Genomic DNA, 56,662 nt, shown 5'->3' with positions numbered 1-56,662 from the left:
GATAGCGATGTTTTTCATCGCTATCTCTCTGTTTTCGCGTGCCACGCGCTGGTTTCACCCCTCATAAGGATGATTTTCATCCTTATGGTCGGGTTGCTCGGCCGCGGGCGCGAGATAGCGATATTTTTCATCGCTATGACTCTGCCTTCGCGCGTCTCGCACGGGTTTGAACCCTCATAAGGATGATTTTCATCCTTATGGCGGGATTGCTCGGCCGCGGGCGCGAGATAGCGATGTTTTTCATCGCTATGACTCACTGTTCCGCGCTCCCCCCGCAATCGCGCAGAACTCGCTCACTCCAGCGCATCTGCGCTGGCTCCCCCACCCGATTTCACAGCCGGATACCGGCGCTGAAATGGTCGTAGTCGTCAGCGGACGGGTCAAAAGCCGCCTCGTCCTCGCTCGGCACCGCATCGGTCACGGCCGATGCGTTCACCTCGGCGTAGCTCTCGGACCAATCCTCATTCACGGTGTGGGCCGGAATGCGGATGGAACCCTCCAGATCGTAGGCCATAGCGTATACCGCTGACTCTGACTCTGCCTGGGGGCGCTCCACTAAGCGTCCGCCGTGTGACTGCGCAATTTCTAGCGCAGATGTTATTTCCTGTTCATCAAGATGGATGTGCACCGTAGACTTCTCTCCGCCCAGTAATTCCGGCTTGTAGCCAAGCTCGTCCAGCGTATCAAGCGCAAGGAGCGCATCCCGCTCCTTTTCAAATTCAAAAAATATAGGAACAAAGCTCTTCATCGCACAGCATCCTTTCTTCCTCAACATGCAAAGTATGCCATTATCATCTGCATATTGCTCCCACATTATTCTACTCTGACAGCTTCCTGCACGAATGCCAGCAGCTCCGCATGATACTCCGGCACAGCAGCCACCAAGTAAACGGCCTGTCCCATCTCTATCCCCACTTCGAAGCTTACACTTTTACCCGCATTTTCACCTGCACTTGTACTTGCATCTATGCCTGCACTTGTCACTACACTTGCACCTGAACTTATCCCCGTACTCGCACTTGCACCTGAACTTACCCCAGCACTTGCACTTACCCCCACATCCCCAAGCATAGCAACCGGATTACCAGCGAAATCCGTCACCTTCACGCCTGCCTCCTGAGCGAGCAGCAAGCCCGCGTACAAATCCTCACCTTCGGAGTTGTACAGCACGACACCGTGCAGGTCGCCTCTGGCGAGCATCGCCCAGGTCAAGGATGGTGCCCACATGCGCAGCACTCTTTTAACCGAATGCTCTAGATGATGCCTTATTCCCAACGCTTTATGATCGTGCTTGCCAACCCCATGGCCTTGAATCCATGAAATTGTGGACTTGACCAACGGGCCTTTCGGCTTCGCCTCAAGCTTTACATCCTCCTGCCAAGCACCTTCGTCCTTAACAGCAACATAATTTAACCCCAAAGCCGAGTCACGGATTACTCCTAGGACAATTTGCCCTTGATAGCTCAAAGAGATGCAAACGCCATAAAGCGGCATGCCCAAGGCGAAATTATTTGTTCCATCCAACGGATCGACATGCCACACCCAATCGCTGACTGCCCCTCCTTCACCTGCTTCTTCACTATAAATACGATGACTCGGAAACACCGCCAGGATGTCTTCCACAATCAAACGATCCGTCTGAACATCCACTTCGGTGACCAGATCTCCACGATCATCCTTATGCTGAATAGTCAACTTACCTCCAAAACGCTCTCTTGCCAGCTCTCCTGCTTTCGTTGCCGCATTAACAGCAACCTCTCTTGCTAATGACCACTCGTTACGATTCATTCATGTAGTCCCCTTCATGTAATCTAGCATTCCTCCTATTTTACCATATCTTCCCTGCGAAAGTTGTCTTAAAAGCAGACTGCTGCATTGACAAACCGCTTCAACATAAGTGATAATATAGCAAAATCAGAAGCGATCTAGGATGTCGAAAGGGGCAATACGAGTATGGTTAAGCATCATCAACACAAGATTTTGGATTGTACGATTCGGGACGGCGGTTTGGTGAACGATTGGGATTTTAGCGTGGAATTTGTCCAAGACATGTATCGCGGTTTAAGTGCAGCCGGTGTAGAATATATGGAAGTTGGTTATAAAAACTCCGAAAAGCTGCTTAAAGGCGGAGCGTCCGGTCCTTGGAGATTCTTGAATGAATCTTTCCTTCGTGAAGTTATTACCAAAAAGACGGAAACGAAACTATCTGCTCTCGTAGATATCGGCCGTGTCGATGAGAACGACATTTTGCCTCGTGAGGACAGCTTACTTGACCTGATCCGCGTTGCTTGTTACATCAAAGATGTTGATAAAGGACTTGAGCTTGTTCAAAAATTCAATAACATGGGCTACGAAACGTCACTTAACATTATGGCTCTTTCCCATGTAATGGAAAATGAACTAATTGAAGCTTTCGAAGAAATTAACAAAAGCCCTGTTGACGTTGTCTATATCGTAGACTCCTATGGCAGCATGGACCATAATGACATTGACTACCTCGTAACGAAGTTCCAACGTCTGCTTCCTGAGAAAGAACTAGGTTTGCATATGCACAACAACCTGCAGCTTGCTTTCGCAAACACAATTGTTGGTGCTTCCAAAGGCGTGACTTTCCTTGATTCCTCCGTTTATGGAATGGGACGCGCAGCAGGGAACTGTACGACGGAACTTCTTCTTAGCTATTTAAAAGGAGCACGCTACGACATTCGTCCCGTGCTTGAAATTATCGAGAAACACATGATTACTATGCGTCAAAAATGGGATTGGGGCTATCTCATTCCTTACATGATCGTAGGAGCGCTTGATGAGCATCCACGTACTGCTATGGCTCAGCTTAGCTCAGATGAAAGAAATAATTTTGTAGATTTCTATGATCGATTGACTTCCGTAGAGACCACTCCAATTATTCATAAAAACTAATTATTTAAATTGAAAAAGACCCCTTATCGACTGTTCTCAGAGGCTTTGGCCTTCAGATCTATCGATAAGGGGTTTTTCCTATGCCCTCACCTTATCATCATTTGACGATTTTGGCGGATACGACGTAGTCTTCTGCATACGCACGGTCAATGAGGAAGATGAAATCCTCTTCTTCTCGGCGATACGGATTTTTTTTACGGAACACTTCAATATACTCACTCTCGATTAACTCTGTACAACCCTCGTCTGCGTAGATCAATCCATCTTCTAAACGTTTTAGCGCCTCAACCATAACCTCCCGCGAATTGAGCTCCCCTTGAATCTCCACAAAGACTCTTGTGGTAGCATCGTGGTCTTGCAATAAAATCGCTACTTTCTGGTTGGATTTGATGCGCACCTTCTTTTTCGGAGATATACTCATCTGTCCTACTCCTTCGTCAGTCTTCTATGGTTATTTTATGTCACAAAGGATGAACGCGGACTAGGCTAATGAACGCTAAAGAGACATTCCCCAAAGACTGCGCTTTTCACCTATGTATGTAAATGTACCGAATAGAGAAAATAAAGAACGAATCGACACCGCTGACCATCAGTGAGCCGTTAGGAGTGAAATCTATCCGCCATGAGCCGCATATTGCTAATTGAGGACGAAGAACGCATCGCCAGGGTGCTCCAGCTGGAGCTAGAGCATGAAGGCTACGAGGTACATACAAGAGCAGATGGGCGCTCTGGACTGAATGCAGCCTTAAATGAGTCAGAATGGGAGCTGATCCTGCTTGACGTCATGCTGCCGGAGCTCAGCGGTCTAGAGGTGCTGCGCCGCATACGTCAGTCAAATGCTACCGTTCCCATTATCCTGCTGACGGCACGCGATGCCGTCCCGGACCGAGTCAGTGGACTTGACCAAGGCGCTAACGATTATGTGACGAAGCCTTTTGCCACGATCGAGCTGCTCGCCCGCATTCGCAGTCTCCTTCGCCAAAGAAGCCTGCAGGACCAGTCAGCTGAGCAGCCACATTTGCTTAAAGTAGATGATCTAACCATGGATTTAAAGAGTAGAGCCGTTACCCGAGAAGGCACACCGATCGAATTAACGCCTACGGAGTTTGATTTACTGCGCTTCCTGATTCAGCACCAGGACGAAGTGATGTCGCGGGAGCAGATCATTTCAGAGGTTTGGGGATATGATTTCGTTGGAGATACGAACGTGGTCGACGTGTATATCCGATATTTGCGGCAAAAGGTGGATAAGCCCTTCTCTTCTAAGCTCATTCAGACGATACGCGGTATTGGCTACTTGCTGAAGGTTGAAACCTCCTCAAGCAAAGAAGCGAACGATTCAGCCGGTGAATCTAACCCCAAAGACGGGCAGACACCCTCATGAGCCTTAAGCTTAAAATCACATTATGGGTTTCTGCAGGATTAATGTTGATTCTTTTTTTCAGCTTCACTTTTGTCTACTATATGTTCATTCGGGTCACGACCAAGGGCGAGTTGGAGCTGCTGAAGGATAAAGCCCGTACCTTGATTCTGAAGGATTTACCTAGTCATCCTGAGTATTGGTTGAATAACTCGCAGATGGAAGAGCTCCTCATTCCGCAAGAAATGGTGCGGTATATTGCTCCAGATTCAAAGGTTGTTCACCAAATTTATTCCGACCCTAATCTGCTCCAATTTTCTCCAAGTTATGTAGACAAAGAAACGGTCATCATAAAAACAGCGCCCGACGGAATTTTTATATTCGTGAAAATGCCTGTGTTCAAAGAAGGGCATCAGGTTGCCATTTTAGAAATTGGTCGCAGCATGAGAAGGTTGGGCGAGTACTCCCGTATGCTCATCTCTATTCTTTTATTAACTTCCATTGGTGCGCTGATCCTATCTCTCCTTGGGGGTTATTTTTACACGAATGTGCTCTTTCGTCCGCTTCAACAATTAGTTACCACGATGCAAAATATTGAAAAAAGCGGTTCATTTAGACACATCCCCTTGCCCGACAAGCTCACGAATGATGAATTAACCATGCTTAGTGCAACTTTTAATAGAATGATTGATAGGCTGCAAGAAATGTTTCAAAAGCAGGAGCAATTCCTTGCGGATGCCTCACACGAGCTGCGCACGCCGCTCACGATCATTGAGAGCTACGCTAGCTTACTGCGAAGATGGGCTTTCCGTGACGATAAGCTGCGTGAAGAAGCGCTCGAAGCCATCATCTCTGAATCTACCCAGCTGAAGATTCTCACGCAAAACCTGCTTTCCCTTACAGATAAGGAGAAAGAAGACTGTGAACAGAAGATCACCTTCGACCTCCTTCCGATCGCCCAGCAAACCGCAGCTTCACTTAGAGTTATGTCTAGCAGAGAGATCGAGGTGCAGATTGACCAAGACCTCAAAGAGCTTCATATGAACGGAGACCCTTCTAAGATCAGGCAGCTTCTCATTATTTTGTTAGATAACGCACTGAAATACAGCCAGCTGCTGGTCGTGTTAAAAATCGGCGTCACTGAGAACACCTGGGTCACCATCGAAGTCATTGATCAAGGCATTGGCATTGCGGAAAGCGACTTACCGCATCTTTTTGACCGCTTCTATCGGACGGATAAAGCAAGGAATCGCAAGCAAGGCGGTGTGGGTCTGGGACTAGCTATTGCGGAGCATATCGTTCAGAAGCATGGGGGGACCATTCAGCTCAAAAGCTGCTTAGGTCAAGGAACTTCCGCATTGATTACACTGCCAAAAACGTGTGAATAAAAACATTATAATCCATCGATGCATCAATCACTGCAACTTCTCGTGCTCGCCGCGTTCTATAGTCAAAATTAGGATAACCCTCAGCCATATGGCTTGAGGGTTTTTGTTTTTCACCTAGGAGTATGCTGACCCGTTTTTCAGCACTACTGACTCGCTAGTAACGGATGTACGCCTCAACATAGTCCTCCTTCAAGCCTCGCTTGCGCACCTTGATCTGCAGAATACGCTGTTTGTAGCTCACTCTAGCCGTCCTTGGCTGAACAAGAGTCGGAAGCTTAATAATTCGGTTCTTGCCACTGAGAAAACCGGTCAGCTTAATCTGATTGGATTTCACAAACACCTGCATCGCTTTTGGATCTTCATCTTTGGCAATCTCCACTTTAATAATGACATGTTCATGCGTCTCAAAGATTTCAGAGCCCGCATAACTTTGGGAAGAAATACTGGCATCCAGATCTGGCATTGCTTTTTTCAGCATGTCCTGTACATATCCCTCAGCCCACGTCATATTATCTAGAAAGGTCTGCCCTTTTTCAGCGAAAGGCAGCTTTTGCCCAAGGAACTTCTCAACTTGCTCCCACTTTAGCCAAGGATGGCGATTAAACCCGCTCAAGCTCATCACCTCATTTTCACTACAGTATATGTGTCTACTCCCTGATGTGACACCCGAAGTAAAAACAAGGGCACCTCTAGGCGAATACCCTCATATACTATAGTTGTGATAAGCGCAAGGGGGTCGACTATGCCATCTATCGTAGGGAATGTCAAAATCATCAGCGTAGGGCCGAGCTCCGTCGTCCACTTCGGCGATTCCTTTATCATCGCACCTACTAGCTCCTCCAAAACTTTTGCCGGAGCAGGCTCATTTAATACCGGGGATTTCCCTCGCATCTATAATGCCTACAGCACGACCGTAACCAACGATTCTGACCTCATCGAAAATAATGCCAGCGGAATCATCATTTAAAATAAATTCATTTATAACCTGAGCGAGGTGTTCATCCAAAATGAACTGGACCATCCATCAGACCATTATGATTCAGCATTTGAGAGTGGATTCCGTGGCTAACTCCTCTGTTCTGCAAATTGGCACTGCCGGATCAGTCCGATCATTGTCCAATCTGTACAATACAGGCGGCTTTGTTGAATCCGCTCCAGCGCTTGGAGCAAGCCCAACGAACCCAATCTCTCTGGTTCCTTTACCAGCGCCAACTTGATATATACCCCAACTCGGGCGTTACAAACTGATTGAAACAGGAAGGAGGTGCCTATCCTAGATGAATAACTGTATAACTTGGCAGCAATGGGCCCAGCAGGTCTCCGCCTATATTGAAAGGCAGAAACAGCGAATCGATACGCTTGAACAAACCGTAACCAAACTGCAAACGGACCTTAACGCCTTGAAAAATCAGAAGGGCATCCATATCGATAGAATTGAATATAAATTCGATCAACTCAAAGTCGAAAAGCTAGACGGGACCTTAACAATCGGTATCAGCCCCAGCTTACTTGACAATATCGATGACCTCACAGTGAATGGTGCCTCTGTGGGCAAAAATGCTGGAACAGATACGAGTTCTTTTTTTCAGGGGCAAGGACAGGGGCAAGGACAAAGCCAAGGTCAAGGAGGGATAAGTACATTTGAAGGAATTGGTGTAAGAGCACAAGAGCAAGATCAGGGGAAAGGGAGTGCCTCTGGTTTTGGCATTCAGCAGGAAGTTTCCACTGGGATAGCACAATACTTGCAATATGGTATTCATGCTGATATGAACCATCTCGAAAACAAATATCAATTCCCATTGGACGAGGATTACAAAGCCCTCATTATCGATGATATCCGCAAACAGCTAGACACCCGCATTCAGCTATATGTCAATCAGTACCGCGGCGTTGGCTTCAAAGAACCGATAGAGGCCGTGACAACAAGCATCATCGAGAAAACAAAACAAGACATACTCCGTGCAATTGAGAGTTACATATCCAGTTTACCAAGGAAGGAAAGCTAAACTATGTTGAACTTACATGTGGAAAACAAGCAGCTTTTCGTAGGTGATGTGCGAATCATCGGGGTTGCCAGTTCATCTATCTTTCTCATTGGCGATACAGAAGTTGTTTCATTGTCCTCCATGTTCGACACGCCACCTGAATCGGTCATCATTTCTCCTTTCGTACCTCTTCCATCGGAGGGATGACCTATGGTTCGCTTATCCATCGTCGGCAATGTTTTTATTGATGACATTAGCTCGGGCAGTATCATGCATACTGGCGATAACATCAACACAGCGCTAGAAACAACCGTCTTCGCTGTCCAACGCGAAGTTCCCTTCTATTATGGAAATGAGGGGAGCTTCAAAGCTTATCCCTTTTATCGAAGACCCTTTCCCATCCCCCAGCCCCCGGAACCCTTCACAATGTGTGTGGATAACTTAGGTTCATTTATTCGTGTACAGAGCATACGAATTCTTGGCGTTTCCTCTTCCTCTATCTTGCAGATCGGCAGTAATCGGATCACCAGTACCGAAGCCCGTGTCAAAAATATCCGCCAATTCGTCACAGATAAACCCGGCCCCAAAGAACAGACAACCTTTGTCAAACTTGGCAAGGATGAAGGGATTGGTTTCTTCGAAGCACCCTCTAAGAAATAAGAGAACGTTGATGAATGAAGGATTGAATGATTGAATGAATGATTGAAGGGCTATCGTGATTACCAATGTTGTATTTTTTACAACAATTCACACGCCAAAAGACTACTTTGCAACTTGAAGTTGCATTTCGTACAACATTTTGAGCTCATTTGATGCGAAATGGTCTATATTGGGCTAAATTGTTGCACATTATGCAACAATTTAGGGAGAGAGGCGAAATTCAGGCATAAATTGTTGCACTTTCTACAACATCATTCAACAGCTAATATGAATTCAATCATCTAGCAACCTAAACTCTGCATATATGACGATTGATCCCGGTTTAAGACAAATCTATGTGGAGTAAGATGTGTCGAATGAATCGACGGTCTCCGAACTGCAACTTCAAGCTGCAAAATAGCCGGTAGGCGTGATAATTGTTGCAGAAATTACAACATTGGTAACCACACTAGCCCATAATCAAAGCTGCTGAACGTCACTACATCAAATTATCATCTAGCCCAATGCAGGTTAGTACGGCGGCTGCCGGGTATTAGCGACGAAGCAAGGCAGTAGCCTAAGCGCTAGCAGCTGCGGCTAAGCATAACAAAGAACCGCACCCCACTCGGCAAGCCTGAGTAGGGTGCGGTTCTCTGCTAGAGCCGGCTCACTTCGTGAGCAGCGGCTGGGCGCGGCTGAGCAGCGCCGCCATCTCCCCGCGCGTCAGCGACGCGCTTGGATGGAACGTGCCGTCCGCGTAGCCGTTGACAAGGCCATTGCTGCTCATAGCAGCGATGGCCTCCGCCGACCAGTTTCCTGCCGGCACGTCGGTGAAGGACTTCGCAGCAGCTCCGCCGCTGGCCTGCGAAGTCAACTTCAAAGCGCGGGACAGCAGCACACTCATCTGCTCCCGCGTCATGATCTGATCCGGCGCGAAGCGATCGCTGCTGATCCCTTGGATCAGCCCGCTCATCTTCGCGGTCTGGATATCCTGCCACGCCCAGTGGGTGGCAGGAACATCACTGAACGAGGCGCCCATCGCTCCCGCCTCGGCTTTCAAGCCCAGCACGCGCACGATAATCGTCGCGGCTTCGGCTCGCGTGAGCGCCGCGTCCGGCGCGAACCGGTCAGCGGCTATGCCGAGCATCCAGCCTTGGTTCGCAGCGGCCAGCACGTCAGCTTGCGCCCAATGCTTCTGCATGTCGGCGAAGTAAAACCCATCCGACCACAGACTGTAATAGTCCCATGTATCAGACGATTCCTGATTCAGGCTCCAGCTTCCAGTCCCCTTCAAGTTGTACTTGTCTACCAGTTTCAGCTTTTCTTTGAGCGACTGTTCGTTCTCAAACCACACGGTGTAGTCGCCGGGGCCGAGCTTATTCCCATACACACTAGACGCAGCATCAGTGGGGCTTATCGTAAAAGTTGCTACTGGTGATTGGCTAACAGCATCATAACGCACTGTTCCTTTATACATGTCAATCAGGTTCATTAGTGTCTGATCGGATACACCTGAGCCGTTTGCGGCAGCATCTTGATTCCAGTACCGCCCGTAGAACGGAACACCAAGAACTATTTTATCAGCTGGTGCCTGCGTTACTGCGTATTGAATCGATTTCTCGACAAAAGGCAGGCTTGCCACAGGTCCCGGAGTTGGATCTCCAGGATAGCTTTCATCATAAGCCATGACCATTAAGTAATCACTTACCGCGGCTAATGCCTTGTAATCATACAAAGCAATCCAGCTCTTCGTTGTCCCTGTAGGGTTCGCTGCAACAGCCACGGATACTTCCATCCGGCTCGGGAGTTTATCGCGCAGCATTTTGACCATATCCGTATATTTATCCCGGTAGGCTGCATCTACATTCTCAATATCCAAATTGATACCGTCCAACTTATTATCCTCGATAGCCTTTACAATTTGATTCACAAGCGCTTCTCGATTATCAATCGCTTTCTCACCTAGCGTCCTATCGAAATCGTTACTAAGAAAAGGGACAACCCTCTTCCCTCTCGCATGCATGTCGGTTATGAAGGAAGGTTGAAGAGAATCGGATAGCTGCAAACTACCATCTGCCTGGATATTAAAATAACTAGGCGAGACAACATCGAGGGCCTGACCGCTTTTATCCACTTGCGAGGTATAGGAATTTGGACTCCCAAAGAAGAGATAGGACATCGTGAATTTCCCTTGAGACGAGCTAGCTTCAGCTTTAACACTAGGTTCTGAGCTTGTTGCCATTGTCAAAAGCCCCGCGGCGGCTAGTATAATCAAGCATTTGCTCCATCGATTTTTGGCTTTATTCATCGGCCACCTCCCATTTCTAGTATCTAGCTGCTTCTCTCTATTTTGCAAGAAACAATAGGAATGTGCTAGGAGTAAATATTGGGGATAACGAAAAAAACGTTACTTGAGAGCATTCTGCTCCGAGTAACGTTTTCTAATAAAACTGGTAATGATTACGGCCTTTGCCCTTCACTTTGTATAGTGCAATATCTACTTCCTTCATCATGCTAGTCGCATCGGTCTCATTCGAGCGGTACATCGTAATCCCCATACTTACTGTTGCACGAAACTGTTGACCCTGTATTTCCCATGGCTGTTCAAAACAATGAACGATACGCTTGGCCACGCTTTCCACGTGTTCCTTGCAATCCACCGCGGGCAATAAAATGGTGAACTCGTCGCCTCCCATGCGGGCGAACATATCAACCTCACGGAGACATCCTTTGATGCGGTGAGTGAAATCCTGCAAGAATGCATCTCCTACATCATGGCCCATCGTATCATTAATCACTTTGAAATCATCTATATCTAAGTACAAAAGTCCAAACGGTCTCTTCGTCCGATTCGCTTTCAAAAGCATTTGCTGCAGATGCTCCTTAAACATTCGCCGGTTTGGCAAACCTGTCAGAGGATCATGAAAAGCCATGGCTACAAGACGACTCTCTTGATTTTTGCGCAGCGTGATATCCGTTAGAACAAAAGAAATCTCGGCTAGATCACCCTCATCATTACGAATTGGAATCGCGGTACACTCGAACCAGATGATATTCTTAGCAGCATTTCTCGCTCGAAATTCTAGCTTACTGCTGCTGCAAGTTTGCAAGGTTTTGATAAACATTTTATGTACATCCATTCCATATTCGGAATCGATAAAGTCCACCACTTGCTGAAAGTCACTAGGTATAAATCCTATCACCTCACTAAAACTCTTAGAGGCATAGGTCAAATTTCCATAAACATCAAATATGCTAAACAGATCCCAAGCCTGCTCGATGAATTGGCGTACGAATGTATCTTTTAGTAACGATGAATGCTTGCCAATATCCGGATCAGCCTTTTGACTCATTACTTTCGCAGCCCCTCTCGTTCTTTCTACATAGAGACTTAGGTAGCTTAGCATGGGAACATAAAGATTCAATTAAATTCAGCCAAAATTTTCGTCAATCGAAGTCGAATTATGACTCTTTTTTTACTCTTGTCACATTTACTAGAATCTACAGGCAGATCAAAGTACCTACTTTGGAGTAAGAACCGCATCAAATCTCTTTATCTGGCAATAAAAGGATAGAAATGTCTAAGAGAATCGTTCTATAATGAAAGTAAACATGTGAGAGCGGGAACACCGTTCTCCCTACCAAGCTGTTCCGTTGCTGAGGAGGATTTCTAGTATGGCAGGAGAAACTATTTTAGTCGTCGATGACGAGCAAGAAATTGTCCAATTGATTCAACTTTACCTAGCGCGGGAAGGCTATAAAGTCATCAGCGCCAATAATGGACAAGATGTATTTGAGATCGTTAAGGAACATAAGCCTGATCTTATTATTCTGGACATTCTGTTGCCAGGACTTGATGGTATAGAAGTTTGCCGACAGCTCCGCAAAACGAGTAATACGCCGATCCTGTTCATCTCCTGTAAGAGCGAGGATATTGATATTATTCTCGGATTAAGCATGGGTGGCGATGATTATATGACGAAGCCTTTCAGCCCTAGTCAGCTCGTTGCTAGAGTCAAAGCTCATTTGCGTCGAAATTCCATTCGAGAGCAGCATCAGGATGATCCTCAGTTGGTGAAATTCCCTGGCCTCGAAATCGATCTGGTCAGCCACATCGTTCGCGTGAATGGACAGACCATATCGTTATCGGCCAAAGAATTCGATTTGCTTTCCTTAATGGCTAAGACCCCTAATCGGGTATACAAAATCGAGCACCTGTTTGAACTTATATGGAGCCTGGATAGCATGGGCGATCCACGCACACTCATTGTACATATTAGCAATCTGCGCAAGAAAATTGAATCCAACCCAGCGGAGCCTCGCTACATTATTACGGTTCGTGGTGTCGGATACAAATTTAACGGTTCGGCAGTTTAGAACAGTCGGTTAAACCATACAGAGATATAATGTTGCAAAGGAACTGCTGCTGCCGCTATGACAAGTGCCGGAAGCATGTTGGCTACATTCATTTTTTTAATCTGGAGAATGTTGAGGCCTACGCCTATAACCAGAACGCCGCCCACGGCTGTAATTTGGACGATCATAGCATCTAAGGACGCTTGGCTAAATGCCATAGCAATAAACGTCGCTGCCAGAGCGATGACCCCTTGCATCACGAACACGGACACAGCCGAGAAGATCACACCTATACCAAGGGTAGATGCGAAGATAATGGATAAGAATCCGTCCAACAATGATTTGGTATATAAAATATCATGATTATGCCTCAGGCCGCCATCCAGCGGACCCAGAATAGCCATAGCTCCAATGCAATAAACCAATGTGCATGTGACGAAACCTTCCGAGATACTGCTTGTAGGATGTGCAGTAGACTCTTTCCGCAGTACAGCTTGCAGCCAGTCACCAAGCTGTCCAAGCCTGTATTCAATGCGCAGAAGCTCTCCAATGATGCCTCCGACGACTACACTGACAATAACGAGCACGATTTGATTCGACTTTAATGCCATAGTAATGCCGAGCACAGTAATGGCGAGCCCAAGGCCCTGCATCACTGTGCTTTTTATGCCTTCCGAGATGCGGGGCAGCATCATTCCTAATAATCCCCCAATGATAATGGCGATTGCATTCACAATCGTCCCCCATAAAGCCATGCTGGTTCATTCCCTTTCTGCCTTCTAGTCTGTGACAACCTTCTCATTCTACATGATTCTGCTCATAATTTCCTCCATCGTTGGAAATGGTATGAATAAGCAACAGGAAAGGAGGAATACAGCATGTCGAATGACAAATCAATGGATCCCATGACTGGCGACATTGTTGAGACGGATGGTATTTATGCCAATGAAGCAGGACGAGAGGTTACGCTCAAGCGCGGCGACGAGTTTCCCGCTGATCTTATCTTAGGACGAACGACTTGGGAATTGCGAGGCTTCGCCGATGAAGCCGTGATTGATCATGACCAGTCTGAGCTTAACCCTATGCGCAAGCGTGTGGACGCGAGAACCTAATCATAGAACCGGGCTGTGAGGTATGCAGCTCGGTTTTTGCCTGCGTATGATATACTATGGGGATGATATATCACGCGTTGGGGGAAGAAGCATGAACGGAAAACGAATTATCATTGTAACTGGAGGGACACTCGGGGATTGGGCCCTTGGCGACATTCATGAGGATGACGTGCTTGTTGGATCTGACCGTGGTGCCCTTTATCTGATTCAACATGGCTATACGCCGCATATTTCACTTGGTGATTTCGATTCTGTCACTGCCGAAGAGTTGAGCCTTATTCGCTCTTCCAGCCTCACTTTCATCGATTGCGATCCGGTTTTCAAGGATTTAACCGATACCGAAATGGCCTTTAACTGGGCATTGGCTCAGCAGCCAGATCATATCGTCCTGCTCGGCGCGCTCGGCACCCGCTTTGATCATTCGCTAGCCAATGTACATCTGCTTCGCAAAGGCACAGAGCAAGACGTCTCCTGTTCCATTGTCGATGCCAACAATCAAATCATTGTCATTAACCAATCCACTCGCATATTACGGGGGAGTTATACACATATATCCTTACTGCCGCTTAGCTTGGAAGTAACCGGTATTACGCTGCATGGTTTCCAGTATCCGCTTCACCAAGCAACTCTTCAGATTGGACAGTCCCTCGGAATTAGTAATGTACTTATGGAATCCGAAGGGCTCATCGAACTCCAAACTGGCTTATTACTTGTGATTCAAAGTAAAGATTAAGCAAAAAATTTTAAAATTAGACAATCTCCTATGAATTCTATGGGGATTAACTCTGCTACAATGAATTGTACGCCATAAATTAATTAAGATATTGAGGTCGTTCAACCATGCAGCATGTACAAGCAATTCCGGTAAAGAACCTTCATCATAAGAGTGTGCAATCCGTCATAACCCAATTTGCGGCCATACATTTACTTACGAACCGAGAAGCCGAAATTATAGGTCTCATCGCGCTCCATGGCTACAGTAACAAAGAAATAGCCGATCACTGCAACATTAGTGAAAAAACAGTTAAAGTCCATATTGATAAAATTATGGATAAAGTCGGGACTCGATCGATGCGCAAGCTTCTAGCTGCCATCATCAGCAATGCGGTTTAACGCACCGCACGCGCCAAATACTGCTATTCGAACTGTAGACAGTTTGGATAGCAGTTTTTTATATGCGAGAATCTCTCTCTAGATGGCTAAACTAGGTATATTTCTCCCAACCTTTGCTTACAAATAGAGTAATAGATTATTCCTCTAGAAATGGTTGGTGTGCCTATGAACTACCCAAGAAAGAGAATCCTTTTTTATTCGGTGCTAGCCGGACTATTTACTATACTCCTACTCGTATTCATCGGCCTAGACTCCTCGGGATACCAACTACGTGGATCCTCACCAACTCCGGCATTGATCCTTCATCAGGCCGATGCTCCAATCGTTGAATCTCCATCCCAAGCTCCGATCGAGGTCTCTAGTTTTGCCCTGGACAAGCCCGCTCCAAGCTTAGAAATAACACCAGCTCCTCCGCTCCTAGAGGAACCCAAATTGCCTGCGGCCTCCACCGTTACATTGGATACTTACGTTCCGGCTCCCGTTCTCGCTGCCATTCCATCGGCTGCTTCCGAAGTAAAGGGTGCCGTCCAATCTCCAACAAGACCAACACCTCTGCCGCCCAAAATCAGCATCCCTGTCCTCAACTACCACAGTGTCACGATTGATCCAGGGAATGTAGTTGTTATTTCCCCAGCCAAGCTGGAAGAGCAGCTGACGTATCTTCACGACCACGGCTACACCCCAGTCACGCTCTCTACATTTATCCGCCTTATCGAAGGAAAAAGTGTCGAGGCGGCTCCAGAGAAACCCGTGCTGCTAACTTTTGACGACGGATACATCGATAATTATGAGCAAGCGATGCCTCTTCTCGCCAAATATGCCTTCCCAGCTACCCTCTTTATTTCGCCAGGTACGAGCGATCAGGAAGGTTACCTGAACTGGGAACAGATCAAAAAGCTGCAAGAAGCCGGCTGGGACATTCAACCTCATGGGATGACACACCCTCATCTCCCCCAGCTTTCCGCGGATCTACAAGCCTACGAAATCTTGGAAGCCAGAAAGCAAATCGAGGAAAAGCTCGGAACCAAAGCTGATGTATATTGCTACCCTTATGGAGAATATAACAAAACAACGCTGAAGCTTCTAAAGGATCATGGATTTCGTTATGCCTTTACGATTGAACAAGGCTTTGCAACAAACCAGCAGTCCCCTTATCTGCTCAAAAGGCTTTTTATTAACGGAGAAGAAGGCCTGAAATCGTTCATTCGCAAGCTTTCCACACATGATTAGGCAGCATTATTTTCGAATCCCTTATATGAAAAAGTAGTTCAAATTAATCATCTATATAGTATAATAGACCTATCAATCACGAGGGGCAGTAGTATGTCACAAGCAAATAAGCGCTCCAGCTTCCGACTCCATCTTCAAATTCCGTTATCCGCCCTGTTCAAAATCATTGGTATCAAAAACAAGGCAGCTGACACCAAACATTCTAAGATTATGATCCGAGATATTAGCGCAGGCGGAATACGTATTCACACCCCGTTGAATCTTCCTATCGATATGAATTTGCTGCTGGAATTCACTTTTCAACTGTTTCATCAAGAGATCAAAGTATTGGGTGTCCTCACGCGAAAAACGATGCTGAAGCCATCCCTCTATGAATACGGGATTGAATTCAGCATCGCAGATCCAATCATGGAGCAGCAGTTTACCAGTCATCTGATCTTATTAGGCGCTCGTTTAAAACATGCCAACATGCAGGCAAGCTGCAGCTTCTGTTCCGATGAGGACATGGCGGATATTTTCTCTACCACCTACGAAATTACATAGCAGCTGCAAGCTTCTGCACAAATTGTTCCAAGTACTGCTGATCGATGTCATCGAAACGGCTCTTGAGAGGACTATCAATATCCAGCACCCCGACGAGCTCATTTCCTACAAGGATCGGTACCACGATCTCGGATTGGGATGCCGCATCGCAGGCAATGTGACCTGGGAATGCATGCACATCTGGAACAAGCACCGTTTCCCGGCGTTCTGCTGATGTACCGCAAACTCCTTTGCCTAGTGGAATCCGTACACAAGCCGGAAGTCCTTGGAACGGCCCCAGCACGAGCTCCTTCTTGTCACTAGTCTCATCTAATAAATAAAAACCAACCCAATTCACATCACTCAAAAACTGTCCAAGCAGCGCAGCGGCGTTAGCCAAATTCGCAATGCGATTAGGTTCGTCATGTATCAAAGCTTCAACTTGCTGAATCAGCAACGCATATTTATCTTCTCTTGTTCCCTCATAACTCGACTTCGTAAACATCTCTCGTCATCCCTCTTCCCCAAATCATTCCTACCTGTCTATCATACCAAAAGATAACCTTCCTACCCAAATGTAAAAAAGGGCGAGTCGGATTTCACTGCTTAGGCTCGATTTCAGAGCCTATCTCACTCAACCGCCGGAATTAAGCTCGGTTTCCGCGCCTTCAAAACAAAAAAAGGACAGTCAGCATCGTGCGCCAACTGCCCTTTGTTTATCCTTGCTCCGCATCAATGGAGCCGTTCATCCCTATTGCCCGTAATAAGCGCCCGCTCCGTGCTTTCTCAGAAAGTGCCGATCCAGCAGCGTTTGGTCCATTAGCTCTACCGCGGGGTTCAAGTTGTAGGTGCGGTAGGCAATCTTCGCGACCTCTTCCAGTACAACTGCGTTATGAACCGCATTGTGCGGATCCTTGCCCCAGCTGAATGGAGCATGGCAATTCACCAACACGCTGGGGACCATCGCTGGATTCAGTTTCAATTCATTGAACGTCTCGACAATGACATTTCCCGTTTCCCGCTCGTAAGCTCCATTAATCTCATTCTCTGTCATTAGACGCGTACAAGGTACACCCCCGTAAAAATAATCCGCATGTGTTGTACCAAGTGGCGGGATGCCTCTTCCTGCCTGTGCCCAGCTTGTCGCCCAAGCTGAATGTGTGTGTACGATACCGCCAATTGTAGGGAAAGCACGGTATAGAGCAAGATGTGTTGGTGTATCCGAAGAGGGCTTCAGCTTGCCTTCCACGATATTCCCTTCCAGATCAACGACAACGAGGTCTTCCGTTCTTAGTTCCTCATAAGGTACTCCGCTAGGTTTAATCACAACAAGCCCTTGCTTCCGATCAATCCCGCTAACATTGCCCCACGTAAATGTGACAAGCCGATATTTCGGCAAATCCAAATTGGCTTCCAGCACAGCATTCTTCAAGTTATCTAGCACCTGATATCAACACCTTCCGATAAAATGTACATATGATTTCATATTATACACTTGTACGTACATGTTATCTAGATATCAGCGATATAAAGTTTTCTCAATCAACTTGTATGTACAGCTTGTACACACATTATATGTATTGAGACCGTTGATTCATTCACCCATCTGCTTTATTTGCAGGTGTCTTAAATCGGGATCAATCGTCAACTATATTCTAGGAATGAATAATGGAAAAAATGATCGTTTTCCCATCCGCTTCTAACCGTGTTTCAACAGAATAGCTGCCGATTTGTTTCGTTGTGGTTTCGAGAACACCTTTAGCCGCTGCGCGTTCACAAGCATCAGTAAACTGGCGATAGAAGATGTCTGCGTCATAGCCAAAAAGGAAATCCGTAAACTTCCGGATACTCTCCGTATTACGGGCTAGTGCCCCGTTTTCTAGGTGCACCGTCACACCATAGGTCATAAACTGCGGATCTAACCATAAGGACACTTCATTGCTGTTGCGCACCTCGGCGGTCGCACCGCTCATCGCGAGCCCTTTGGCCTCTGCATCTCGGAATAAGCGCAGCGTTGTTTCTTCAAGGTCATAATTCGAGCCTCGCAGCTTGCCCGCTTCCTCCATCACATCATAGGCTTGCAGCATTCGCTGATCGGGGAATACCAGCTTCTTGTAGCTGCCATCCTTCGTAGGCACGACTTTGATGAACGCTTCACTTCCGCTTTTCACACTGATGCGCTTAGACTTCGTCTGCAAGCGAGTAATGATTTGCAGCGCTTCTGCTCGGGTAACCGTTCGTCCAACGCCGAAGTAACCGTTCGGGTAGCCTTCCATGATTCCCTTCGTCATGGCCTCACCGATAAACTTCTGCTGTCTAGCCGTCGCACTTTGAAAATCACCGAATTGTGAAGCTGCTTTGAGACTGTACACTTCATCTTCCAAATACTCGGTTTCCTTGAGTAAATAGTAGAGAATTTCGGCCACATCTTCGCGTTTTAGCATCGCCTTATAATCAGTGAATTGACCTTTGCTTATAAAATGAAGATCACTGGCCAAATCCAAATAAGGCTTTGCCCAATATCCGACTGTGTTCGGTTTGAACGTGAAATCCCGATAATCCTGCTGTAAAATACTTTGGTTGCTCGCGCTAAGCGTTTGCAAAAAGCTCGATTTCCATTTGCGTTCGCCATTCGGATATTTATCTGTAAAAGCGAGCAATACGATTTTCACAAATTGATCCGCAGTCACAGAATCATCTGGTCGAAAAGTCCCATCAGGAAAGCCATCCAGTAAGCCCTGCTGCACCATTTGATTAATCGTCTGCTCCGCCCAATGGCCTCGAATGTCCGTCATACCGGCCGCTTCACTCTTCCCTTGTACGACACCTATTGTCATTACGCAACAAATTGTTGCAATTGTAAGCCATTTATTCAGCTGTAACATCTTATTACTCTCCGCTTCTCCATAAGTTTTTGGCATCGTTTATACCAGTCTTTAGGATAAGCCTTCTACAATGCTTTGAGAACAGGCTTAAAGCCTAGTGATCCAAAGGGCCAAGAACTATCCACCATGGGACTATAGCCATAGGGATAGGTATGCAAAAAGACCATGCTTTCTACACATGTAGAAAACACAGTCCTTACTTTCCAACAAATAACGGCTCATTTAGCCGATCTTTTTCCCAGCACCCACGGTAATAACTGAATTATAATAGCGCAGCCAATCTGTTATGTACAACATTTTGGTCAGGAAATCTGGCGCATTACCCTGCAGACTCGCATACTTTTCCTGCTGCAGCAGTTTATGCATCTCCCAGCTTTTCTGAAATATAGCTTTAATGAAAGCTTCCTCTGTTTGCGGCTTATGCAGATCCGTTCCGCGCGAGAATTCGATTTCCTCGATAATAACGCCTCGATAATAAGGATGTACATTCACGATTTGCCCCGTATCAATGTAAGCGAGGCCTGTAAATTCGAAAGGCAGCCAAAATAAATTCGTCTTCCTGTCTTCCAGTTTAACTGTATAAACTAAGCCCAAGTTCAGAGCAATCGGCTGCGGATAGTTATTAATTTGGCCAGACCGCAAATGATCCACTATATGCTCAACGAAATTCATGGTGTTCTTCCTCTCCGAAGGACCTGATCTTTCATCCAGTGTCCTTACTTCATATTGCGCGTTAAGGCCTTCTATTGTCAAGACACCACATGAACGATACTACTTTATAAGCTTCTAATCATGTGTTGCTCCATGTGCTGCTCCTACACTTTAAACCGTCCAACAACGCTTTGTAAGGCTTCAGCCGTTTCGCTAAGACTAATGACCGATTTATCAATGGCTTCCATCGCGTACAATTGCTCCTTCGTATGTGACACAATGGTTTGAGATTGCTGCGACGATTGTTTAGCTAGATGAACCATCTCTGCAATGGAAGCAGACACTTCCTGGGACCCAGCGGACATTTCTTCCGTGGCTGAGGAAAGATCCTGCACCTGCTCCGTGATGTTGGCGATGGATTGAAGAATCCCTCCAAACATGTCACCAGACTGAGTAATCAACTGAACACCGTGCTTCACCTCATCCTTCACCTCCTGCATAGAAGTCACAGAAGCCAAGGCGTCTTCTTGTATCCCTTGAATAATATCATTGATTTGCGAAGTAGACTGGATCGCTTGCTCAGCCAATTTCCTTACCTCCGTAGCCACGACAGCAAAGCCTCTGCCATGCTCCCCTGCTCTTGCGGCTTCAATCGATGCATTAAGCGCTAGTAGATTTGTTTGTGAAGCAATGCCTGTAATGACATCTACAATATGATGGATTTCCTGCGATCTTTCTCCTACACGATCAATAATTTGCGTAGATGTTTCCACGGATTGCTCAATCCGATTCATTTGCTGGATGGAATCTGCAATGGTCGCATGACCTCGTTTCGCATCTTCCCTAGCGTCTAAGGAGGCTGCCGCTACTGCAGCCGAGGATTCTGCCATGCGTTGAATCCCTACTGCCATCTCTTCCATGGCTCTTGCGCTTTCGGTTGCACCTTGATCCTGTGCCGCATTACCCGCAGCTACTACATCAATCGCATCAGCGATTTCACTCGTTGCTTGAATGGTAAGCCGCGCGTGGCTCCCCAGCTGACCCCCCGATTGTTGAACCACATCCGCATTCACTGCGGCTTCATGCAGAAGGGAGCGAAGCTGGCCCACCATATTATTGCAAGCATCGATTAATTGCCCCGTTTCGTCCTTACTCATCTTCCCATCCAGGCGCGTGGTAAGGTCGCCATTTGCTACGCGACGCAAGAAACCTACTGCTCTCGTAATAGGCCTCGTGATCATCCGTTCTAATGTAAAAGCTAGAAATAATCCAATCGCTACAACAGCTACGCTAGAAATAATCAAAGTCTTCACCAATTGCGACATATGATTATCTAAATTGTTTTGTGCTACTGCGTACTTCTTGTCATATGCAAGCACAAGCTTATCTGTTAACTCATAAATTTGATTTTTGGCTTCATCGGTTGCATCGTCTACTTTCTTATATTCCGCTTTCAGCTGTTGATCTGTGTATTTATTTTGATTGTTATAGACCGCAACCACCTTATCGAACATCGCAATATACAGTTGGCTTTGCTTAACAATATTCCCGGCCCACTGGAGCTCTTCATCCGTTCTGGCCGATGCGCTTACACTTTCTACCATTTCGAGAAACGTCTTCGTGTTCTCTTGGTATTCCTGAATAATGTCTTTATTGTTATTTATGATCAAATCCGCTTGGTTGCTATATAGAATGCCTACCATACTTTTTAAAGATAAGGCAATCTTTTCGTTGGTCATACTAGCCGTTTGTTCATTTACACCGAGCTTAGTGGATTGAACCATTTGATAGGATAGTCCAGCTGAAATCATAAACAGCACGATCAGAGCGACAAAACTTATCAGAAACTTAAAGCGTATTGAATGTATAAAAGAAACCACGAGCCCACCGCCTTAAGAGTTTTATTGTTGATTCGATTCTCCCCCTTGGAGCAAAACTCCTCTAGATTTCGAGCTATAGCTATTTTAAAAATTACATGTAGAAGTTAGACTCATCTGCCAGTTCACTTTCGAATCCTATAAAGCATGAATTTTTTTATAAAAATGTGAACTTTTTTGTACTTGTAACGTCTAATTCAGAGAGGTGAGAGAATGGAGACGACCGGTGTCCATGTATTTGATTACTTAAAGTATGTATCTGAAACAACGGATCAGAAAGTGATTCTTCGCAATATAATGGAAACTTACGGAAACGATGTATGGAATTATGCGTTCAGCATTTGCCGCAACTCAGATTTAGCAGATGACATTACGCAGGATGCTTTCTTAAAAGTATATCGCAATCTTACTACATTCCGCGGGGAAACTTCGGTCAAAACCTGGCTGCTTACCATTACACGTAATACCGCATATGACTACTTACGCAAAGCATTCTGGCGCAAAGTTACACTTGTTGGCTTCATTCAATCTGCAGGCACATCACAATCAGCAGAAACAGAAGCGATGGAAAAATTATATGCTAGTGATATATGGAAAAAAGTGATCTCTCTGTCCCCCAAATATAGAGAAATTTTAATTTTGCATGCCCATTATCAGCTATCAACGAAAGAAATGGCTGCCATCCTTAACATCTCGGAGGGAACCGTTAAATCCCGACTTCACCACGCCAGACTCAAGGTGATCAGTTTGAAGGAGCGTGAAGCGCTTGAAAACTCCTGATCCGGATGATTTACATAAGCAATTGGAATCAGGACCGCTTAAGCAATCTGGCTTTACTTCCAAGCTTCAGGGCGACATCGAGGAAGCCATTAAACGAAAGGAACGAGCGAAGCCGAAGGTTAAGCCTCTACTCTGTTTCGCCGGACTCGGTGCGATAGCTGCTGCGATACTGCTCTTTCCATGGAGTACAATCCATACTCAAAGTGATGCAGCTCCTGCAATGGATGCCTCTGTTACGACTGCGTCAGCGTCCACTAGTTCGTCCCCTGCCCCAATAAGCACCGCGCTGCTTATTGGGCTAAGAACCGAGCGTGAGTCTAACAATACGGAGGCGCAGCATGCTTTAGGGCCTATTCGATATAGTACCTACCGAACAATGCTTATAGCGCCGGTTCGCGGTCAACTGCAGAAGACATCCGAGGGCACGGGAATTCTCATGCCTTACAAGCAAAATTTTTGGAAAATCGATTCCTTGGTTCATAAAACGAAAACAGACGAGGTCCACTATTTATCCGCGCATTTAGCTGATCAGCCCGTGAAACCAGAAGTGTTCCCCGATCAAGCTGACGAACAGTTAAATCGCGTGGAGACTCTGGTATTTGCTGGGAATCAATATGTTTCCATTGCTGAATCGGAGGAGGCTTGGCGAGGTAATGCCCCTTATCAAGCCGAACGCATCTGGGTTCGTACCCTCCCACAATTGAAAGAAGGGCATACCGTGCAGTTCTATAACAAACCGGTGGACAAGAACCATGTATCGCTCACCGATCTATATAGCAGCAGCATCAGCAGCCTCCTTCCAAATGTACCGAGCAGCTCACCCAAATTGCTTGGTGAGCTTACAGGCCAAAGCTGGACCGTCCAGCGTGAGCCAGGCCGCTGGGTCGGCAAGATTGCTGAGACATCGAGAAATAGCCCAGCGACGCCTGATAGCTACGTTCTACACGACTTCCCGCGCGAGCTGCCTGATAAAGTCATCAATCACGATGATCTTTGCTGCTCGTGGAGCACCATTCAATCCTCGTGGCCACTTGCGACTGATGCGTTGACATCGCCGATGAATGATATGATCGTCATCTTCGAGAACGGCAAGCTCAAGTTCTACCCTTACGGGCAAGCGCCGGGGAACGCTCCACAGCTTAGCATAGACCTCCAGCCTGGTGAGAAGCTCGTCATGGCGCAGTGGGCAACCGATCACTACGTGCAAGAGTGGATCGATAAGGTTGGCCGCTATTTAAATAATGATCAGGTTCTATTGAGCTCCAGTGATGAATTGGATAACGGTAAAGTTGTAAAAACCCGCTAAGTCCTATGACTTAACGGGTTTTCGTTGTTTACCAGCCTCTGCGAGCTCGCAAGCTCGTAATGTGGGCAATATGATGATTTCCATGCCATGCATAATTGCCAACGTTCCAATCCAATCGAATCGTCTTCCCTGACTCTGGATGTACGAATGCACGTGCAAACTGCTCATGCTCCATATCCTGCAGAACAATCATCCAGCGGCTGTGCAATGCATCAAGCAAGGTAAGAGATAACTCCACCGGAGCTGACTTGCCATCGCTAAGCTCAGCCCAACGCTCCTCATAGTAAGGTCTGATCGTCGGCTCTTCTTCCGTCAGCGCCAGCTTAAACCTTGTGTAGCTGTTCATATGGCTGTCTGCAACGTGATGCACGACTTGTCGCAGCGTCCACCCTCCTGGGCGATAAGGCGTATCCAGCTGCTCGTCAGACAGCCCGGCAACCGCCTCACGCAGCCTGCTTGGCGTCGACTCGATGTCAGCCATCCACTCTTGCAACTGCTCCCGTGAAATTTCACCTTCGTGTGCAAACAAACCAATAGGGTAGCGCAATTCATCCATGTGACCAAACCTCCAGCATCTTTTTTCTCTATTATAGCGGAGTTTTGCTAGACTGCCCACGATGATGAAGTAAAGCGCTACATAGCGCCGGTTGCCCTCTCTCCACTACCCATCTGCTACTTTAACACTACAAAACATCGCTAACTCAACAGCTAGCTAGTCAACGCTCACTTTAGCGATGTAAAACATCGTTAAAGTCGCCAAACTCCCCTTCTCTCCCACTCGCCAGCTACTTTAGCTCAACTTCCTCACCACAACCCAACAAAAAAATCCTCAGCCGGGAAGCTGAGGATTTGCTCATTTACATGGCATTCATGTTATTCCGATTCCTTATTCAAAATAAGTTCATTATCCTTACCTAGAAATGCTCGCGCAAGATCTGTCACGCTTTTGCCTGTTAGCGTCTGTGTAATTTCCGGCACTTGCGCGATCATTTTGGCAATATCGCCTGTAATCCGATTCACGCCTGATGTTGTTCCATCTTGTGAAATTACCGTAATTTTATCTACATTACTCAGCGGAGCCGCAATTTTCTCAGCTAATTCCGGCAGTATCCGAAGAATCTCCACCGTAACCGCCGCCTGTGTATACTGCTTGTAAGCCTCCGCTTTCTTCTCCAGCGCTTCAGCTTCCGCAAGCCCCGCCAAGCGGACGACTTCCGCATTCGCTTTCCCTTTGGCGAGCTCCGCTTCGGCCGTCGCTTCGCCGCGTTTTCTCGTCGACTCGGCATCCGCCTCAGCCTCGAGAATTTGCCTCTGCTTATTGACTTCGGCACGCATAATAGCCGCTAGCTTCTCCGCTTCAGCCGGTTTAATGACCGATGCTTCAAGCTCCTTCTCCTTCAGCTCGACTTCGATCTGGCGAACTGTCTTGTTCGCCTCCGCTTCCATCTGCCGGATTTTCACCTGTTCCGTTACGAGCGACTGTTGAATCTGCTTCTGCTTCAATTCATAAGCCAAATCCGCTTCCGCCTGACGGCTCGTCGTTTCCTGCTTGAACTCCGCTTCCTTCATGCTGAGCTCTTTGCGGTACTGCGCTTCCTTCGCTGATGCGGCGCTCTCCGCCTCAATCTTTAACTGATGAGCTTCCGCTCGACGAATCGCGGATTCCTTCTCCGTATCTGCCTGGCGAATTTGGATATCCCGCTCCACTTCAGCTCTGGCAATACTGGCACTTTTGCGGATACGCTCCACTTCCGGTACGCCCAGGTTCTCAATGTATCCTTGATCATCAGCCACGCGTTTGAGCACGAAGGAGATGAGGCTCAGACCCATTTTATCCAAATCCTCTGAGCACGTTTCCCTCATCTTGCTGTTTAGTTCATCCGGATTCTTGAGAATAGATTCAACCGGCAGCTGCCCAACCAATCCACGAAGATGTCCTTCTACCGAATGTAAAATCATCATTTCCCGCTCCAACAGCGTGTGGTCAAGAAACTGCTCCGAGGCTGTACCAATCGCGACTGGATCACTTTGAATCTTAATTTGAGCCACTGCCTCAATCTTGAGCCGAATGCCCTGCTGAGAAAACATAGGTTGATCCGGTTTCACATCGAAGCTCATGAGCATCATGGAGATCGTTTTAAAGCTTTGAAAACCAGGGATGACGAACGTCCCTCCGCCTTGTACGACCCTTTTGCCACCTAAACCATACACAATCATCGCTTCATTCGGCGGCACTTTCTTGTACGCTCTCACAATGGAAGCCAGTAAGATAAAAACGACAACAACAATGGCAACAACCGTATACAAAATTCCTAACATAAACGCATAACCTCCCAGTAGTTAATTGCAGCTGCTATTATTGGTTAAACCTTGTTACCGTCGCAATCCCTTTATGCATGTGCAAAACGACGACCTTTGTCCCTTTCGGCATGGATTCCCCATTCTCAGAACGAACACTGATGGAACGCATAGTGCCATGCATCACAAACATCATTTCGCCCGTACCCTTCCCATTAATCGGCACCGACAGCTTCCCTAACTGACCACTAAGATCAAAATCGCTCTCTTTCATGCTATTGTCATGCTTATAAATAACTTTGGCGTAGAGAAGGAAGAAGAGCCATCCTACGAAGAGACCGGCACCGATTGCGATAAGCAGAATAAGCAAACTACTTGTCATCCCAACTTGATTCAGCATATATCCCATGCCGCCAAACACCGTCAAACTAGCTAAGATGGAAGACAGGTTAAAAAAAGACGGTCCGCCATGGCCATGAGCAGCCCCGTGATCCGCATGAAACTCAAAGAAATCGCCGCCAAAAAACGTAACAAGTACCGTAAGTACAAGGCCTACAAAGAAACATATGGCAAACAACGTCATCATAGACAATTACCTCCTAAGAGCTTTGCTTTAGCAAGTTTACCTTGTACGCAGTACGACTCATAAATATAGACGAATTTGGTAATAAAAGGTTTCGTTCGAAAAAAATTTACTCTTAACAGCGAATCCTTAGGTTTTTTCTCGCGTATAATTATGGGACGTCTTTTACTATTTCTATTAAACCTAAGGAGTAGATTATCACATGTACAAAAAGAAATTGACTTGGTGGATCTCCGCCGCACTGGTTCTAATGATGTTTACTTTATCAGGCTGCCAGGCTGTGCAAGGGTTGGACCTTGCTGGTGCCATTAAGAATGACTGGTCAGTGAAGTCCTCAGAATCCAAAGGCACCCTGCAGCTAGAGTTTGTGCCCGGCGACACTTCTAAGCTATCCGCTGAGGAGCAGAAAGCACTAACGGCTCTGCAAAACGTGAAAATCGATCTCACCAATGTGAAAACACAAGATGCTCAGCACCTTTCGGCAGATGGTACGATTACATACAGTAAGGGCACAATTCCTTTCAAACTTGCAACCGAGGGCACCAAGTTCATTTTGAGTGTCGAGGGCGCGAAGAAACCGATTGTTTTCGATGTTTTAGGAGGTTCAAATTTATCGTTTACGAAGCTGTTGCCAACAGCTGTGCAAGAACAGTTCGGCAACAAAATTGCGGAGATTAAATCTGCGATTATTGGACTTATTTTAGCTAATACGCCTAATCCATCGAACATATCCATCACACCGGTCACGGACAAAGTCAATGGCGAGTCTCTCTCTCTGCAAAAAGCGCATATCGAGCTCAGCGGCACGGAACTTGCTTCCATTCTTAAGAAGCTGCTGAGTAATGTTCTCGTTGATGAAGCTGGATTGAAAGATCTGATCAGCCAATTGTACGATGCCCTCTCACCTATTATTGAGGAGCAAATTAAGGCAGGTTCTACTGATTTTTCATTAAGAATTTTAAGTAATAAACAATTAGCTGTTGGACTTGTCTATCCACCTGTTCAGGATTTCCTGAAGAAAGCAGCTGCATCCTTGGATAAAATGATTGCGGGAGATGCTTCGGGCGAGCAGGGCATTCTGCCGATTCAGGATTTATTTAGCAGCAAATCAGCCCTTCAAGCGGATATTTATACAGATGCTGATAAGCAAGTTCGCAAGCAAACCCTGGCGCTCAATGTTCCTCTTACGAATACGAGCTCTGGCATCGCAGCTCTCAAACTGTCTTATGCAAGTGAGACGTGGAATATTAATAAGCCGGTCACGGCGAATACCATCAACATTTCTGGCGGTGCGCTAAATGTAGGCATGGAAGCTTCATCTATCTACAGCTTATTGAATAATCTAGATAAGCAGTCTCTCTTTTACAAGCTGCTCAAGGAAGATTTGAAAGTGACGAAGAAAGAAGTCAATCTGAAGCTGAACGAAGGTGCTTCCGGGGCCGAATCTGATACCCCACAGCCTTTTATTAATTCAGATAACAAAACGATGGTGCCTGTGAGATTCATTTCTGAAAAGCTTGGCGCTGAGGTTGGCTGGAACGGAGATCTTCAGCAAGTAACGATCAAGGATTTGTTAACAGGTGCGACGCTTATCCTGAAGCTAGACAGTAAGATAGCAACTGTGAATGGCGCTTCTGTCGAGTTGGAAAGTGCGGCTACGCTCCATAACGGATCCACTTTCGTGCCAATTCGATTCATCGCGGAGCAGCTCGGCGGCAAAGTTTCCTTCAATGACGATACACGTGTAGTTACGATTAAACGCGACTAACCTGCTGAATTGACACAAATAGGCGATACACCTTTTTTGGGCGGCTGAATAGTCTAGTAGTGAACCCAGGCAAATAGCCTGCTGCTACGCGCAGCCGCACGAAAAAGGAGCGAAACCGTATGTATACGAATCCATCGCAACATCCTGCTCATCCTGCTCATCCTGCTCATCCTGTACATCCCGTAAATCCTGGTCATCACGGGCCTCATGTTCTTTTCCAGACAGATCCAAATTGGCAGCACATGCTAAGGCAGAAAAGAGATATGATCTTAGGTGCACTCCACCCTCATATCGGCCGCACTATTCGTGTCACAACGTTAGAAGGACATACGTATGAAGGTGTTTTGGTTAACGTGGATGGACACCATGCTTACCTTCAAGTGAGTCCACATGGGCATCCACATGGTCAGCATAGACCCATCTATACGCCAGCTCAATTCAACCAGATCTTGACGCTTGTCCTCTTCGAACTATTGGTTATCGTACTACTTGCCTAAGACAAAGCTCGTTCTCATCAGGTCGACAAAACCTCTGAGAAGCGAGCTTTTCTATTAGGTGTACGTGAAGACATTGTAAAATTTTTCTAATCCAAGCGCATCTTTCCCTCTTTTTCTGCGTATAATCTATCACTGCTATTTTTTACTAGCTATTATATCTAAGGAGTAGATTTGTAGATGCAAAGAAAGAAATTGACTTGGTGGATTTCCACTGCATTAGTTATTATGCTATTGGCATTAACGGGGTGTCAGGCTGTTCAAGGGCTAGATTTGGGACAAGCTATTCAAAATAGTGCCTCCATTCAATCTGCCGAATCCAAAGGCTCACTTCAGATGGACATCATCACAGGCAACACCGATGGCTTGTCTGCTGACGAGAAACGGTTGATTGACGTCTTACATCATGTGAATGTAGAGCTGAAGAGCGTCAAAATGCAAGATAAGCAGCACATCTCTGTAGACGGTGCACTTACTGTTTACAGCAAGGGATCTATCCCCTTCCAGCTGGGCGTAAATGGGACCAAACTCACTATACAGATCGAAGGTGCTAAGAAACCGCTTTTCTTTGATCTGATGGCTGCAAATGCTGGCTTGGCTGGCTCATCTTCTGCATCGCTATCTTCCGATATACAGCAGCAGTTATTCAAAAAAGCAGAAGAATTATGGCCTGTATTGCTCAAATTCTTCTTAACCAATGCTCCTAATCCGGAACATTTCTCTGTCTCTTCCGTGTCCGAGCCTGTGAATAGTGAAACTCTTTCCATGCAAAAGGCCCACATAGAGATTAAAGGCAATGAGCTCGTAGGCCTTCTGAAAACATTCCTAACCAACATCCTCGCGGATGAAAAGGGAATGAAGGAATTGATTGGTCAGCTCTATGATGTATTGGTGCCTGTTATTAAAGAACAGATGAAAGCTTCCCCTTCTAAAGGCGGGTCAAGTTCTGAATTGCCAGACCTTATGATGGCTTACCTGGATAATAAGACGTTAGCTGTTGAGTTTGTTTACACAACTATTCAGCAATTCCTTCGGAAAGCTCTCGACGATTGGGATAAGAACATGCAGAAGACACTTTCTTCCGTATCCGACTCCCAAGCGAAGGCCTTACTGAGTGATAAAACCGCACTTAAGACAGACTTCTTCATCGATACCGATAAACAGATTCGCAAAGTAAATGCTGAGCTTACACTCCCTATCACAGAGATTAGTGCTGGAATCAGTGCGCTTAAATTTACTTACACTAGTGAAATATGGAATATCAATAAGCCTGTTACAGCTAGTGTAATTGATACCTCTGGCGGGGTATCGGACCTAAGCAAGATATCAACCAACAATGATACCTTTCTAAAATATTTCAACAAGGACTCTACGTTCTATTCCTTTCTGAAAGATGATTTAAAAATAGCCAAAAAAGACATTCACTTGCTGATGAGTCAGGGCAGCGATGACGACTATAAGTTCGATTCTTCCCATCCTTTTATCAACGAGGATCAAGTGTCCATGGTGCCGGTTCGATTCCTTTCGGAGAGGCTTGGCGCGCAAGTGAAATGGCATGCAGATTCAAAGCAGATCACAGTGAAAGACGAACTTAACGACAAGACGATTATTCTGACCCTTAACAGTAAAACAGCGAGCGTTAACGGATCTCCTATTCAATTGGACAGCGCTCCGATTCTGAAGCATGGCTCCACTTTTGTTCCGCTTCGTTTTATTGCCGAGCAGCTTGGCTGCAAGGTTGGTTTTGATAATAAAACAGGTAGTGTAAACATTACTAGATAATAACCTACTCATGCCAAAAGCTCGCCCTCATTCGGTCTATATACCGGTGTGGAGCGAGCTTTTCTCATTGCTGAATGAATCTTTCGAACGAATCCTGACATTCTCTAGCTAATTTCTCCTCATCAGCTTCAACTAATCTGCCGTTCTCGACGACTACCTTCCCATTCACAATTGTATAATCAACCGGACGTTTGAGTCCTACCGTACCTAACCATGACTTTGGATCAGTCAGAGTCCCCACAGCATCAATTTGATCCACACGCACCATGAACAAGTCTGCTGTCTTACCAATCTCAAGCGACCCAATGTCGCTTCTTCCTAATATTTCTGCGCCGCCTCTGGTTGCTACCTTCAAGAGATCATAACCAGTCGGAGCTTGGCTGCTTGACTGAAGCCTGTGCAAGAGATACGAGACTCGGAGTTCCTCCAGCAGGTTCGAGCCATCGTTTGAGGCGCTCCCATCAACGGCTAAGCCTACGGGAATCCCCATCGCAAGCATTTCGGGAACCCTGGCTATGCCGGAAGAAAGCTTCATGTTCGAAATCGGGCAATGTGCGATTCCTGTTCGAGTATGTGCAAGCAGCTTCATTTCGTCATCGTTAAAATGTATCCCATGCGCATACCACACATCGGGACCTAGCCAGCCCAGACTTTCCATGTAGGCCAAGGGCCTCATGCCAAAACGTTCGAGCGTGTAGGCTTCCTCGTTCTTCGTCTCAGCTAGATGCGTGTGCAGTCGCACACCCTTCGACCTGGCAAGCTTCGCCGATTCAAGCATGATATCCGCGGATACGCTGAACGGAGAGCACGGAGCGAGCACTACCTGCCGCATCGAGCCCGCGCTGGCATCGTGGTAGAGATCAATTAGCCTCTCACTATCGGCTAGAATCGTCTCTATGTCCTGAACAACGCTCATGGGAGGCAGCCCTCCCTGATCCTTGCCTAGCGTCATGGATCCTCTCGAAGCAACGAATCGGATACCAAGGCGCTCCGCGGCTTCGAACTGTTTATCTATAAAATGGGTACTATTTTGCTGAGGAAACACATAATGATGGTCGAAAACCGTCGTACAGCCATTCTTCATCAGATCAGCGATCCCTGTAAGCGAGCTATGGTACACGACGTCCGGCGTAATCCCTTTCCAAATTTCGTAGAGATAACGCAGCCAGTCGAATAACTCCAGCTTCTGCACCTGCGGCAAATTGCGCGTGAACGTTTGATACAAATGATGATGCACGTTAATGAGACCGGGATACACGAACATCTGTGACGCATCAATCACCTGGTCTGCCTCATACAAGTCCTTCCCCATCTTCACGATCCGATTGTCTTCAATCAGGATATTCGCCTGTTCCAGCACACGGTCCTCCGCATCTACCGTTACAATTGCTTTTGCACCACGAATCAACAATGAACCCATCCATCTTCCTCCTCAACGTAAATGAGGAAACCAAAAAAATCCTAACAACAAACACAATATATGGGCATATATTGTGTTCGTAGTTAGGATTTAGGTTCCCAGTAGAGCCCCCGAACCGAATTATCGAGGTTATACGAACTATAAAGTTGTTTCTTGCGGCTTACAATTAGCCCCAGTATAGAGCAGAGAATGGCGGTACGTCAATATTTATCGAAGTAACGACCTTGTGATAAATTTTTCGATAAATGAATTTTTAGTAAAAATGGAATAAGCTCCCCTATAAATGGATATATTATCAAAGCTGCGTTAACAAGCTATCGGGATCTACGTGGTCTTCGGAAACAGGAGCGCAGGCACAAATTATTGTTGGAGGTTTTTGTATACATGGAAACAGGCACGGTTAAATGGTTCAATGCAGAAAAAGGTTTTGGTTTCATTGAAATGGAAGGCGGCAAAGATGTCTTCGTTCACTTCAGCGCTATTACTGGGGAAGGCTTCAAGAGCTTGGATGAAGGCCAAAGCGTACAGTTTGAAGTTGTTCAAGGTAACCGCGGACCGCAAGCTGAAAATGTAGTCAAGCTGTAGTCCTTCACCACATATTGCTTTAACTGCTTGCGAGTCTGAGTCTACTATGACAAGGAGGAGTTCGATTGTACTTTTCAAAGAAATCGTTGGAACCTGTCCCCGAGGAGCAAACCAGCATCTGGACCTGCAGCACCGAACAGTGCTCATGCTGGATGAGAGATAATTTTTCATTCGCTGATAGTCCTGCATGTCCAATTTGCAATTCATCCATGGTCAAGGATTTGAAGATGCTCCCAACCTTATCGAACACAAGCAGCAGGCGATGAATGCAAGAAGGTAGCCATTGATTTCATGAGAAACCCTAGCGTCTCCGAATGGAGGCGTTTAGGGTTTTTATTTTTGCTGCTGCTTAGGCAAGGATAAACGACTCCGTCGTCCTTCAGGGACGAGCGCGTTTGTCAAGGCAGATGCGAAGCAAAAGTATAAAACTTATACTTTCTTATCTACACAGAAAAGAGACTCCTTGAAGGAAGGAGTCCCCTCATTCCTTTGTTGCTCACCTATACTACGCTCTAACCCCCTTTGATAGGTAACCTCCTTTTACCCAGCCCGCCCTCCTTGCTCCCACTATTTTCTCAACTTTATACCCATAATCAGCATTGTGGATTGGGTTGAGGATATAGATAGCAGGACACTGCATTGAGGTGGATCGATCCCGATTCCCTGTATAGGCCATGGGACGTGCTTCGATTGGAGGTTGTAATAAAAAGTAGAGTGCGAGGGCAGGTAAATAGATATAATTTTGTTCAAATATATATGAACAACTAAAATTTCGGTACTAAGCCGCTGACCTCAGGCTCTTGGGGAACGAGGAGCCTCTATTTCGGCTAATACGTCGATATTGGACCATATGCGGAACGTGGGGGCGCTATTTTGGTGATTTTGATGTTTTTACACCTCTGAAGCGTGAAATAGCGGATCCTCGTTCCGCGAAACCATGGAATACACGGTTTCGAGCAAAATAAGGTATCTACGACATAGAGTAAGCTCCGCCTCCTCCCCTACTCAAACAAAAAACACTCTCCAACGGAGAGTGTCCAGCCAAATCATCTCTTACGATAAATGCGTTCCTGCGGCACGAAGTCATCGTATTGCACGCCTTCGGGCACGAAAAGGATGGATTCTTTTTTACCTAAGCCTAGATATCCACCTGGAATTAAACTGCCATGAAATAGGCTGTGGACTTGCTGCTGCAGCTTCGTATCGAAATAGATCATGACATTGCGGCACAGGATGACATGGAATTCATTAAAGGAGCCGTCCGTTACGAGATTGTGCTGCGCAAACATCAGATTTTCTTTCATCAGCGGCTGAAAATAAGCATATTGATGGTCTGTTGTATAGTACTCGGAGAAGGCTTTGGTCCCGCCGGACTCCAAGTAGTTCTTCGTATAGACTTGCATCTGCTTCAGAGGGAAAGCGCCCCTTTGCGCGCTCTCAATCGCTTTTTCATTCATATCCGTCGCATAAATCTTCGTTCTCTCAGCCAAGCCTTCTTCCTGCATCAGGATCGCCATCGCGTACACTTCTTCGCCGGTAGCGCAGCCTGCATGCCAAATCCGAATCTCCGGATACTTCCTAAGCTCGGGAACGACCTGATTGCGAAAAGCGCTGAAAAAGCTTGGATCTCTAAACATTTCTGTCACTCGGATGGACATGTCGTTCAGTAATTGTTCCACGAAGCCGGGTTTATGCAGGACTTTTTCTAGCAGCGCTGTGATGGATGGCAGTTTCTCGGCTTTCATGCGATTGAGAATGCGCCTGCGTAAGGATGAACGCACATAATGGCGGAAATCGAACCCATACATCTGATATAAGCCTTCCAAGAGCAGATTAATCTCAATATTTTGCAGCTCATCGTAGGGCAGTTCTTCTAATTCGGAGTAATGATCTAAGGACTGGTGAATCAATGTTTCTTCACCTGCTTCGTCAACCATACCCGCATAAGCGAGAATAGTTGATCCATATTCAGCGGCTTGGTGATATAGTCGGAAGCGCCGGACTCCAGACATTTCTCTTTCTCACTCTTCATAGCTTTCGCCGTTAGCGCAATGATGGGTAAATCGTGCAGCTGCAGCTGACCGCGAATCGCTTTCATCGCATCATAGCCCCCCATAACCGGCATCATAATGTCCATTAACACAAGGTCGTAGTCGGAATCTACGGATAAAAGTTCCAGGGCATGCTTGCCGTGATCAGCTATCTCCACAGCAACTCCCTTCGTCTCAAGTGCCGTGACAAGCGCGAAAACGTTGCGCGCATCATCGTCTACGAGAAGCACCCTTTTACCGTGAAACAATTGGGAATCTGAGCTTATAGGCTCAGCCATTGGCTGCTCCGCCATCAAAATACTAGGTTCCGTCGAAAAGGTTGCCGTGGTATCAAGTTTCAATTCCTCGCTAGCTGCTGCAATTTCCCACCGCGGATGATCGTTCTCCTGGACCTCCGGCTCCGATTCATGTGCATTAGGCACATAGAGGGTGAACGTGCTGCCCTTAAGAAGCTCACTTTTCACGACAATGGATCCACCGAGCAAACGCGTAAATTCGCGGCATATCGATAAACCAAGTCCTGTTCCGCCGTATTGACGATTCGTTGTACCATCCACCTGCTGGAACGCTTCGAAAATAACCTGCTGCTTATCGATCGGGATACCTATTCCGGTATCTGTAATCGAAATGGCCAGTACGGTTTCTTCCGGATCTCTATGAAGCAGCTCTTGGATACGAGAAGGGTCAGCGAGCGCAATTTTCATGGTTACAGAGCCTTGCTCGGTAAATTTAAAAGCATTAGATAACAGATTCTTCACGATTTGCTGCATGCGTTGGCCATCCGTCAAAATCACATTGGGCACATTCGGTTCCAAAATGACCTCGAAATCCAGCCCCTTCTTATCCGCTACGGGTGCAAACATTAGCTTCATCAATTGCGGAATTTCGGTCACGTTGACCTCGTCCGTCATAATTTCTATTTTACCCGCTTCTACTTTGGATAAATCAAGAATATCGTCAATCAGCGCAAGCAGATCATTGCCTGCTGCATAAACGACACGTGAATAATCCACAACCTCCGACATTTGCATGTCACCGTTATTTTCCGCAAGCATTTGCGACAAAATCATAATGCTATTGAGCGGTGTTCGCAGCTCATGGGACATGTTCGCCAGAAAATCGGATTTATACCGCGAACTCGTCTGAAGCTTAAGGGAGAACTCTTCCAGCTCATCCTTCGCTTTCTTCAACTCTAACGCTTTCTGCTCCGCGAAATGGTTCTGTTCCTCTAGGAACTCATTCGTCATCCGCAGCTGTTCTTGCTGCATCTGGAGTTCTTCGGACTGTGTCTGCAGTTCTTCCGATTGTGCCTGCAGTTCTTCCGTCAACATCTGCGACTCCGAAAGCAGACGCTCTACTTCCATTCGGCTACGAACACTTGTAATCGCCGATCCGAATTTCTCTTGCAGCGAATCGACCAACGTAAGATGCTTCGATTGGAAGGGTTGAAGGGAAGCTAACTCAATAACTGCCTCTGCTTTGCCTTCCACCATAATTGGAGCAACCAATAAGCTTCGAGGCGCGGAAACGCCTAAACCTGACGTGACTCTAACATGGTTCTCCGGAAGATTATCCATCAGGAAAATCCGCTTATCTACAGCACATTGCCCCACTAAGCCTTCCCCTATTTGAAAGCTGGCAGATGAGGGATCCACCCCCGATGCCGCATACCCTGCTACTTTCACATACCGAGTCTCGCCCCCAACATGATTACGGAGGTATACAACACCATAGACGGCATCCAGCATAGGAGCTAGCTTATTCACAAAGGTTTCACTCAATTCTGTGATATCGCTAATCCCTTGATACAGGGTTGAAACTTCGGTTATATTGGTTTGAATCCAGTTCTGCTTGTCTAGGCTTGCCAGCAAATCATTCGTTGCTTCCGCCAGAACTCTTATTTCGTCATTGGTTTTCACTTCAATTCTTGCATCTAGATTCCCTTCAGCAGCTGTAATATCTCGTATTGTCTTTATGACACGATTGATCGTGCTAGTAATCGAATTCGACAAAAATACAGCCACCAAAACAGCAAAAATCGAAGTAATGCCCAAAACGCTAAAAAGAACAACTCTAAGATTATAGTTGCTTTTTGCTAATTGATCGACTCTTGCAGCCGTTAACTGCTGTTCAACCCTAAGAAAGGAATCAAACTGCGTGCGCAGCTGATCCATCAATTTTCTACCTGAATTTTGTTTAAAAAAATCATTAATGGCTGCTGTATTGTTTTCTTTTTTCCACTTAACAACGTTATCGCCAGCATTCTTGATCCAGTTCTGAATCGTAGGCTTGATCTGCTCCAAGCTTTTCTGTTGTGCAGGATTATCACTTATTAAAAGTTGAAGCTGATTATAATTATCGAGCCACGCTCGGCTGCCGGCCTCATAAGGATCCAGGTACTGTTCGTCCCCTGTAATGACGTAGCCACGCATCCCCGTTTCCATATCAATCATGTTTTTCTGTATAGCGTTAAGGAGATCTCGCACTTCAATATCATGCGTGGATATATAGTCAACTTCTTTCTGAAGAGAGGTTATTCGATCACTTACAACTAAGAGGGCAGCCCCTAAACATAGAATAATACAGACATATCCTAACGTGATTTTCGTCTTTATGTTGATAGGAATAGATTTAAACATGTTTGCCTCCTAGTACAGTTCGTAGAGAATGTTATGTTAACTAACATTCTACTATTCTCACTATACCACATTAAGAGCGCTAGAGAGATAGTGTGAGCTTGCTTCTATAATTGGTCAAGCAGCTGATCGAGCTCGGGATCGGATTCTGGATAAGCTAAATTCATGCTCTCCAATGCTTCTACAGCAATTTGCAAAACAGCCCAATCTCGGTACCACCGATGATTAGCAGGCACGACATACCACGGAGCAGAAGCCGAGCTGCACTGCTTGAACACATCTTCATAAGCCTTCTGGTATTCGTCCCAGGACTCTCTCTCGATGAGATCATTCTTGTCGAATTTCCAACGTTTCGTTGGATCCGTTAGCCGATTCCGCAGCTTGTCAAGTTGGAAATCTTTGGAGATATGAAGGAAAATCTTAACGATTTTCACACCGCTGCTCTCAAGCAATTTCTCGAATCGGTTAATGTGCTTGAATCGCTTCTTCGCTTCTGAATCGCTAATCCAGTTGTGTACTCGGGTTATTAGTACATCCTCATAATAAGACCGAATGAAAGCCCCTATCATTCCTTTCGCAGGCACCACTTTATGAGCTCGCCATAGAAAATCATGAGCGGCTTCCTCTTCGGTAGGCGCTTTGAAGCTGCTTACTTGAAAGCCCTGTGGATGCAATCCTCCGAGCGCGCGCTTCACGACGCCGTCTTTGCCGCTGCAATCCATGCCCTGAATCACAAAAAGAACAGACTGCTTCTTCTCGGCGTACAGGATATTTTGCAAGGATTCTAATCGTTCAATTAGACGCTCTATATCCGGTTCGGCTTCTTCCCGGTCGTGAAGGGCTCCGGTTTCATTAGGATCAATGTTTTCTAAGCGTACTTTCTTCCCGTATTCCAATTGAAAATGGTTGCCCGGCATCGAGTTGCCTCCTTATGTGCTCTGGTTTAAGATAATCTTCAGCTTATCAATCGCCCGCTTCTGAATCCGGGATACACTCATCTGAGAAATCCCTAATTGGTCAGCAATGTGCCGTTGCGATTGTCCTTCATGATAAATAAGACCAATAACCGTACGTTCTTCCTCTTTCAAACAAGTCATCGCCTCTTCCAGATCCATGCGTCTCTCGAGGGTTTGATAGTCATCCGATGGACCAGCGATAATATCGCCAATCGTCGCACTATCCCCATCGCTCGTGAGCGGAGTATCCAGCGATGTATAATTATAATAATCGCGGCCAGCCAGAATCTCAATCGTTTCTTCCGAACTCAGCTCTAAAAAAGCCGCAATCTCATCGATACTCGGCGAACGCTCCAACTTCACAGTCAGTTCATCCAGGGCACGCTGGACGAGCGAGCCTTTCTCCTTAATTCGTCTTGGAACCTGTATGTACCAGGACTTGTCACGCAAATAATTTTTCAGGTGGCCAATTAAGCTTTTCATTGCATAGGCTTCAAACGGAATCTCCATGGAGCTGTCATACTGTACAAAAAGTCGCAGCATCGACATCTGTCCGACTTGAAATAAATCCTCATATAAATCAGGACGGCTTCGCGACATCTTGCCTACCGCCATACGAACAATGGGTTCATAGTGCAGCAGGAGCGCCGTAGCCGTCTCTTGACATGCGGTTTCCTTATAAATCTTCATTTTCGAATACATTTCATATAACGGTTTCGAGGATGATGCATTCGCATTCATACCATTTCCTCTTTTCTACTCAGCTGGCCTGCAAGTTGCTTCGTCAGAATAACCTCGGTTCCCTTACCGCTATGCGTCAGTACTTGAACATCATCCATTAAAGCTTGCATAAGGAACAGACCTAGTCCCCCCACTGTCGCTTCACTAATGGATTTATGGTGCATGGTAGCTGCTTCGACATCTGTTTGTACGTAACTAAAGCTGTTGCCCTCATCCTTCACAGAAATTCTTAAAAAACCGCTACTGTGCTCAAATTGAACCTCCACGGTTCCTGACTGGTTATGAGAGTAAGCATGCAGTATCGCATTGTTGCAAGCTTCTGCCACAGCAACTTTCATGTCTTCAATATCTTCGAAGGAAAAGCCCGCTTTGGTGGCAACGCCATATAAAGTGAGTCGAACAATATCTAGATATTCCGCCTTTGCCGGTATCGTAAGGCCAATGTATGGGCTCATAGGATTTCTTCTTTCCTTTCTGTACCACCTTGGTTTTGACTTTGGTCTTCACGATCTACCAAATAGCGGGCAATGCCAGTTAGCTCGAATAATCGCTGAATTTTGGCAGGGATGTGATGTATACGAAAGGCTGCCTTCATCGCAGCTCGCACTTTAAGCACGGAGACAATCATACCAATTCCGGTACTGTCAATATAACGCAGCTCTTTTAAATCCAACGTTAGAATCTCATTTCCTTTTTGAACGACCGAGTCCAGCACAGTAGCCAGCTCCGATGCAGCCGATAAATCGAGCTCTCCGCTTAAGTATATAATATTTTCTTTCCCATTCGATTGTTTGTAGACAGTAAATTTACGTATAGCGTTCACAAGATGACCCCTCTCTATTTCATAACACCGGCTTGCGGTGATTTTTTGGCTTTCATTTTTTGCAACATTTCATACGAGATGGCAGCTCCTTGCAAAATCGTCTTCCATTTCGTACTAAGCGGCTGCTTATGTTGGGTTAGATTCGTCTGTTTAACTGCTGAGATTAGGCTCGTGGCTGATTGTTTCACCGACGATGTTAACTCGTGAATCACTTGTCCTACATCATGAACCGAGCTGAACAGATGGTTAAGCTTGGACAGCTTCCCGCGCACATCTATAGCCATCTCATTGGTATTGAGAATAACGTCCTGTACTTCCGAACTAATCTGTGTGACTTCATTCTTCATTTGACCCATCGTTAATGTGATCTCATCTAATGAATTTTTCAGTGATTTCAAAGTTTGAATCAAATAGAAGACAAGGAACACAAACGCAACGGCTGCAATGATCGCACTTATTTGTACCAACATTTCAATCACCCCTATCTGCTTAATTACTTATTGTTTACCCCCGTTCTTGGCATCTGAAACAATCTATACAGAAAATTTCATTTTTGATTCAAAAGGAATAGGGCAGGGTACTTATACGTATTCACAACTATACTTAATAAGTGGAGGGATTTTACGATGGTCAAAGCTGCAACGAAAGCAAGTCCGATTACAGAGATTCTGGACAAGCAGGTCGCTAACTTTTCGGTTCTTTATATGAAGCTGCATAACTATCATTGGTATGTGAAAGGCGAGAATTTCTTTACCTTACATATCAAATTCGAAGAATTGTATACAGAGGTTGCCCTGCATCTAGACGTCATCGCAGAGAGAATGCTATCTCTTCGAACCATTCCGACAGCAACCTTGCAGGAACATTTGGCCATAGCGTCCATTAAGGAAGCTAAAAATGAGGAGACGGCTGAGCAAATGGTAAAGCAGCTGGTCAGTGACTTCACCCGCATTTGCTCGGAGCTGACAGAGGGAATTGAGCTTGCTGAAGAGCAAAAAGATCAACCGACAGCCGACCTGCTCATCGGGATTCGCTCATCGCTTGAGAAGCACAGCTGGATGCTGGATGCGTACCTGGGCAAATAGTTTGTAAAAAACTACGGCTTCGGCTGTCCTTGGTCGAGCGAGATATAACGGTTGATGCAAATGAGTTATGCTGCGTAAAGGCCAGCTAATCCGAGCACATGTTGTACTTTGTACAACAATAAGCACACTATTCCGCGTTTTCCACGCGATTGTTGCAAAAACTACAACAATTCCAGCCAAAAGTAGCTAAATAGCCTACAAATGGGCTAAATTGTTGTATACAATACAACATCCTGAGCTTTTTAAGAAGAAATCAAGGAAATTGTTGTACGTTGTACAACAACTTGCCTTTCTAATGGTTCATCTTCCCAAAAAGAGAAAAATGAAAATCCATGAGAATATAGTCTCTTACTAGGAGATTATAGATGCATCCACAATCTCACTTGGCTTAGCAATTTCCCTGCTAACCAACCTAAACAGGGGCAAGCTTCGCTTACCCCCTAATCCAAAAAAAACCACGGATCGACGGTTTCCCCGTCAATTCGTGGTTTTGTTTTGGACATATTTTACGAGCGTGACCTCGGTTCCCCTGTCTGTGTTCACGATAACCTCATCCATCAGCGCCTGCATGAGATAAATGCCAAGGCCTCCAGACTGCAGTTCGCTAGGTGAAGCCCCGGTCAAAGGGACCGTATGCTCTTGACGTTCTTGGTAATTAAAGCCCGTGCCATCATCTTTCACTTTCACAGTCAATCTGTCGTCCCCGGGCTCATAGCTAATTTCGATTTGCCCGCTGCCACTCTGCGGTTCCCCGTGAAGTACAGCATTGTTGCAAGCCTCCGACACCGCTACCTTCATATCCTCGATATCTTCATAAGAGAAACCTAACTTGGTAGCAACTCCGTAGAGACTGAGTCTTACGATATCCAAGTATTCCGCAGCTGCGGGTATTTGTAAACGAATGACATTCATGCGCTTCCTTCGATCCCTTCATTCAGGAATCCTGAGATCCCCGTAAGATCAAACAGCCGCTTAATGCCGGCCAGGGATATTAGTGACTGTAAACGGCGCTTTCAACTCATCCCGAATTTTCAAGGCCGAGACCACAATGCCAATCCCCGTGCTATCAATATACCGCAGCTGCCCCACATCGAGGATTAACGCTTTATCCGCTCGGTGAACAACCGCTTCGAGCGCATGACGGAACGTTAAGGCCGCAGCCAAATCGAGCTCCCCACTGATACGAAGCTGTATAGATTTCTCCAATTCTTCTTGATCAACTTGGAACTTTTCTGCTGACATTAGCCACACTCCCTTACGTTATTCTTTCACTAAATAGTAACAAGCCTCTACCCTTTACACAAGCTTTTCCTAAAATAGGAAGATCTCCCGCACATGCTTTCAAGCTGACCATAGAGGCCAGCTGAAGACATTAGGTACTTGAAAGATCATAATAATCGATGGCTATCAATTCTTGTGTCTCCGGTGCAACAAAAAGCTTAATAAGTTCTTCACCCCGCTGAAAGACAATGCCATCCTCCGTTACGTAATCGGGTTCTCCGAGCAGCCGCTTCACATCGGTCATTGTTAACGAAATCCGTTGATCATTGATTTGAACATGCCCAACCTTGGCTGGAATTTGAACAAAAGTCACGATACCATCCTGGAAACCAATATTCATATCCGGGTATTCATACGTAAAGGCTTCTACAAAGTGGGGATCCTGGACAAACGTTAGCGGGTACCCTTTCTTTGCAACGACTGCCTCCGTATTATCATCAAGTGAAATTCCCTCCAGACTATGGAGTATCGGAACCACAGCTCTAGTATCAGCTGCCTGCAAACTAGCACTACTCCCATTGCTAGGCTCCGCTTGAGCAGCGGCAAGAGTAGGTGGCAGGACGGGTACGAAAGTGTCATCTGATCCTTTCGGAATCAGACTGATAATTTCTGGTGAAAGAATAATCTCTGGTTCACCGATATGTTCTGAAGTAGTCCAACTGACGATAATCATCGCTAAAATAACAACTAGAAAGAACAACGCTAGCTTATAGACACGGCTGCGGCAGCCCGTCATGTGTGTTAGCAGCTTAGCACCTTTTTCACGTAACATTACGTTCATAACCGATCCTCCTACTCTCACCTTTGGATTAGATCACTTCACTTTTCTCCGCCACAAAAGGATGTGCGGGTACCCTCATGCAACAAATATAAAGCGTCTGAACTGGCTTCCGATGCCAATGTTCATTCCAATTCCCCCCAACTTGTTGGACTACTACTCCTTATTACACGTCTGCGTGTCTATTGAAACAACAAACGCACAAGTTTTATTCCCCATTTGGGATAAAACTTGTGCGTTTGTTATAGATATAAACCTTCTTCGCCTTTCCCCTGGCTGAGACGATGTTTTTCATCGCTAACCGATGAGGTAAGCGGAATTCGATCTCTTTAACGATGTAAAACATCGTTAAAGTCGCAGAAGATGGCCATTATCCGCCTAGCCCCTGGCTGAGACGATGTTTTTCATCGCTAACCGATGAGGTAAGCGGAATTCGGTCACTTTAACGATGTAAAACATCGTTAAAGTCGCAGAAGATGGCCTTTCTCCGCCTTTCCCCTGGCTGAGACGATGTTTTTCATCGCTAACCGATGAGGTTAGCGAAATTCGGTCACTTTAACGATGTAAAACATCGTTAAAGTCGCAGAAGATGGCCTTTCTCCGCCTTTCCCCTGGCTGAGACGATGTTTTTCATCGCTAACCGATGAGGTAAGCGGAATTCGATCTCTTTAACGATGTAAAACATCGTTAAAGTCGCAGAAGATGGCCATTATCCGCCTAGCCCCTGGCTGAGACGATGTTTTTCATCGCTAACGACTACGTCGTTATCATAACCAAGCACATATCGTCCTGCGGAGAACCCGTTTTCGCATACGGGTAAATACGCTCAACCAAGCCATCGGGATCGTGCGTCGTCGTCTCCTTCAAGCTTCCCATGATTTTGGCGATGCCGTCCTCCTGCTCATCATCGAACCACTCCGAGAGACCGTCTGTGAACAAGACAATTCGGGCTTCCTTCTCATAAGGAATAACACCTTTCGTAATCTCAATCCCCTCAAAAAAACCAAGAGCACAACAGCCTTCTGTCAGCAATTTCACTTCACCATCCAGAAGCGCGATGCCTGCAGGATGTCCGGCATTCACATACTCAATCGTGCGCCGTTCCGTGTCCAAGACCATATAAATCGCCGTAAAATAGTAATTAATCAGGTTATCGGATTGATGCAGTTGGTTCATCCGCCCATTCAGCTCACGCATCACGCCTTCCGGATCACAAATGTTTGTGATGGTATCCTTCAATGCGGAATAAATGTACATGCAGACAAGCGAAGACGAAATGCCGTGCCCCATCATATCCAGCAAAATAATCCCATGCCGATTGGGTCCAATCGGATACCAAGCATAGAAGTCACCCGCTAGCTCGGAAGAGGGCTTATAGACAGCTGAGATCTGGATATGCTCATCCTTAATGGGACTACTCAGTACACTAAGCTGTACTTGTTTGGCCAAATCGAGCTCATACTTAATCCGCTTGTCCCGTTCTTTGTGCCAATCCTTTTCATATTTCAAGCGGAGCGTTGATCGAATGCGCGCAAGCAGCTCCACCTTATTAATCGGCTTCATCACATAATCCAGTGCCCCGGCATCCAGCGCTTCAGCCAGCTTATTGGAATCCCCCATCGCCGTTACGAAAATAATCGGAATATCTCGGAGCCTTTCATCGGCTTGAACCGTTCGACAAGCTTCCACCCCATCAATTTCCGGCATCATCATATCCATCAGAATCAAATCAACCGGCACCTCGGCCGTGCTTGGTGAATCCATCTCTAATAATTGGTACAGCTCTCTGGCAGAAGACACCATGACTAAATCGGTGTAGCCGGCTTTCAGCAGGATTTTTTCAATAATAAGTAAATTCGTCGCGTTATCGTCTACTATCACAATACTCATGGCTTCAAACCCCTTTCGGGTAAAAGTTAACGGAAACCCTCATCGTAGTTTATCATAATTTTTCATCAAACACGTTGAAGCGTTTATTTTATCTACTACCCATTTGAAAAAAATTCAATCATAAAGATGCTTGGACTTCCTTGCTAATATAAGGAAACGGAAATAAAAACGAGCTTTTTGTGTTTCAAATGGGACAAAGAAGGTTACATCTTAGTAGGAAGCATGACAACACCACAACACCCAAACTAAAGGAGAGATGACTCATGAGTGAAGCAGTCGGAACAAACAAAGGCGGACTATTGTTAGGTTTAGTAATCGGCGGCGCTGTAGGCGCGATAACCTCATTGTTATTAGCCCCTAAAGCAGGGTCGGAGCTGCGTGAAGACTTGTCGAATACGTATCGCACGTTCAATGATAAAACAAGCCAATTGGCTTCCGCTGTAGGTCAGAAATCACAGGATATTGTCTCGACTGTAAGTGACAAAACACAAGATATCGCGTCAGCTGTCAGTGAGAAAACAAAGGACCTGGCCAACTCCGTTAGCCATCAAGCAACAGAAGCCGTCGATAAGGCCAAAGAAAGCAAACAGCTCGTAGCTGAGTCTTTACAGGCTGCCAAAACGAACTACCAGAACAATCAACATTAAGGGTACACATTATATAGATTCGTAAGGACGGCGTACGATTTGACGCATGCTTGAAAGGAGGAATTGTAATGAATAAAAGCACACTTCATCAACAGTTAACAGACCTGGGGTTAGAACGTATCCAGTACACGGAAAAATCAGTCTATAAATTTGATATTTATAACGATGCGACATCAGTCTCTTACCCGCTTACGTTAACCACATTCACCTCTGAGCAAGGGAATACAACTGTACACTTCCATGAAGCCGACTTCCAGGAGAACGAATTCGTTCCTCTGCAGGTTCGCCGGGCAGTTCTGGATAAATTAATCGAATTAGAACGGCTCTGTAACGGCTCAGCAGGCAAATCCTTGGCAGAAGCCAACAATGGCTCCATGGCGCAGGATATGGATGAAATGAAGAAGTTGGGGAATGAAATGAAACATATGAAGACGAATAGCGAACTGCTTGAAAAGAATATGATTCCTGATCCGATTCAGTAGCTCAAGGATTCGTCTTTTCTTACCTTCCAGATCAATGTCAATGATCATGAACCACAAATTAGACATTCCACTATCATGAAGGTAACCGGGCTGACGAAAAAAGAAATTGAAAAATTTAGCAACATAAACTGTTGATTTATAGCAAAAAAGGGACAATCATCCGGCATCATTCATGCCTGCGGATAGTCCCTTTTTCATACGTTAATCTGATTTTTGACTGTTGTCGCTATACCAAGATGCGTCAATTCCGCGCGGCCTCCACACGGAGTGACTGCCCGCAGCGCGGACAATACCGTGTCTTTGGCGGGCACTGCGTGTCGCACACTAGGCAGTTTAGCGGACGCTCGACGTCCGCATCCTCTTCCCCCGCATCGTCTATCATCCGGTCCGCACTCAGCGCAGGATTCAGCAGCGTCAGCGCTTGTATTTCTTCCACTGTGCCGGAACGGATAAGCAGGATTAACAGCAGGAGTCCAGCTGCACCGACTGCAGCCATGCCAACAACCCTCAGCGCTCCGCTTGCGAACTGGAAGTCCCAGAGCGTGTGCAGCAGAATGCTCGCGCTAACCAGCCCCGCCACCTTCAGCCATACGCTTAACCTGCCAGACGATGTCGAGGTCTTCGACAATCCGATCCCAATGCCTGCTGCCGCAATAGCCGTCCAAGTCCCGTGCCCAAATGGGGATAGCAAGGCTCTCAACCACAAGACAGCAAGCATACTGCCGGTCTCTCCCGTTCCTAGAAAAGCCCAGCCGTAGATCATGTTTTCAACGGCAGCGAAGCCCATGCCCGCTGCGGCGCCAAAGACGACAGCATCCATTCGGAAGCGCTGCCGCTTGCTGCGCAGGAAGAAATAGCAAATCAGCAGTTTCGATGCCTCTTCGATTAAAGCGACGGCAATCGGTAGTTGGAGCTGAGTAAATGTATACGCGTCCGGCCCTTTTGCGAACAACCAGCTTTTCTCCAGCAGCATGGCCAGCGGTAAAGCGATGGCTGCTGATGTTACAAAAACGCCTAGCAGCCGGCTTATGCGATAGCCCAGCAGTTGCGAGCTTCTGGCATAGGCGACGAAGGTGACCGGTCCTGCCAGACAGCCCGTCACCAAAGCGACATAGGTCCATATCGCGCCCTTCAGCCAAACGGACAGCAGCGTTGCGACCAGAAACAAGCCGCCCATCGCCATTAGCACATCGATCCAGCGCTGTTGTGCCGGCGGCCGAAGCCATTTCTGCCCGGTAGCGGCGACTTGTCCGGGTTGTTCCGATTCCGGCATCCATTGACGGATCACAGTATCTGCAATATCCGGCCTGCGAATACGCAGGGCCGCCAGAAACTGCCGCTTCACTGGTTCATGTCGCATCAACGTAAATCGGAATTCCTCTTCTCCAAGTGCTAACAGCTTGCCGTCCTCAAGTGCTGCAATCGTTGCCGTTGTTGATACACCCGTCAGTAGTGCAATCTCACCGAAATAGTCGCCCTGGTGAAGCACGGCTACACGCTTCCCTGACGAACGGACTTCGAAGCTGCCGGAGCCGATCGTATAAAACATATTCGAGGCATCACCCTCGTAAACAATGACTTGGCCCTGCTTCACGGTCCGCAGCACCGTGACCTCCGCCAACCCCCGCAGTTCCGAGTCGGGGATGCTCGACCAGATCGACGCCTTGCTGAGCAGGCCGTGAATGTCCCTAATGCGAGCCGAATAGGTCAGGCTCTCGTGAAAAAGCGGACTTAGCGCTGCAAGCGTCCGAAACGCTTCACGGTCAAGGCGCAGTGCTCGGACCTCGCCTACGGCGCGTATCGTCGCCGTACGCCGCTCGGAGGAGAGTAACGCCATCTCGCCGATGAGCGCGCCAGAGCCTAGCGTAGCCAAACGGACGCTGCTTCCTATCAGACCGCGGGCCGTCACGCTGACCTCGCCCGATAGGATGAAAAAGCAGTCATCCCCGACAGCGCCTTCTTTAAGGATCGTTGTCCTATCCGCGTAAGACACCATCTGCATCGTTGAGGCGGCTGCTGCTAATTCATGCTCCGGGACCCCGTGCAGCAGCGTATGATTTCTTAATACATCAGGGATATTCTCCATCAGTTACGATCTCTCCTTGCAGAAAACAGGAACCCGCCTCGGCAGATTCCTGTTATTTACGTTACTTAATATTCTATTATCTCATATTTCCGATGTTTGAGCTTCTGGATTCTTGCATTTTCTTGATAAAATTGGTCATAGTCTCAAAACCTTCGTTGCGCTTGTTGGTTAAACTTTGCATTCTGAGCATATCCATCTGCTGAGCGTTATTTAACGAATCGATTTTACCTTTTATCTCATCTATCGTTGCTTTCAATTCGTCAGCAGTTAAGGTCGCTTTGGAAGCGTACTTAGCGCCTGCTTGCTGCAATTTCGTTTTTAAGTCTGCTGCCAACGTATAGGGAGCATTTCCTGATTGCAGTGCGATCACCTTCGCCAGTGTATCGTTCAATCCGGCGATTTCCTCATTCCGCTTTTTTATTGAATCCATTTGGTCTTTCAGCTGTGTTTCCAGCAAAGCGGCGCGTTGAGATTGCACAACCTGCATGGCTGCGTCCAGATCCATATTAGACACATTGACTGCCGTAGTACCACCTACGCCAGCTACAGCCGCATTGTTCGTAGCACCTTGCCCGATTGCCTGCTTAACGGAATCGTGCGCGGTATCATTGAGCATGATGCCCGCCCCAGCTACGACCCCCACCAATAATCCTAAAGCTGTTGATCCAATAGTTGTTCTTTTCATTGCTGTCTCCCCCATACATTCAATTTTCCGTTCATCAAACGGGTTACGAAAACCTCGAATCCCGTAATGCGTCTAGGACGGAACGATAACTTTCATAATGTGAGTGTACTACAGTCAAATAAAAGAATAATGAAAGAATCGGCCATAACTAGAAAAAAAACCGCGTAGAATCAAGCCTTCGCGTTTTTTTGCAGATTAAGCACCTAATCCACAGACTGCGAAAATCATAATTTCCTATACAAAAACAAAGAGAGGCTGACTCAAAAGGTTAATAACCTAGCGAGCAGCCTCTCTTTGTTTCGAAACGGAGCGAAATCTAACAGGAATTCCTCCCGTTAATTTGGCGTTAATTGTTCTAAACAGTCGTCTAACTGGAAAACCTCCCTCTAATTTTAGGGGAAGCACTATATTCAGCGAGAAAACTCTGAAATAACGGGAGATTTTCCATGTAAACTAGATTTTTATGAAAAAATACCCAAATTAACGGTAGGTTTTCCATGTAGTGCAACAGTGAAAACAGAGGCAGCCTAGAGATGAACGCCTTATGGGACAGCCCCATTCTAACTCTTCCTGTTGTTCCACTTACCACTCGGCTACCGTACCATCGGCTTGGCGCCAAACAGGATTTTTCCAATTATGGCCAATTGCAGCCATCTCTCTTACTTTATCTTCATTGATCTCGATGCCTAAACCAGGAGCAGTCAGATTGGCTACGAAGCCATCTTCATATTTAAACACAGAAGGATCTTTCAAATAATCAAGCAAGTCACTGCCTTGATTGTAGTGAATGCCGAGACTTTGCTCCTGAATGAAGGCATTCGGTGAGCACGTATCCAACTGTAGGCATGCTGCCAAAGCAATTGGGCCTAACGGACAATGCGGCGCAATTGCAATATCGTAGGCTTCCGCCATCGCGGCGATTTTGCGTGTTTCCAAGATGCCTCCAGCATGGGAAAGATCGGGTTGGATAATGTCCACGATGCCTTGGGCCAGCAGTTCTTTGAAGCCCCAGCGCGTATACATCCGCTCGCCCGTGGCAATCGGACACGAGGTATAACGAGCGATCTCTTTGAGCGCTTCATTATTCTCAGGCAAAACAGGCTCCTCAATGAACATAGGCCGGTACGGCTCTAGTTCCTTGACGATGATTTTGGCCATCGACTTGTGCACGCGGCCGTGGAAATCGATGCCGATGCCAACGTCTTTGCCGACGGCTTCGCGTACAGCGGCAATGCGCGCAATCGCTTCATCCACTTTGCTGATGGAGTCGATGTAGTGCATTTCTTCGGTGGCGTTCATTTTCACCGCCGTAAATCCAGCTGCGACCTGCTGCTTGGCCGCTTGGCCTACGTCGCTCGGGCGGTCCCCGCCGATCCACGAATAGACGCGCGTCTTGTCGCGGCAAGCGCCGCCGAGCAGATCATAGACGGGCGCATTGTAGAATTTGCCCTTAATGTCCCAGAGCGCTTGCTCAATGCCTGAGATAGCACTGGTCAGGATCGGTCCTCCGCGGTAAAAGCCCCCGCGGTACAGCACTTGGAACATATCCTCGATCCGCATCGGGTCCTTGCCAATGATATGATCGCTCATTTCCATCACCGCGGCTGCAACCGTATCGGCCTTGCCCTCGACGACGGGCTCTCCCCATCCCGTAATACCTTCATCCGTTTCGATTTTCAGAAATAACCATCTTGGCGGCACCTTAAACAGTTCCAGCTTCGTAATTTTCATGATCATCGTCCTCCTCTATTCCCTTTTGAAATTCGCCGGGCGAGTCCAAACTCCTCTCACCAATCAGCGGTGATTTGTTCGCTACGAATATTGATCTCGGTATTCTTGCGGAGTCATGCCATAATGCTTCTTGAACGCATGGTTAAAGGAGTGCGGGCGCTGATAGCCAAGCTGTGTGGCGATTTCATAAATCTTACCCTGACCATTCTTCAGCAGATAAGCGGCTTTATCCATCCGTGCATGATTGACGTAGTCGCTTAAATTCTCACCTGTTTCAAGTTTGTAGATCTTCGATACATAGACCGGATGCATGTACACATGATCGGCAATCGATTGTAAAGAGACGTCGCTAGCCAGATGCTGATCGATGAACGACCTGATATCCTTGATCAGCGTTGCTCGGCTATCTTGCCTTTCTTGATCCATATCCTCTTTCATGCGCCTCAAAGAACGAATCGACCATTCACGCAGCTGGTTCACCGTACGAAACGGTATGCCTTCCATCATCCGGTCGTAATCTCCGCCAATGAGCTGATGCAGCTGCCGGCCATTCTTATGTGCAATATAAGCAAATGCGGATGCAATCGAGAAATAAACCTCTAATAGATGTTCCTGAGATTCGGAGAATCTGACTTCCATTTCATCGAAAATCTGAGACAGCTTTTCCTCGGTATCTTCCCATCTTGCGGCTTCCAGTAAGTGATTGAGCGTTGGCGGCTCATATAGCCTTTGCAAGGCTGATAGTTCGGTCAGAATGGATTCATCGCCAAGCCGCATGAACAGCTCGTGCTCACTCCCGATACGTTTGCGAAAGGCGCTAAGCGAGCTATTGTACAGCGCCTTTATTTCGGCCGGGAACTCGCCCCAACTGCTCAGGAGGATGGAAATTTTGCCTTTCAAATAATTGTTTACCGCTGATTGGAGATCGGCTGCCGTACGTTCCAGCCAAGCAGCATCTTCCTTGTCAGGTGTCTCCTGCTTATGCTTCATTACGAATACCAAATAATCGTGAGCATCCTTCGCATGCCAGCTATCGAATTTCTCAGCAAATAGTTCGTGGGCCATATTGCTAATCGCATATTCCATTAAGGATAAATGCCCCGTATCATATTCCAGAAAATCCGATTCCAACCGAATCATCATCAATACGCAAGCATGCTCGTGGTAATCAGGAAGCTCTAGAATCTGCATTTTTTCTCGAAGTGAATGCTCCGATATTTTATGCCCTTGAAGTAAATCATTCAATAAATTCCCTCGAAGTAAAGGGAGGTTTTCCTTGAATGTATACGTAAGACGCTGCGTAGAGATGACGGCTTCCCATTCCTTCTGCAGCTTTTCCATCACCCGGCTAACCGTAGCCAGTAAAGCTTGTTCCGTGACAGGCTTGAGCAAATAATCCTCCGAGCCCTGCAGAATCGCTTCTTTGGCATAGTTGAAATCCGAGTATCCGGACAGGAGAATACACTTGGTTTTCGCCCAACGACGATTGATCTCAGCAATTAATTGCAAGCCGGAGATACCTGGCATCTGGATATCCGTAATCACGATATCAATCGACATTTGCTCGAGCAGCTCCAGCGCTTCTTTACCCGAATAAGCCTTAAAAACCTGCTCAATTCCAATAGATGCCCAGTCAATCGTAGACTGAAGCCGATCCACGACATGCGCTTCGTCATCGATAATCAACAGTTGAATCATCGTTTTATCACCTCTGTGGCTGTGGCTAGATCACTCTCCTGCGAATTGTGTTTCCAAGTCAGCACTGCCCTTAAACCACCGTTAATTATTCGCTCAAAAGTAAGTCCGGAGCCTTCCCCGAACTGATAATACAATCGGTGGTGGACATTCCATGTGCCACAGCCAATCTCATCGGACATTGGAGCCTCCAGCTGTTTAAGCAGCTTATCTAATCCCGCTTCATCCAGCCCTCCGCCGTTATCTTCAACAATCAGTCGGTTCCAACCGTCTTTCTGCTCACCCGTAATCGTAATTAGATCACCCTCTGCGCTGCGCTCAATCCCATGGACAATGGCATTCTCTACTAGCGGCTGCAAAATAAGTCGGGGAACCCTCTCGTTAAGCATCTCTTCCGGCACATTGATCTCATATCTCAACCGGTGTATGCGGAGATTCTGAATCGTTAAATAATGACCTACCAAATCGAGCTCATCTCGCAGCCGCACGCTTTGATTCTCCACTCTAGTCGTGTAACGGTAAAACTCAGCCAAATTCTGCGACATGGCGACGACCGATTCTTTATCTTCCATCTCTGCTGAATTGATGATGAAGAATAAGGAATTATACAGAAAATGCGGGTGAATCTGCGATTGCAGACTGCTTCAAGGTCGCTTCACGTGAGCGGATTTTCTCCGCATAAACATCCTCTACAAGCACTTGAATTTGCTCGGCCATCTCATTAAATCGCTGGATGAGGAAATCAAATTCATTTTTGGCTCTATACGCGATCCGAGCCGATAAATCGCCTCGCTTCACTTGCTGTACGCTTTGTATCATTTTGCCAATCGGAATTTGTACGTTGCGATACAGCAAGAAAGAAGCCAGAATACTCATCACAAGCAGCAGAGTAATAGAAACGTAAAACAATTTACGCGTCATCGTAATCGGAGAAAGTATCTTCTGCACAGGTACATAATCCACCAAGTACCAACCCAGCTGTTCCGATTTGACAAAGCTGATCAAGTACTGTTGCTTAGTGATTTCAAATTGAACTTGGCCGGTAAGCGGCAAGCTTTGACCAGCCAATTTTTCGTAGATTGTATGCGTAATCGACGGATTCGACGAGCTGTTGAAAATCGCCCTATTTTGCCCATCAACCAAAAAAGGATCGCTTCGCTTATCTTGCTTGTACACATCCAGCAGTTGAATCATATTCTGCGCGCTGAACCTTACTTGATACAGCACATTAGCTTGACTAGCAAGTTGGGCACGAATCGGCTCACTGATTTCCCTAATGAACGACCCTATCCCATTGTCTCCCTTGCGTTCCTCATACGTCCATGTTCGCTTAATCGGGCTATCCCAAGGCCAAGCATCGGTCCCATTCACAAAAATACTGGAAGACAACACTTGCTTCCCGTGTGGAATCGCAATGGTCAGTTCATTCACCCATCCGCTGGAGACACTTTGGAGGCTAAGCTTCTGTATAATACGCGACTGTTCTTTCAGCATGTCATAATCAGGCGACTCATTCCTGTCAATAAATTCCCTTATGTAAGGGTCGCTGCCGAGAATGACCGGAGACATCGCTAATCGCTCCACGTCCGCATCCAATTGGTGCATGAAGAAAGACAGTTGGTTCAAATTTGACGACTGAATCTGATCTTGAACAACCTTATTCGTTATCCGATTCGTATAGCTGTAGAGCAGCACAATAGGGATAAGGAGTAGAACCAATAGAATGAGAATTTTGCTGAAAATATTAAGTTTATACGGCACGCTGGGTTCACCTTCCATGCTTCTGCTAAGCTTACTAACTTAGAGATAACTATACGAGAGAAGTCATCCAAAGAAAAGGCAGCGACTGCCCTCGCATTCGTTATGTCTTCGTTACTAGCCTTTGACAGCACCGGCAGAAAGCCCGCTTACCACGTAGCGTTGGGACACTAAAGCAATAATTAGAACCGGAAGTGTAATGATGCAGGCTGCAGCCATTAGCGCACCCCAGTTGATTTCGGAATAGGACATAAAGTTAAACACAGCGATCGGTAACGTTTTTGTTTTGTCCCCTGCCAAGATAACCGAGAACATAAAATTGTTCCACGAAAAGATGAAGGAGAGCAGAGATGCTGTAATGACACCAGGTCCTGAGATAGGCAAAATAATGCGGAGAAACACTTGATGATGCGTACATCCATCGATAAGTCCTGATTCTTCGATTTCCGTAGGAAGCGCCTCGAAAAAAGAAATCATAATCCAAATAATAAACGGTAATCCAACGAGCATATGACTAAGAATTAGTGCTGTATACGTGTCTACCAAATGGATCTTGGAGAACAGGATGAACCAAGGAATCAAGAATGTGATTCCCGGGATAATTCTCGCAACTAAGATGAGAAGCCCCAGCTTGTGAAGGTGATGTCTTGCAATCGCATACGCTGCAGGAAGCCCTAAAATGAGGGACAATAGCGTAGAACCAGCAGCAACAAGGAAACTATTCCAAATAAACTTCAGGAAATTGTACTCTTTGAATACACTGACATAGTTATGAAAAGTCGGCTTGAAAAAGAAGATATTGCCTGTCGATAAAATCTGTGCTTGTGTCTTAAACGAAGCCAATAACATCCAGATAAATGGAAAACCAAAGGCGATTAGGACTAGGAACGTTAGCAGCGTTAGTATAAATTTCAAGCCCTTCTTTGGCTTCATGATGAGGTTCCCTCCAATCGTTTGCGCATCCATATCATAAATAAAGTCAGTCCCATCACCAGAGCAAAGAAGATAACAAGTAACGATGAAGCCATACCCAGCTTAAAGTATTGGAATCCTAGCACATAGCCATACAAGTTCAATGTCTCTGAAGCAAAATTCGGTCCGCCTTGTGTTGTCGCATAAATAATATCGAACGTCTTCAACACATCGATTAAGCGCAGCATCGCCGCTACAATGATCGTTGGTTTTAGCAAAGGCAGCGTAATGGAAACAAATTTTCTCCATGCCGTTGCTCCGTCCACATCTGCCGCCTCATAAGGATCCGTTGGCAGTGTAGCTAAGCCTGCCATAATAATGAGGGCAATCATCGGTGTCCATTGCCAGACGTCTACAATAACCAGAGAAGGTATAACCTGATTAGGTGAAGCAAGCCATAGTAAGGGCTTCAAGCCCATCGATTTGAGCATCATATTCGCTATCCCGATGGTCGGCTCATAGATGAGCATCCACACCAAGCCCATAGCTACTGGTGTTGCTACCATGGGCAGCAGGAATACCGTTTTTACGAGGTTTTTGCCTTTGAATTCCCTCGACAGCAGCAAGGCAATCGCGATCCCCAGGATAACTTCAAGCCCAAGGGCCATGATCGTGAAGTAGAACGTTGAACCTGTTGCATGCCAAAAGCGCTCATCTTTGAATAAGGCCATATAATTCGACAACCCTACGAAGAGCGGCGGTGTTGTTGCTGACATGCTCCACTCATAGAAGCTGATTCGGAATGTATAAATGATAGGAAACAGCATCATCAACAAGACGAAGATTACTGCCGGAAGCGTATAAATCCATTTTAAATTGCGGTTAAACCAACTGTATTGCATGACTTCATTCACCCTTCCTGATGAAATTGTACCCTTATGCAAAGGGTGAAGAGGGCCACTTGAGATGACCCTCATTTGTTGCTTTCACGCTGTATTTATTTCGTTTTATCTTTATCCATAATCGCTTGCAAAGCTGCATTCGCTTTGTCTGCTACTGGCTGAATGTTCGTTTCACCAGTCATTAATTTTTGTACGATTTCACCAACGGCATCACGAGCTTCACCCACACTAATTACCGTCGGACGGTCGTGGTCAACACCGTTTTTGGAGCTTTCCTTAATGATTGGAACAAGATCAGCTGGGAAGCCTGTTGTGCCTTCTGGTTTATCCCATACCGATGCGCGAGCGCCTGGGTTTCCTTTTTGCTGCGTTTTCAACACGATATCTTTGCTTGTTGCCCATTCAATGAATGCCCAAGTCGCATCTTTGTTACCCGATTTGGCATTCATCGCAAGACCCCAAGATGTAAT

General features: G+C 46.4%; 60 protein-coding genes and 1 riboswitch (1 of these 61 running past the window's edge). Of the genes, 24 read left to right on the top strand and 36 right to left on the bottom strand.

Annotation, left to right across the window (positions count from 1 at the left end):
* Positions 1-331: 331 nt before the first annotated feature.
* Both ACBP55_RS02570 and ACBP55_RS02565 read right to left on the bottom strand, forming a co-directional pair.
* On the bottom strand, positions 332-748 hold the full coding sequence (locus ACBP55_RS02570; protein WP_173187019.1) for a hypothetical protein: 417 nt from the start codon (positions 746-748) through the stop codon (positions 332-334).
* 65 nt (positions 749-813) lie between these two features.
* Positions 814-1,788 carry an inositol monophosphatase family protein gene (locus ACBP55_RS02565; protein ID WP_464649538.1) on the bottom strand — a complete coding sequence of 325 codons (975 nt, stop codon included), beginning with the start codon at positions 1,786-1,788 and terminating at the stop codon, positions 814-816.
* Between the two features lie 165 nt (positions 1,789-1,953).
* On the opposite strand from ACBP55_RS02565, the gene ACBP55_RS02560 reads away from it, so the two are divergent.
* Positions 1,954-2,919 carry an aldolase catalytic domain-containing protein gene (locus ACBP55_RS02560; protein ID WP_464649537.1) on the top strand — a complete coding sequence of 322 codons (966 nt, stop codon included), beginning with the start codon at positions 1,954-1,956 and terminating at the stop codon, positions 2,917-2,919.
* 97 nt (positions 2,920-3,016) lie between these two features.
* Here ACBP55_RS02560 and ACBP55_RS02555 read toward each other — a convergent pair whose 3' ends face one another.
* Positions 3,017-3,340, bottom strand: a complete 324-nt coding sequence (locus tag ACBP55_RS02555) for a hypothetical protein (RefSeq protein ID WP_464649536.1) — start codon at positions 3,338-3,340, stop codon at positions 3,017-3,019.
* A gap of 201 nt (positions 3,341-3,541) precedes the next feature.
* Here ACBP55_RS02555 and ACBP55_RS02550 point away from each other — a divergent pair, with 201 nt between their 5' ends.
* Both ACBP55_RS02550 and ACBP55_RS02545 read left to right on the top strand, forming a co-directional pair.
* Positions 3,542-4,303 (top strand): response regulator transcription factor, encoded by a 762-nt coding sequence (locus ACBP55_RS02550; RefSeq protein WP_464649534.1) that lies wholly within the window; start codon positions 3,542-3,544, stop codon positions 4,301-4,303.
* On the top strand, positions 4,300-5,667 hold the full coding sequence (locus ACBP55_RS02545) for a sensor histidine kinase (protein WP_464649532.1): 1,368 nt from the start codon (positions 4,300-4,302) through the stop codon (positions 5,665-5,667). The genes ACBP55_RS02550 and ACBP55_RS02545 overlap by 4 nt, the downstream gene beginning before the upstream one ends.
* A 154-nt stretch (positions 5,668-5,821) precedes the next feature.
* On the opposite strand, the gene ACBP55_RS02540 is transcribed toward ACBP55_RS02545, so the two are convergent.
* A complete protein-coding gene (locus tag ACBP55_RS02540) occupies positions 5,822-6,280 on the bottom strand; it encodes an Hsp20/alpha crystallin family protein (RefSeq protein ID WP_464649530.1) in 459 nt (152 codons plus the stop codon).
* Positions 6,281-6,409: 129 nt separating this feature from the next.
* Here ACBP55_RS02540 and ACBP55_RS02535 point away from each other — a divergent pair, with 129 nt between their 5' ends.
* Genes ACBP55_RS02535 through ACBP55_RS02515 form a run of 5 tightly spaced genes read left to right on the top strand, consistent with a single transcriptional unit; the run spans position 6,410 to position 8,312 of the window.
* Positions 6,410-6,634: a spore germination protein gene (locus ACBP55_RS02535; RefSeq protein WP_171644391.1), complete on the top strand. Its 225-nt coding sequence runs from the start codon at positions 6,410-6,412 to the stop codon at positions 6,632-6,634.
* Between the two features lie 40 nt (positions 6,635-6,674).
* On the top strand, positions 6,675-6,884 hold the full coding sequence (locus tag ACBP55_RS02530; protein ID WP_464649527.1) for a spore germination protein GerPB: 210 nt from the start codon (positions 6,675-6,677) through the stop codon (positions 6,882-6,884).
* A gap of 60 nt (positions 6,885-6,944) precedes the next feature.
* Entirely contained in the window at positions 6,945-7,673 is a 729-nt protein-coding gene (gerPC, locus tag ACBP55_RS02525) for a spore germination protein GerPC (RefSeq protein WP_464649525.1), read from the top strand.
* Between the two features lie 3 nt (positions 7,674-7,676).
* Positions 7,677-7,859: a spore gernimation protein GerPD gene (locus ACBP55_RS02520; protein WP_464649523.1), complete on the top strand. Its 183-nt coding sequence runs from the start codon at positions 7,677-7,679 to the stop codon at positions 7,857-7,859.
* A 3-nt stretch (positions 7,860-7,862) separates the two neighbouring features.
* Complete coding sequence (locus tag ACBP55_RS02515; RefSeq protein WP_464649521.1) at positions 7,863-8,312, top strand: spore germination protein GerPE; 450 nt, start codon at positions 7,863-7,865, stop codon at positions 8,310-8,312.
* Positions 8,313-8,958: 646 nt separating this feature from the next.
* Here the strand turns inward: ACBP55_RS02515 and ACBP55_RS02510 are convergent.
* Together ACBP55_RS02510 and ACBP55_RS02505 are read right to left on the bottom strand one after the other, a co-directional pair.
* Positions 8,959-10,599 (bottom strand): glycosyl hydrolase family 18 protein, encoded by a 1,641-nt coding sequence (locus ACBP55_RS02510; RefSeq protein WP_464649519.1) that lies wholly within the window; start codon positions 10,597-10,599, stop codon positions 8,959-8,961.
* Between the two features lie 133 nt (positions 10,600-10,732).
* On the bottom strand, positions 10,733-11,644 hold the full coding sequence (locus tag ACBP55_RS02505) for a diguanylate cyclase domain-containing protein (protein ID WP_464649518.1): 912 nt from the start codon (positions 11,642-11,644) through the stop codon (positions 10,733-10,735).
* 322 nt (positions 11,645-11,966) lie between these two features.
* Between ACBP55_RS02505 and ACBP55_RS02500 the strand changes: the two genes are divergently transcribed.
* Positions 11,967-12,668 carry a response regulator transcription factor gene (locus ACBP55_RS02500; RefSeq protein ID WP_090825283.1) on the top strand — a complete coding sequence of 234 codons (702 nt, stop codon included), beginning with the start codon at positions 11,967-11,969 and terminating at the stop codon, positions 12,666-12,668.
* On the opposite strand, the gene ACBP55_RS02495 is transcribed toward ACBP55_RS02500, so the two are convergent.
* Complete coding sequence (locus ACBP55_RS02495; RefSeq protein WP_464649516.1) at positions 12,665-13,402, bottom strand: DUF554 domain-containing protein; 738 nt, start codon at positions 13,400-13,402, stop codon at positions 12,665-12,667. The genes ACBP55_RS02500 and ACBP55_RS02495 overlap by 4 nt on opposite strands.
* 123 nt (positions 13,403-13,525) lie before the next feature.
* Here ACBP55_RS02495 and ACBP55_RS02490 point away from each other — a divergent pair, with 123 nt between their 5' ends.
* The 5 genes from ACBP55_RS02490 (at position 13,526) to ACBP55_RS02470 (ending at position 16,645) form a co-directional block, all read left to right on the top strand.
* Complete coding sequence (locus ACBP55_RS02490; protein ID WP_268613744.1) at positions 13,526-13,759, top strand: hypothetical protein; 234 nt, start codon at positions 13,526-13,528, stop codon at positions 13,757-13,759.
* Positions 13,760-13,850: 91 nt separating this feature from the next.
* Entirely contained in the window at positions 13,851-14,492 is a 642-nt protein-coding gene (locus tag ACBP55_RS02485) for a thiamine diphosphokinase (RefSeq protein ID WP_464649513.1), read from the top strand.
* Between the two features lie 107 nt (positions 14,493-14,599).
* Entirely contained in the window at positions 14,600-14,872 is a 273-nt protein-coding gene (locus ACBP55_RS02480; protein WP_268613746.1) for a response regulator transcription factor, read from the top strand.
* A 165-nt stretch (positions 14,873-15,037) separates the two neighbouring features.
* Positions 15,038-16,102, top strand: a complete 1,065-nt coding sequence (locus ACBP55_RS02475; RefSeq protein ID WP_464649511.1) for a polysaccharide deacetylase family protein — start codon at positions 15,038-15,040, stop codon at positions 16,100-16,102.
* Between the two features lie 93 nt (positions 16,103-16,195).
* Positions 16,196-16,645, top strand: a complete 450-nt coding sequence (locus ACBP55_RS02470) for a PilZ domain-containing protein (RefSeq protein WP_464649509.1) — start codon at positions 16,196-16,198, stop codon at positions 16,643-16,645.
* On the opposite strand, the gene ACBP55_RS02465 is transcribed toward ACBP55_RS02470, so the two are convergent.
* The 5 genes from ACBP55_RS02465 to ACBP55_RS02445 form a co-directional block, all read right to left on the bottom strand.
* The gene (locus ACBP55_RS02465; protein WP_464649507.1) at positions 16,638-17,129 is read right to left on the bottom strand and encodes a GAF domain-containing protein; all 492 of its coding nucleotides are present in this window, start codon (positions 17,127-17,129) and stop codon (positions 16,638-16,640) included. The genes ACBP55_RS02470 and ACBP55_RS02465 overlap by 8 nt on opposite strands.
* Before the next feature lie 246 nt (positions 17,130-17,375).
* Positions 17,376-18,068 (bottom strand): L-ribulose-5-phosphate 4-epimerase, encoded by a 693-nt coding sequence (gene araD, locus ACBP55_RS02460; protein WP_464649505.1) that lies wholly within the window; start codon positions 18,066-18,068, stop codon positions 17,376-17,378.
* Between the two features lie 211 nt (positions 18,069-18,279).
* On the bottom strand, positions 18,280-19,509 hold the full coding sequence (locus tag ACBP55_RS02455; protein WP_464649503.1) for an S-layer homology domain-containing protein: 1,230 nt from the start codon (positions 19,507-19,509) through the stop codon (positions 18,280-18,282).
* Between the two features lie 222 nt (positions 19,510-19,731).
* A complete protein-coding gene (locus ACBP55_RS02450) occupies positions 19,732-20,181 on the bottom strand; it encodes a hypothetical protein (protein WP_464649502.1) in 450 nt (149 codons plus the stop codon).
* A 143-nt stretch (positions 20,182-20,324) separates the two neighbouring features.
* Positions 20,325-22,040 carry a methyl-accepting chemotaxis protein gene (locus ACBP55_RS02445; RefSeq protein WP_464649500.1) on the bottom strand — a complete coding sequence of 572 codons (1,716 nt, stop codon included), beginning with the start codon at positions 22,038-22,040 and terminating at the stop codon, positions 20,325-20,327.
* 210 nt (positions 22,041-22,250) lie between these two features.
* On the opposite strand from ACBP55_RS02445, the gene ACBP55_RS02440 reads away from it, so the two are divergent.
* Together ACBP55_RS02440 and ACBP55_RS02435 are read left to right on the top strand one after the other, a co-directional pair.
* Entirely contained in the window at positions 22,251-22,817 is a 567-nt protein-coding gene (locus tag ACBP55_RS02440) for an RNA polymerase sigma factor (protein ID WP_464649498.1), read from the top strand.
* Positions 22,804-24,123 carry a hypothetical protein gene (locus ACBP55_RS02435; RefSeq protein WP_464649497.1) on the top strand — a complete coding sequence of 440 codons (1,320 nt, stop codon included), beginning with the start codon at positions 22,804-22,806 and terminating at the stop codon, positions 24,121-24,123. The genes ACBP55_RS02440 and ACBP55_RS02435 overlap by 14 nt, the downstream gene beginning before the upstream one ends.
* A gap of 28 nt (positions 24,124-24,151) precedes the next feature.
* Here the strand turns inward: ACBP55_RS02435 and ACBP55_RS02430 are convergent, their stop codons facing one another.
* From ACBP55_RS02430 to ACBP55_RS02420, 3 genes are all read right to left on the bottom strand, one after another.
* Positions 24,152-24,679 (bottom strand): YfiT family bacillithiol transferase, encoded by a 528-nt coding sequence (locus tag ACBP55_RS02430; RefSeq protein WP_029196195.1) that lies wholly within the window; start codon positions 24,677-24,679, stop codon positions 24,152-24,154.
* 317 nt (positions 24,680-24,996) lie between these two features.
* Positions 24,997-26,442: a flotillin family protein gene (locus ACBP55_RS02425; RefSeq protein ID WP_307435720.1), complete on the bottom strand. Its 1,446-nt coding sequence runs from the start codon at positions 26,440-26,442 to the stop codon at positions 24,997-24,999.
* Between the two features lie 37 nt (positions 26,443-26,479).
* Complete coding sequence (locus ACBP55_RS02420; protein WP_464649495.1) at positions 26,480-27,007, bottom strand: hypothetical protein; 528 nt, start codon at positions 27,005-27,007, stop codon at positions 26,480-26,482.
* A gap of 199 nt (positions 27,008-27,206) precedes the next feature.
* On the opposite strand from ACBP55_RS02420, the gene ACBP55_RS02415 reads away from it, so the two are divergent.
* The 3 genes from ACBP55_RS02415 (at position 27,207) to ACBP55_RS02405 (ending at position 31,048) form a co-directional block, all read left to right on the top strand.
* A complete protein-coding gene (locus ACBP55_RS02415; RefSeq protein WP_464649494.1) occupies positions 27,207-28,772 on the top strand; it encodes a copper amine oxidase N-terminal domain-containing protein in 1,566 nt (521 codons plus the stop codon).
* A 119-nt stretch (positions 28,773-28,891) separates the two neighbouring features.
* Positions 28,892-29,269 carry an LSm family protein gene (locus ACBP55_RS02410; protein WP_464649493.1) on the top strand — a complete coding sequence of 126 codons (378 nt, stop codon included), beginning with the start codon at positions 28,892-28,894 and terminating at the stop codon, positions 29,267-29,269.
* A gap of 177 nt (positions 29,270-29,446) precedes the next feature.
* Positions 29,447-31,048 carry a copper amine oxidase N-terminal domain-containing protein gene (locus tag ACBP55_RS02405; RefSeq protein WP_464649491.1) on the top strand — a complete coding sequence of 534 codons (1,602 nt, stop codon included), beginning with the start codon at positions 29,447-29,449 and terminating at the stop codon, positions 31,046-31,048.
* A 64-nt stretch (positions 31,049-31,112) separates the two neighbouring features.
* On the opposite strand, the gene ACBP55_RS02400 is transcribed toward ACBP55_RS02405, so the two are convergent.
* The gene (locus ACBP55_RS02400; protein WP_464649489.1) at positions 31,113-32,468 is read right to left on the bottom strand and encodes an 8-oxoguanine deaminase; all 1,356 of its coding nucleotides are present in this window, start codon (positions 32,466-32,468) and stop codon (positions 31,113-31,115) included.
* Positions 32,469-32,528: 60 nt separating this feature from the next.
* Positions 32,529-32,625, bottom strand: a riboswitch (purine riboswitch).
* Between the two features lie 227 nt (positions 32,626-32,852).
* On the opposite strand from ACBP55_RS02400, the gene ACBP55_RS02395 reads away from it, so the two are divergent.
* Together ACBP55_RS02395 and ACBP55_RS02390 are read left to right on the top strand one after the other, a co-directional pair.
* A complete protein-coding gene (locus ACBP55_RS02395) occupies positions 32,853-33,053 on the top strand; it encodes a cold-shock protein (protein WP_029196201.1) in 201 nt (66 codons plus the stop codon).
* Between the two features lie 65 nt (positions 33,054-33,118).
* Positions 33,119-33,319 carry a cold-shock protein gene (locus ACBP55_RS02390; RefSeq protein ID WP_082562262.1) on the top strand — a complete coding sequence of 67 codons (201 nt, stop codon included), beginning with the start codon at positions 33,119-33,121 and terminating at the stop codon, positions 33,317-33,319.
* Positions 33,320-34,099: 780 nt separating this feature from the next.
* Here ACBP55_RS02390 and ACBP55_RS02385 read toward each other — a convergent pair.
* The 7 genes from ACBP55_RS02385 to ACBP55_RS02355 all read right to left on the bottom strand — a co-directional run bounded on the left by ACBP55_RS02385 (position 34,100) and on the right by ACBP55_RS02355 (position 40,730).
* Positions 34,100-34,990, bottom strand: a complete 891-nt coding sequence (locus ACBP55_RS02385) for a CheR family methyltransferase (RefSeq protein ID WP_464653210.1) — start codon at positions 34,988-34,990, stop codon at positions 34,100-34,102.
* On the bottom strand, positions 34,960-37,743 hold the full coding sequence (locus ACBP55_RS02380; protein ID WP_464649487.1) for a CHASE3 domain-containing protein: 2,784 nt from the start codon (positions 37,741-37,743) through the stop codon (positions 34,960-34,962). The genes ACBP55_RS02385 and ACBP55_RS02380 overlap by 31 nt, the downstream gene beginning before the upstream one ends.
* A gap of 104 nt (positions 37,744-37,847) precedes the next feature.
* Positions 37,848-38,657: a PPK2 family polyphosphate kinase gene (locus tag ACBP55_RS02375; protein WP_464649485.1), complete on the bottom strand. Its 810-nt coding sequence runs from the start codon at positions 38,655-38,657 to the stop codon at positions 37,848-37,850.
* Positions 38,658-38,669: 12 nt separating this feature from the next.
* Positions 38,670-39,437: a sigma-70 family RNA polymerase sigma factor gene (locus ACBP55_RS02370; protein ID WP_464649483.1), complete on the bottom strand. Its 768-nt coding sequence runs from the start codon at positions 39,435-39,437 to the stop codon at positions 38,670-38,672.
* Positions 39,434-39,892 carry an anti-sigma B factor RsbW gene (gene rsbW / locus ACBP55_RS02365; RefSeq protein WP_464649481.1) on the bottom strand — a complete coding sequence of 153 codons (459 nt, stop codon included), beginning with the start codon at positions 39,890-39,892 and terminating at the stop codon, positions 39,434-39,436. The genes ACBP55_RS02370 and rsbW (ACBP55_RS02365) overlap by 4 nt, the downstream gene beginning before the upstream one ends.
* Positions 39,889-40,260: an STAS domain-containing protein gene (locus tag ACBP55_RS02360; RefSeq protein ID WP_464649479.1), complete on the bottom strand. Its 372-nt coding sequence runs from the start codon at positions 40,258-40,260 to the stop codon at positions 39,889-39,891. The genes rsbW (ACBP55_RS02365) and ACBP55_RS02360 overlap by 4 nt, the downstream gene beginning before the upstream one ends.
* A gap of 14 nt (positions 40,261-40,274) precedes the next feature.
* Complete coding sequence (locus ACBP55_RS02355; RefSeq protein ID WP_464649477.1) at positions 40,275-40,730, bottom strand: DUF948 domain-containing protein; 456 nt, start codon at positions 40,728-40,730, stop codon at positions 40,275-40,277.
* 156 nt (positions 40,731-40,886) lie between these two features.
* On the opposite strand from ACBP55_RS02355, the gene ACBP55_RS02350 reads away from it, so the two are divergent.
* Positions 40,887-41,345: a Dps family protein gene (locus ACBP55_RS02350; protein WP_464649475.1), complete on the top strand. Its 459-nt coding sequence runs from the start codon at positions 40,887-40,889 to the stop codon at positions 41,343-41,345.
* 477 nt (positions 41,346-41,822) lie between these two features.
* Here ACBP55_RS02350 and rsbW (ACBP55_RS02345) read toward each other — a convergent pair whose 3' ends face one another.
* From rsbW (ACBP55_RS02345) to ACBP55_RS02330, 4 genes are all read right to left on the bottom strand, one after another.
* Positions 41,823-42,257 (bottom strand): anti-sigma B factor RsbW, encoded by a 435-nt coding sequence (gene rsbW / locus ACBP55_RS02345; protein WP_464649473.1) that lies wholly within the window; start codon positions 42,255-42,257, stop codon positions 41,823-41,825.
* A 60-nt stretch (positions 42,258-42,317) separates the two neighbouring features.
* Positions 42,318-42,587 carry an STAS domain-containing protein gene (locus tag ACBP55_RS02340; protein ID WP_464649471.1) on the bottom strand — a complete coding sequence of 90 codons (270 nt, stop codon included), beginning with the start codon at positions 42,585-42,587 and terminating at the stop codon, positions 42,318-42,320.
* 130 nt (positions 42,588-42,717) lie between these two features.
* The gene (locus tag ACBP55_RS02335; protein ID WP_464649469.1) at positions 42,718-43,407 is read right to left on the bottom strand and encodes a hypothetical protein; all 690 of its coding nucleotides are present in this window, start codon (positions 43,405-43,407) and stop codon (positions 42,718-42,720) included.
* 753 nt (positions 43,408-44,160) lie between these two features.
* Positions 44,161-45,294 (bottom strand): PP2C family protein-serine/threonine phosphatase, encoded by a 1,134-nt coding sequence (locus ACBP55_RS02330; RefSeq protein ID WP_464649468.1) that lies wholly within the window; start codon positions 45,292-45,294, stop codon positions 44,161-44,163.
* A 263-nt stretch (positions 45,295-45,557) separates the two neighbouring features.
* Here ACBP55_RS02330 and ACBP55_RS02325 point away from each other — a divergent pair, with 263 nt between their 5' ends.
* Positions 45,558-45,941, top strand: a complete 384-nt coding sequence (locus tag ACBP55_RS02325; RefSeq protein WP_464649466.1) for a YtxH domain-containing protein — start codon at positions 45,558-45,560, stop codon at positions 45,939-45,941.
* Positions 45,942-46,009: 68 nt separating this feature from the next.
* A complete protein-coding gene (locus tag ACBP55_RS02320; protein ID WP_464649465.1) occupies positions 46,010-46,423 on the top strand; it encodes a hypothetical protein in 414 nt (137 codons plus the stop codon).
* 241 nt (positions 46,424-46,664) lie between these two features.
* On the opposite strand, the gene ACBP55_RS02315 is transcribed toward ACBP55_RS02320, so the two are convergent.
* From ACBP55_RS02315 to ACBP55_RS02275, 9 genes are all read right to left on the bottom strand, one after another.
* Complete coding sequence (locus ACBP55_RS02315; RefSeq protein WP_464649463.1) at positions 46,665-48,509, bottom strand: cyclic nucleotide-binding domain-containing protein; 1,845 nt, start codon at positions 48,507-48,509, stop codon at positions 46,665-46,667.
* A 76-nt stretch (positions 48,510-48,585) separates the two neighbouring features.
* Entirely contained in the window at positions 48,586-49,194 is a 609-nt protein-coding gene (locus ACBP55_RS02310) for a hypothetical protein (protein ID WP_464649461.1), read from the bottom strand.
* A 582-nt stretch (positions 49,195-49,776) separates the two neighbouring features.
* Positions 49,777-50,925, bottom strand: coding sequence for a galactonate dehydratase (dgoD, locus tag ACBP55_RS02305; protein WP_029196220.1), 1,149 nt, complete (start codon positions 50,923-50,925; stop codon positions 49,777-49,779).
* Positions 50,926-51,006: 81 nt separating this feature from the next.
* Positions 51,007-52,623, bottom strand: a complete 1,617-nt coding sequence (locus tag ACBP55_RS02300; protein ID WP_464649459.1) for a response regulator — start codon at positions 52,621-52,623, stop codon at positions 51,007-51,009.
* On the bottom strand, positions 52,620-53,207 hold the full coding sequence (locus ACBP55_RS02295) for a sensor histidine kinase (RefSeq protein ID WP_464653209.1): 588 nt from the start codon (positions 53,205-53,207) through the stop codon (positions 52,620-52,622). The genes ACBP55_RS02300 and ACBP55_RS02295 overlap by 4 nt, the downstream gene beginning before the upstream one ends.
* A gap of 16 nt (positions 53,208-53,223) precedes the next feature.
* Entirely contained in the window at positions 53,224-54,381 is a 1,158-nt protein-coding gene (locus ACBP55_RS02290) for a sensor histidine kinase (RefSeq protein ID WP_464649457.1), read from the bottom strand.
* A 114-nt stretch (positions 54,382-54,495) separates the two neighbouring features.
* Positions 54,496-55,311, bottom strand: a complete 816-nt coding sequence (locus ACBP55_RS02285) for a carbohydrate ABC transporter permease (protein WP_173187118.1) — start codon at positions 55,309-55,311, stop codon at positions 54,496-54,498.
* Complete coding sequence (locus ACBP55_RS02280; protein WP_464649454.1) at positions 55,308-56,192, bottom strand: carbohydrate ABC transporter permease; 885 nt, start codon at positions 56,190-56,192, stop codon at positions 55,308-55,310. Before ACBP55_RS02280 ends, ACBP55_RS02285 begins: the two co-directional genes overlap by 4 nt.
* A gap of 95 nt (positions 56,193-56,287) precedes the next feature.
* Positions 56,288-56,662, bottom strand: the 3' end of a protein-coding gene (locus ACBP55_RS02275; protein ID WP_464649452.1) for an ABC transporter substrate-binding protein. It continues 969 nt past the right edge of the window; only the last 375 of its 1,344 coding nucleotides appear in the window; its start codon lies beyond the right edge, outside the window; its stop codon occupies positions 56,288-56,290.

This window comes from Paenibacillus sp. WG02 (assembly GCF_055396115.1).
This window is presented reverse-complemented; position numbering and strand designations above follow the sequence as displayed.

Bases quoted from the DNA above. Each gene is read 5' to 3' on its own strand.
- ACBP55_RS02430 (WP_029196195.1), bottom strand. From the start codon at position 24,679: ATGGATGAATTGCGCTACCCTATTGGTTTGTTTGCACACGAAGGTGAA.
- ACBP55_RS02400 (WP_464649489.1), bottom strand. From the start codon at position 32,468: ATGGGTTCATTGTTGATTCGTGGTGCAAAAGCAATTGTAACGGTAGAT.
- ACBP55_RS02420 (WP_464649495.1), bottom strand. From the start codon at position 27,007: ATGATGACGTTGTTTGCCATATGTTTCTTTGTAGGCCTTGTACTTACG.
- ACBP55_RS02425 (WP_307435720.1), bottom strand. From the start codon at position 26,442: ATGTTAGGAATTTTGTATACGGTTGTTGCCATTGTTGTTGTCGTTTTT.
- ACBP55_RS02300 (WP_464649459.1), bottom strand. From the start codon at position 52,623: ATGATTCAACTGTTGATTATCGATGACGAAGCGCATGTCGTGGATCGG.
- ACBP55_RS02520 (WP_464649523.1), top strand. From the start codon at position 7,677: ATGTTGAACTTACATGTGGAAAACAAGCAGCTTTTCGTAGGTGATGTG.
- ACBP55_RS02355 (WP_464649477.1), bottom strand. From the start codon at position 40,730: ATGTTGGTACAAATAAGTGCGATCATTGCAGCCGTTGCGTTTGTGTTC.
- ACBP55_RS02560 (WP_464649537.1), top strand. From the start codon at position 1,954: ATGGTTAAGCATCATCAACACAAGATTTTGGATTGTACGATTCGGGAC.
- ACBP55_RS02405 (WP_464649491.1), top strand. From the start codon at position 29,447: ATGCAAAGAAAGAAATTGACTTGGTGGATTTCCACTGCATTAGTTATT.
- ACBP55_RS02495 (WP_464649516.1), bottom strand. From the start codon at position 13,402: ATGGCTTTATGGGGGACGATTGTGAATGCAATCGCCATTATCATTGGG.
- ACBP55_RS02545 (WP_464649532.1), top strand. From the start codon at position 4,300: ATGAGCCTTAAGCTTAAAATCACATTATGGGTTTCTGCAGGATTAATG.
- ACBP55_RS02485 (WP_464649513.1), top strand. From the start codon at position 13,851: ATGAACGGAAAACGAATTATCATTGTAACTGGAGGGACACTCGGGGAT.
- ACBP55_RS02385 (WP_464653210.1), bottom strand. From the start codon at position 34,990: ATGGTTGACGAAGCAGGTGAAGAAACATTGATTCACCAGTCCTTAGAT.
- ACBP55_RS02475 (WP_464649511.1), top strand. From the start codon at position 15,038: ATGAACTACCCAAGAAAGAGAATCCTTTTTTATTCGGTGCTAGCCGGA.
- ACBP55_RS02470 (WP_464649509.1), top strand. From the start codon at position 16,196: ATGTCACAAGCAAATAAGCGCTCCAGCTTCCGACTCCATCTTCAAATT.
- ACBP55_RS02285 (WP_173187118.1), bottom strand. From the start codon at position 55,311: ATGAAGCCAAAGAAGGGCTTGAAATTTATACTAACGCTGCTAACGTTC.
- ACBP55_RS02370 (WP_464649483.1), bottom strand. From the start codon at position 39,437: ATGAATGCGAATGCATCATCCTCGAAACCGTTATATGAAATGTATTCG.
- ACBP55_RS02455 (WP_464649503.1), bottom strand. From the start codon at position 19,509: ATGTTACAGCTGAATAAATGGCTTACAATTGCAACAATTTGTTGCGTA.
- ACBP55_RS02465 (WP_464649507.1), bottom strand. From the start codon at position 17,129: ATGTTTACGAAGTCGAGTTATGAGGGAACAAGAGAAGATAAATATGCG.
- ACBP55_RS02320 (WP_464649465.1), top strand. From the start codon at position 46,010: ATGAATAAAAGCACACTTCATCAACAGTTAACAGACCTGGGGTTAGAA.
- ACBP55_RS02480 (WP_268613746.1), top strand. From the start codon at position 14,600: ATGCAGCATGTACAAGCAATTCCGGTAAAGAACCTTCATCATAAGAGT.
- ACBP55_RS02335 (WP_464649469.1), bottom strand. From the start codon at position 43,407: ATGAACGTAATGTTACGTGAAAAAGGTGCTAAGCTGCTAACACACATG.
- ACBP55_RS02500 (WP_090825283.1), top strand. From the start codon at position 11,967: ATGGCAGGAGAAACTATTTTAGTCGTCGATGACGAGCAAGAAATTGTC.
- dgoD (WP_029196220.1), bottom strand. From the start codon at position 50,925: ATGAAAATTACGAAGCTGGAACTGTTTAAGGTGCCGCCAAGATGGTTA.
- ACBP55_RS02550 (WP_464649534.1), top strand. From the start codon at position 3,542: ATGAGCCGCATATTGCTAATTGAGGACGAAGAACGCATCGCCAGGGTG.
- ACBP55_RS02415 (WP_464649494.1), top strand. From the start codon at position 27,207: ATGTACAAAAAGAAATTGACTTGGTGGATCTCCGCCGCACTGGTTCTA.
- gerPC (WP_464649525.1), top strand. From the start codon at position 6,945: ATGAATAACTGTATAACTTGGCAGCAATGGGCCCAGCAGGTCTCCGCC.
- rsbW (WP_464649473.1), bottom strand. From the start codon at position 42,257: ATGAATGTCATTCGTTTACAAATACCCGCAGCTGCGGAATACTTGGAT.
- ACBP55_RS02505 (WP_464649518.1), bottom strand. From the start codon at position 11,644: ATGAGTCAAAAGGCTGATCCGGATATTGGCAAGCATTCATCGTTACTA.
- ACBP55_RS02515 (WP_464649521.1), top strand. From the start codon at position 7,863: ATGGTTCGCTTATCCATCGTCGGCAATGTTTTTATTGATGACATTAGC.
- ACBP55_RS02380 (WP_464649487.1), bottom strand. From the start codon at position 37,743: ATGTTTAAATCTATTCCTATCAACATAAAGACGAAAATCACGTTAGGA.
- ACBP55_RS02410 (WP_464649493.1), top strand. From the start codon at position 28,892: ATGTATACGAATCCATCGCAACATCCTGCTCATCCTGCTCATCCTGCT.
- ACBP55_RS02395 (WP_029196201.1), top strand. From the start codon at position 32,853: ATGGAAACAGGCACGGTTAAATGGTTCAATGCAGAAAAAGGTTTTGGT.
- ACBP55_RS02555 (WP_464649536.1), bottom strand. From the start codon at position 3,340: ATGAGTATATCTCCGAAAAAGAAGGTGCGCATCAAATCCAACCAGAAA.
- ACBP55_RS02440 (WP_464649498.1), top strand. From the start codon at position 22,251: ATGGAGACGACCGGTGTCCATGTATTTGATTACTTAAAGTATGTATCT.
- ACBP55_RS02310 (WP_464649461.1), bottom strand. From the start codon at position 49,194: ATGAAAAGAACAACTATTGGATCAACAGCTTTAGGATTATTGGTGGGG.
- ACBP55_RS02450 (WP_464649502.1), bottom strand. From the start codon at position 20,181: ATGAATTTCGTTGAGCATATAGTGGATCATTTGCGGTCTGGCCAAATT.
- ACBP55_RS02565 (WP_464649538.1), bottom strand. From the start codon at position 1,788: ATGAATCGTAACGAGTGGTCATTAGCAAGAGAGGTTGCTGTTAATGCG.
- ACBP55_RS02570 (WP_173187019.1), bottom strand. From the start codon at position 748: ATGAAGAGCTTTGTTCCTATATTTTTTGAATTTGAAAAGGAGCGGGAT.
- ACBP55_RS02510 (WP_464649519.1), bottom strand. From the start codon at position 10,599: ATGAATAAAGCCAAAAATCGATGGAGCAAATGCTTGATTATACTAGCC.
- ACBP55_RS02330 (WP_464649468.1), bottom strand. From the start codon at position 45,294: ATGAGTATTGTGATAGTAGACGATAACGCGACGAATTTACTTATTATT.
- ACBP55_RS02325 (WP_464649466.1), top strand. From the start codon at position 45,558: ATGAGTGAAGCAGTCGGAACAAACAAAGGCGGACTATTGTTAGGTTTA.
- ACBP55_RS02375 (WP_464649485.1), bottom strand. From the start codon at position 38,657: ATGCCGGGCAACCATTTTCAATTGGAATACGGGAAGAAAGTACGCTTA.
- ACBP55_RS02490 (WP_268613744.1), top strand. From the start codon at position 13,526: ATGTCGAATGACAAATCAATGGATCCCATGACTGGCGACATTGTTGAG.
- ACBP55_RS02535 (WP_171644391.1), top strand. From the start codon at position 6,410: ATGCCATCTATCGTAGGGAATGTCAAAATCATCAGCGTAGGGCCGAGC.
- ACBP55_RS02530 (WP_464649527.1), top strand. From the start codon at position 6,675: ATGAACTGGACCATCCATCAGACCATTATGATTCAGCATTTGAGAGTG.
- ACBP55_RS02280 (WP_464649454.1), bottom strand. From the start codon at position 56,192: ATGCAATACAGTTGGTTTAACCGCAATTTAAAATGGATTTATACGCTT.
- ACBP55_RS02315 (WP_464649463.1), bottom strand. From the start codon at position 48,509: ATGGAGAATATCCCTGATGTATTAAGAAATCATACGCTGCTGCACGGG.
- ACBP55_RS02350 (WP_464649475.1), top strand. From the start codon at position 40,887: ATGGTCAAAGCTGCAACGAAAGCAAGTCCGATTACAGAGATTCTGGAC.
- rsbW (WP_464649481.1), bottom strand. From the start codon at position 39,892: ATGAGCCCATACATTGGCCTTACGATACCGGCAAAGGCGGAATATCTA.
- ACBP55_RS02340 (WP_464649471.1), bottom strand. From the start codon at position 42,587: ATGTCAGCAGAAAAGTTCCAAGTTGATCAAGAAGAATTGGAGAAATCT.